The following is a 53,507-nucleotide window of genomic DNA, read 5'->3' on the forward strand; positions in this document are numbered from 1 at the left end:
AGAAGGCAGAAGGCAGAAGGCAGAAGGCAGAAGGCAGAAGGCAGAAGGCAGAAGGGAAAATTGTTTGGGATTCTAACCCCAAACAATTTTAAGCACCCCCGTTGACGGTGGGGTATTAAACCCATAAGGGAAAAGATAAATTTCAAATCAGATGAGGAGAACTTTTATTAGAAAAATTTGCTGCTCCTCCGGAAGATGTCTTAGGAGAATTGTCTTATTTTGAAATGGGAATTAGGCGTTTTTGTTACTGGTGCGATCGCCCCATCTTGATCGAAATAGGCAAAGAACAAATCAAAGTATTTTTAGACCCCGATATCTCTATGCTCCTGGAAGAAGATTTACCTACAAAAATCCACCAGTTATCGCGAGGGGAAACAATACGGTTAGAATTTGTTGATAGTTTTTGCCTCACAATAGAATTAGTACCTCTTGGCAACAAGGTTAACTGCAACTTACGATATTTTGGCTATTGAGATAGCAATAAAAACTTTTCTCTAGATAGCAGTTACAAACAATATTTCCTTGAGAGTAGGGAGTAGGAAGTAGGGAGTAGGGTGAAAAGAGGTAAGATATCTTGGTTTAATGCCGATAATCGTTATAAACATTACTAAACGATTATTATTACTTAATAACTGAAGTTCATCGGAAGTATAGCATTAATGCATGGTAATTGATATGAGACCTATTAAAAGAACAAGGTAAAGGAGAAGATGTAGAAAAAATCGAGAAAGCAATACAAAGAACTCAAGCAGAATCTTAAGAGAAATATAGGTAAAAAAATATAGCGGTTTGTGATTAATTTATATGCAAACCACTATTTTTTTGTTAGTTTTTCAGGCAAAGCATTGCTAATGCTACAGTTGTTATTGCCTTGATTAGGAAAACAGTGTCACCTTATCCATTAGACTATACAGCGAAAGTATCTACAAATACTGAACCTGTCGTGTTACCATTAATAGTTGAGAGTGATAAAGTAGTGTCGTCACTTTGCGGGAATGTGAACCCATCTAATAGATCGTTATACAATGTGTGAGCGTAGCTGTGATTACCTACAAAACTAAAGGAACCTGGTTGGAATAGATCGTCCCAGTTAATATATACATCTAAGTCAGCTAATGGGTCATCGTATCCCAATGTACTGCTTGTATGGAAAGCAACAACTCTATCCGCATCACTTGGATCTAAGCGATCGTCTGTGGGGTTAGCACTAGAGAACCAACCTCCTTCAAACTCAGGACCTGCTGGATCGAGACCAATAAGTTGATCGACTTCGCCACTTCGTTCGCGAAATTCTTCTCCTGCTTCACCCATCACATGAGCACCTAAACTGTGACCGATAAGAGTAGTATCGGTAGGATTAACACCTTGACTCAACAAATAGTCTGCTACCTCAACTCCCACATCATCAACTCTATCAGCAGCAGCAAAATAATTGAGAGTATTAGCGCCTTCTTGCCAATCTACTAACAAAATGTTAGCATCATTGCCTTCCAAATCTCGTATATTTTGTGCCATTTCTGACATCCAACTTTGAGGGGTGAAATTATTACCTGGATTTCCACCCGTACTTTGGAAACCATGTACGATTACATAAGTAGGATCGCTTGTGTCTATAGAGCGTGAATTATTTAATCCCCCATTATCCCAAGTATTAAAGAAAACATCTACCATATTTTTAGTTTGTTCTCATGTATAAGTGTTTACTGAAAATATTATGCTTTGTGTTGAGTTCCATTTTGGAACTGCTACAATAGTCCTACAAACTTTTGCTGTGTAAGCACTAGCTATTGCTAGGCAAAAAAGCTAGGAATTATGGCTATGTCCAGTTTTGATGGATTTTTTCCATCTATATTATTTACAAGTTTTTTATAGCATTTTCAGGACGGGGGGCAAATATGCGTTGAAAAGGCTATATGTAGGGATTAATGTCCTTCGCTATCACTATATTTAGTTTCCGTGCGTAAGTTGTGAAAATATAAGTAGAACTCTCAAAAAAAATCAAGCAAAGATTTAGAAGCTGAATTCCGTGCTTGATAAGTTAGCTATGAGAAATTTTTCTTGTTATTTTTTCTGCTGCTTTTTTCGGGATAAGGCTGCGATCGCAACGGTGCCTGCTATTCCTAAGAGTGATGATGGTTCTGGTGTTGATTTAGGGTCAGGTGTTGATTGAGTATTAGTGGTAAACAGGTAAGCTGAACCACTGTCTTCTCCGTTGTCTTTGTTATCAAATTCCTCCCTATCCTATATGCTCCCCCCCCAGGTGTCAACTACATTTTGCCTACTTCATCAAATCTTCATAATACTTATGTTCGATAAACTAAATAGGAGGCCCACCACAATCCCTGAGATTGCTTCCCTCCTCTCCGTTCCAGTCGCAATAACTTACAATAACTAATAGTCCGAAGTAGTTGCGCAAACTAAATTTATCACAAACTCATCGGATCGACATCCACAGTTAAACTTACCGCTGGCGGGCAAAAATTAATCAACTTAGTCAAATCGGGTACATCCTCACATCCCGATAATAATTTTAACAAAATCTGCCACCGATAACGATTAGCGACTCTAGCAATAGGAGCAGGTGCAGGCCCCAATAAATCGTATTTTCCTGCTTCCGCTTTTTCCATTAACACACTTGCTAACTTTTGAGCAGTTACCGCTACTTCAGTCGGGTCATAACTACTCAAACGCAACAAAATTAACCGCCCATAAGGAGGATATAGTAACTCTGCTCTCGTCTGTAATTCAGTCTCCACAAAAGACTCATAATCATTACGTTGCACTGCTTGAATCACAGGATGTTCGGGAGTATAAGTCTGAATAATTACCTGCCCCGGATTATCTCCACGACCAGCACGTCCCGCTACTTGCAACAATGTTTGAAAAGCACGTTCATTGGCACGATAATCTGAAAAATGTAGTAACCCATCGGCAGAAACAACTCCTACTAATGTTACTTGGGCTAAATCTAAACCTTTGGTCAACATTTGAGTACCAATTAATAAATCTGCTTCTCCATTAGCAAACTGAGTTAACAATATTCGATGTGCATCTTTGGTGCGAGTAGTGTCGCTATCATATCTAATACATCGTAAATCGGGAAATTGTCTAGTTAACTCTTGAGTTACCTTTTGAGTACCACTGCCAAAAAATTTAAAAAAAGGAGAATCACATTCAGGGCAACGTTGGGGTTGTAGTTGAGTGTAATTGCAGTAATGACAACGTAACAGTTGAGTCCCCCCTTCGTGAGTATAATGATAGGAAAGTGAAACGTCGCAATGGGGACATTCCATTACATAACCGCAACTACGACAAGATACAAATGTGCTGTGACCGCGACGGTGGATGAATAAAATGCCTTGTTGTTTTGTTTCCTGTAACTGTTGCAGTGCTTCTTGTAGAGGATAGCTGAACATTGTCCGGTTTCCCTGTCGCAGTTGTTGGCGCATATCCACTATTTCTATAGGTGGCATTGGTCGTGAGTGGACGCGCTCTGGTAATGACAGGTAGTAGGTTTTAGGTGTTAGGTTTTGGGTGTTAGGTTTTGGGGAAACATTTTCATCTACATTTTCTCCTAGATTAAGATCTCCTTGACTCAAGTTTTCTGGGTGGTATTCTCTTGTTTCTAACCAACTTTCTAAAGAGGGTGTTGCGGAACCTAATATTAATGGGCAGTTTTCGAGTTCAGCTCGCCATTTTGCTACGGTGCGAGCATGATAACAAGGAGTGGGGCGGTCTTGTTTGAAACTATTATCGTGTTCTTCGTCTAATACAATTAAACCTAATTTTGGTAATGGAGCAAAGATGGCGGAGCGAGTGCCAATAATAACTTGAGGAATACCCCATGTCATATTACGCCAGGTATCGTAACGTTCCCCCGGAGACAGAGCGCTATGGTAAACGTAGACTTTGTTTCCGAAACGAGCGCGAAATCTATCGGTCAGTTGGGGTGTTAGACCAATTTCAGGAACAAGTACAAGAGCAGATTTGCCATTTTCCAGGATGGGAGCGATCGCCTGTAAGTATACTTCTGTTTTTCCAGACCCCGTAACTCCATGCAACAGCACTTGAGCAAATTCTTGTATTTGGGTAATAGTTGTTAATGCTTCTGCTTGATATGGGGTCAGTATTTTGATTTCATCTCTGATATTGCCTCTACCCTCTTCTCGTCGCAACACCTCCTGTGCTTCTATGATGACATAGCCTTTTTCTTCTAGTTTTCTGACCACAGAAGAATTAGTTTTGCAACTGTTAAGCAATTCAGTTAACCATGTTTCCCCACCGTTTCGCCGTAGTACTTCCATTACTTCTTGTTGACGTGGGGTTAAATCTCTCGGTAAGTTTTGAACAACTAAAGTTACAGCTTGTCTCAATTTTGGTTTTGGAGGAGAAGGAGGTTCGAGATAACTTTCTACCCAACCTCGTTGGAGTAAATCTTTTAATCCTCTGTTAGCACTTTTGACTTGACGTTGGATATATTGCCAGGTGTAATCTTTGGTTTTAGAATTTTGCAGAACTTCCAGAATTTTTTTAGCGGTAGCATTGAGAAAAATTTCTGCACCTGTTGGTATTGCTTCTTCTATAATGCGGATGCGTCGTTGACTACGTTTGAGTAACCCTGGTGGTAGAGCGGTGCGAATAACTCTAATAATAGGTGTTTGATAATAACTAGCAACTTTTTCTATAAGTTGCCAATAAGTGGGAGGGAAAAAACCTCTAGTAATAATGTCCGATACATTTTTGATGCGATCGCTCGTTAACCCTTCTGGTAGTTGGGAGGTTTTGCGAATGGCGATCGCCCCTACCTGTTGACTGCCAAAGGGTACTGTTAAAATGTCTCCTGGTTGAATGTCCAGATCGGGAGGTATTTTGTAGGTAAATAACTTTTCCTCATCTTCAGCATCATCTGTTGAAGTTTTGAAAGGAACATCAACTAAAACTTCCACCCACTCTTGCGACTCTTGAGGATGGTTGTTCATGTAAGACGATCCAGGTTCAGCCAATATTGGTTTTGAGAGTGCTTGAGTAGTTTGGGACATTTTGCCAAATTAACTAGAGGACAAGTAGGGTGTTTTGCTAATGTATCTCCCTAAATTTGTTTGCACTAGCTTACTATATCTGGCAAGATTTTGCTAGCAACGTCATGGATGTTTTAGGGAAGTTCCATGGTATGAAACATTTATATAGTATTCGGATAATTAGTTATCGTATAACTCAGGAGTCAGGAGAAAGGAAGCAGAAAGGAAGCAGAAAGGAGGGAAAAATCTGGGGATATTCCGGCATTTTATGTGTGCATTGAATGGAAGTAGAGAGTGCGATAACTATATAACCGGATTTTATATTACAGCAGTTTTCGAGTTGATCAGGTACAAGGTACAAGGTACAAAGTTTTATGCTTTTAGGGAATAGAGAACAGGGAACAGCGGTGCCACCCCGCGTCAGCGACAGACGCAAGCGGTCGGAATCCGTCTTTTGCTCCCGCAAAGCTCCGCTTTATATGTTGCAGAGCAAAAGGTAAACTACAGACAAAATATAAGTATCTTTGAAGTTTAATAATTACAGACTTAATAACTGTATTCTATGTTAATGAAAACTGCTATAAAATGACGGTTATTTAAGTTTTTATGGATAGATATAGAATCAGAAATACTGGGCGATCGCTCTGTTAAAATTATAGCGTTAGCGGAGCTTTGCGTCAGCAATCGCTCTATTTGCAATGCGCCATATATAGTGTCTTTCCCTAAGTCCTGACTATTTATCAACTCAAACATCAATTATTATCCAAATATCTAGTATCAGAGCTCAAATATCCTAGGCGTTGGTGATGCGTGGTTATGATTGTGCTTGAATGGCAATTGTCTAACTATTAACTGAAAAACATTTTATATTTGGCTAAATTTAGGTTTCATAGCTTGATTCACCAACGCCATATCCTACAATTAAAATGACGGTTATTTAAGTTTTTATGGATAGATATAGAATCAAAAATAGTAGGTGATCGCTGACAAAAATCATAGCGTTAGCGGAGCTTTGCGTCAGCAATCGCTCTATTTACCATGCGCTATATATAGTGTCTTTGCGTAAGTCCTGATGTATTTAATTTAATTGCTGAATTTAATTGCTGTAAATATGTCGGCGACAGTCGAAACAGACCGTAGAGCATGTCAATTAATGTGGATTTTTTTTCAGAGCAGTAATAATCTGACTATTTGCTTGAGGAAATGTAAATTGCTCGATATTATCTAAAGTTACCCACTTAAACTCATCACATTCTATAGTTTTTGGTGTTCCCCGCAAATAGCGACAATGATAGACATGAAGTGTTACTTTAACTTCAGAATAACTATGTTCTATAGTAATTAAATGTTCTTCTACTGCAATCTCAATTCCTAACTCCTCTAAGATTTCTCTTTTAATACAATCTTCTATTGTTTCCCCTGCTTCTATTTTGCCACCTGGAAATTCCCATAAACCGCCAAATGCACCCCCAGGTAGTCGTTTATCAATTAAAATTTGTCCTGCTTCATTCCAGATGACAGCAACACCAATTAACTTATGAGGCAATATCATATTTTAATCTTTTCTATTTCAAACAAAAATCCCCTGGTTAATTAACCAAGAGGACGATCAAAACTTAATTAATTAACCTTCATTATTGCTGATTTGATTTCCTGGCAAAGATTTTTCAAATGTCATTCTCTGTTCAGCATTTCTGAGAAAATAACCACTGATCATTGCTGAAGCTAATAACTTACCTAAATTTTCTCTACTGGTTGTTACACTTACATTAAATTGTTCTGAGGGTAGATTGCCTAAAAGTCCAACAATGTTTCTTTCCATCACTTGAAAAACTTCTTGAGAATTTGGCTTTGATAATTGAGAAACTGTGTCTGAACTCATAGATTGGACATATTCCCAGAGTAAATTACTTCCTTCTGAACTTTCTTCAAAAAACTCTCGGGTTTGATTTCTTCTATTGGTCACTTTACTAACTCCGTTTCAGAAACTTTGTTTATATCGACAAATCAAATGTGGTTGATTGACTTAACCACATAATATATTGGGGTTGTTAATATTCTTACTTCCTATAAACTAATGTAACAGCATAATTGTCACATCAAAGTAGATATAACCGAAATTATTACTTCAGGTATTTCCAATGTCCATTATTTAAAAGCTAGCTTAAAATGTGCGTAGAAATTATGGCAGCTAGAATATTAACCATTGGTTGGGACAAAATTTGCATATCATTTTAATAGGCTCTATAAGTATATATTATGTAATAATACATTTTGAAGCTTTAAATGTCAATATAACTCAAGTCCGACAGCATCGGTATGATCGAGTGCAAGCAATAACAAATTCAAAAAAGGTAGTGACATCTTAATTGGTAATTGATTCCGACAATAAAAAATCATCAATTCCATAAATTATAAAAATTCAACACTTTTTCCTCTTTTTAATCCTGTTTTTCTTTCCCTGTTCCCTGTTCCCTATGTTGTGACTGTAGCAATATTTTATGAACTATAAGGAAGAAAGAAAAAGTAGAGATTTACCAAGTTTTTATACAAACTATACCAATGGACATGATATGATTGATAAATTGATTTAGAATCTGAGAAAGCTAAAGCAGAGAAAAAGTATTTTATTTCCTCTGCTTCTTGTTCTATTTCTTTACAGGGTTATTGACATCCTCACTCGTTAAGTCGCTCGATTATAACGAGGAATTCCCAAACCTCATGATTTAGGTTTACTGCTTGAGTGGCACTTATCTAGATTGTTTCCAACCCCCGACAGTGCGCCTACACAGTCAATTTGTTGAACCACTATCTGTAAAGGCGGCAGTAACACCTCAATGACAAATCACTTTTGCAACTGACACATGACGCATTATTTCGTGATTATAACATAATTCGGTAGTGGTGTACAAGTAGCAATCTTCTTAAAAAAATTAAGTGGGCAAGCAAATACTATTCCGATAAAACGATTGAATTAGATATATTTTCTCTTGCCTTTTGCCAGATGAGTGGTGTTAAGTTAGACTCTTGCAAATCAAGGTCAGTATCTGTTTTTATTTTGGTCACGATTCACCTTCCGGTAAATCTAAGATTATACCGAGAGTCCTCTCGCTCCATTTTAGATAGGTTTTGATAAACTCCCGACGCTACACTTGAGCAACAACGCGGGATTAACCCGCAGAAGAGTTGCAGCTTGTATAGAGGTAATGTCTTCCCCCTATGCCCATTAGTATTCCATATTATGGCTCTCCCATAGGGCTCTGAATCAAATATTATAGGGTGGGGACTTTCCGCCAGAAAAGTTAACTAGCTAAATAATCATTCATATCTTGTTTTCTTTTACGAAGTTTACTTAGAGCTTCTCTTTCTATTTGTCGTACTCTTTCACGACTAATATTTAGGCGATCGCCAATTTTTGAGAGAGTCATACTTTGTCCATCCTCTAAGCCAAATCTTAATGCCAAAACTTGCTTTTGTTGGGGAGTCAGGTCAGTCATAATTGATTCTAAATCACTACGCATGGAAGATTGGAGAGCATAATCTTCTGGAGAAGCTCCTGTATCTTCTAGTAGGTCTCCTAACTCCGTATCTTGATTGTCCCCTACCCGTAAATCTAGTGATAGAGGTAAGCGAGCGCGTTCCAAACATTCACGAATTTGTTTTGGAGTGAAACCTAGTTCTTCTGCTATTTCATGGGTAGTGGCAGAGCGTCCTAACTCTTGAGTTAGTTGGCGTTGGGCTTTTTTGATCTTATTCAGCTTTTCTGTAATGTGAATCGGCAAACGAATTGTACGACCTTTTTCTGCTATGGCCCTAGTTATGGCCTGGCGAATCCACCAATAAGCATAAGTGGAAAATCTATAGCCCTTGGTAGGGTCAAATTTTTCTACCCCTCTCTGCATACCGATAGTGCCTTCCTGTATTAAGTCAAGCAAATCTACATTTCGTTTGATATACTTTTTAGCAACAGATACTACCAATCGTAGATTGGCCTCCACCATTTTTCGTTTGGCTCTTTCACCTTCGCGAACAATTCGCTGCAATTCATGACTAGATAAGTTTGTGGCCTCAGCCCATTCTGCTATTGTCGGTTCGCGGCCTAAACTTTCGGTGAGGGTCTTATTTACTTCATGCAAAGCTGTGAAGCGTTGTACTTGTTTTCCATAAAGAATTTCTTCTTCATGGGTTAATAGGGGGACACGGCCAATTTCTCTGAGGTAAGTGCGTACAGAATCGGTGTCTGAGATTTTTGTCTTCATAACTCTTCTCCCGCTAGATATCTCTACTGGTAGGGTTTCGAGCGCCCTGTTTTGAGTTAGCAAGAAAAGCGGGCGGGTATTGCGCTTTCCTTGGATTTTTTTTAAGAAGTTTGTTCTATGGCCATTTGATATAATTAATTTGGCCTACAGAAATTCTAAATTATAAATTTGATATTTCTGAGATTTTAGATCTGGTCAAAAAACCAAATTATCTTTTATCTTTTGAATCTATTTGTAAGAATTTGTGGACAATAAAAGAAGTTTTACTATTTTTTGAGAATTTAGATTAGATTTTGACTAAGATTCAAGTGCTTTAGTACAGAATCCAGATTGGATTGGCCTAAAGTACAGCTTTTTCGTTTCTTATCTATTCAGATAATTATGATGGCCTTTACACTACTCAATACTATGTTAAGAATGTTAACATTTATTACGTCTTATGGCTATACCTATAAGGATGATTTTTCAGATGAATGAGTTTAATTACCTAAATTAGTTAAATTATCTATAAGAGGGTACTCATAAATTCTTAAAAAAATTGCATCCTGCACAACAAAATCACAAAAATTTTGCAAAAATACTTAAACAAGGTCAAAAAAAGAGTATATGAAGTATATTTACTTGACTTTTGACTTTCAATTTTAAACTTTTGACTATCTTGAGTATGTCTTTAATTCTGTTTGCATAACATTTCGCAGCGAAATGTTTGCTCAGAATTACTTAGTCATTTTTGGCTTCCGCGAAGCGGTTGAGTTACTTAATATATGACTTATTGCCTTGGTATTATTACTGAATCTGGTATTTAAATGGCCTCTGACTCTCGTACTAATGCGGGAGTAGACTATATTTCCACTTACCTGAAGCTATTTGATTTTTCTCTGACTGGAGAGCGGGTTATCCTCATCAGCACTTCTGGAAATTTGTCAATTACTCAAGGAGTAATCACTGAACTAAAAAAAGACTTCAAGATTTCTGAGGATACTAATCTTCATACTATTCCTACCCTTTACGAAATTGCTCGCTATATTGGGAGTAAAATTCGACAGATTCAAGAAAAAGACCGCTCTTGGCTACAAAAGGATCGAATTGACACTGGATGCAGTATATTACTAGGGGGTCAAATTAAAGGACAAGATCCTGAATTATTTTTGATTTATTCTCAAGGGAATTGTATTTCTGCTACAAAAGAAACACCTTTTCTACAAATAGGTGAGACTAAGTATGGCAAACCAATTTTAGACCGTGCTTTAAGTTTTTATACTTCTTTAGAAGCTGCTGCTAAATGTGCTTTAGTTTCTCTAGATTCTACAATGAAATCTAATCTTTCTGTGGGACCTCCGATTAATTTGGTGATGTATGAAAAGGATAGTTTTCAAATTCGGCATCGCCTGCAAATGCGTCTGGGCGATCCTTCATTTAGCTAAAGTGCGAAAGTTATGGGAGGAGTCTATCAAACAAGTTCTTGATGAAATTCCAGATTTAAACTGATTACATGATTCTCAAGAATCTCAGGAAGATATTTTGATTGATTGAACAACACAAGGGAGTGGAGGAGTGGGGGAGTACGGGAGTCAGGGAGTGGGGGAGTGGGGGAGAAATAAACATCAGAATTACCACTTACACAGTACAACGTATTTCCGGAATGCTCCGCAAACGAGAACATCTCAAAAAAAATCTGCTGAAAGCTGTTTGCGCAGCATTCCGCAGGAAAAGCTGAACGCTGAGGTGCTTCTTTAATAATTTAAATGCTACCTAAGTTAAGCATTAATTCATGGTAATTGGTATAAATTAATCGAATTAAGCGATCGCGCAAGTAGAACAGAATTCTATCCCTCTAATATAGTTTCACCCCCATCGCGGAGTGTCTTTTTGGACGATAAATCTTGATCGTTGGTAAAAAAATTTAGATGCGTTGTAATACTACAAGAACTTGGTTAGGACATTTTTCAATCCTAAAATCCTTTTACAGTTTGTGATTCCCTATTCCCTGATCCCTACTCCCTAGCGCGTAGGGCTATAATTTTTCAGTTTTCCCCATTTGTGGTTGTCAATAGTATAGTTAGAAAGAATTGGTTAGGACATAGACTAATGACGAATCTTAGACTAGAAAATTTTTTTCCAACTGTCCCCTGTTCCCTGTTCCCTGCTATACAATGTAACGGTTGTTTTAATTTTATTATAGAGTGTGATTGAACGTTACACCTTGCCCGAAATGGGTGAACTTTGGACTGAGAATGCCAAGCTAAAAACTTGGTTACAAGTAGAAATAGCTGTCTGTGAAGCTCAGGCAGAACTTGGGTACATACCTGCTGAGGCAGTAGAAGAAATCAAGGCCAAGGCTAATTTTGACCCAAAGCGGGTTCTCGAAATTGAGGCAGAAGTCCGCCATGATGTGATTGCTTTCTTGACAAATGTGAATGAGTATGTTGGTGATGTTGGGCGGTATATTCACTTAGGGTTGACAAGTTCTGACGTTTTGGATACTGCATTAGCATTACAGATGGTTGCGAGTCTGGATCTGTTGTTGTCATGTGTTGAAGAGTTGGGACAAGCAATTCGCTATCAGGCACAACAGCATCGGGAAACTGTGATGGTAGGTCGTTCCCATGGTATTCATGCGGAACCTATAACTTTTGGTTTTAAGTTGGCAGGATGGTTGGCAGAAGTTTGTCGCAACCGCCAGAGATTGGTAAAAATGCGTGATAATATTGCTGTGGGTAAGATTTCTGGAGCAGTGGGAACCTATGCAAATATTGACCCACGAGTTGAGGCGATCGCCTGCCAAAAACTGGGACTTCAACCGGATACTGCATCTACTCAAGTAATTTCACGCGATCGCCATGCTGAGTATGTGCAAACTTTAGCGTTGCTGACTGCTTCTATAGAACGTTTTGCTGTAGAAGTTCGTAACCTTCAACGTACCGATGTTTTAGAGGTTGAGGAATATTTTTCTAAGCGTCAAAAAGGCTCGAGCGCCATGCCCCACAAACGCAACCCCATTCGTTCGGAAAGGTTAACGGGAATGGCGAGAATTGTGCGGGGTCATGCCGTTGCCGCTTTGGAAAATGTTGCTCTCTGGCACGAACGAGATATTTCCCATAGTTCTGTTGAAAGAGTGATTTTGCCGGATGCTTGCATTTTAACTCATTTTATGCTCAAAGAAACTACTAATTTAGTCAAAAATTTGTTAGTTTACCCAGAAAACATGAAGCGAAATATGAATGTTTATGGAGGGGTAATTTTTAGTCAGCGAGTGCTTTTGGCATTAGTAGAAAAAGGCATGATTCGAGAGGATGCTTATCAAATTGTTCAGTCTTGCGCCCATCAAGCTTGGAATCAACCAAATGGTAATTTTCAGGATTTAATTTGCAAAAATGAAGAAATTAAAAGTAAGTTATCTGAGGCAGAAATTGCAGCTTGTTTTGACCCGAAACATCATTTAAAACATTTGGATGATGTGTATCAAAGATTAGGTATTTGAAGTTTTATTTTGAGTATGTAGAGATTTTTTCCCTTGATAGTGACTTTCAAATGTTGAGCGATCAAGATAAGATACACCAAGAAAATACTTGGCTGTTTTTACAAGTTAGGTTGAATTATTGAAGCTATAACTTACTTATTTATTCATACCAAATTTAACGCTATAATTTGGTGAAATTGTTTTTGGTTCTGAATTAATCAGTAATTCCAATTAAGAATTTCGGTAGCTCCTAAACTGAAGTTTCTATAAGAAAAAATCTCAATTTGTAGTTCCGCTAACTGCACCCAATTAAAGTAAGACCGGGTTGAGCGGAACTATGAGTTTGGTGATAATTAGTAAAAATTCATCACGCGCTAATCACGAAACTAATGCTCCAACAGCAACTGGTGGTGCTACTACTGCAACTATTGGAGCGATCGCTAATGCTTTACCAAGCTTACCTATTAGTAGACTAATAAGCTTAAAAATGTAGGTTGGGTTGAGCGGTAGCAAAACCCAACAAAAAGTTACTGGTTTTGAGTTTGTCTGAATCATGAGATTATTTTAGATATTCGCTATGCCACTACAAATAATTTCCTCAACCAAAAATTATACCCTGTAGCAAAATGTGCTTGAAGAAAAGAAGTAGCAGAAAAATTATCACAAGTCCAGGCAGATTTAAAAATAATAGGATTAGGTTTAAAAGTTTATGATTGCTATCGACCTCTATCAGTGACAAAAAAGATGTGGGAAGTTTTGCCAGATTCTTGTTATTTTGCTAATCCTGAGAAAGGTTCTCGACATAATCGTGGTGCTGCAGTTGTCGTCTGCTTCTACTTGTTCCTCAATGATGCAAGTTGACCAGTTTCATAACGTGATGGCAGGTACGAGTATGGCAACGCCGTTTATTACTGGGTTGGTAGCGTTACTGTTGGAAAAGGAGCCGCAGTTAACCCCTGAAGAAATTAAGCAACGTTTGCATTCAAGTAGTTTTATTCCTGGAAAACCTGTTGGCAGTTTCGACCCAAAATGGGGTTTTGGTTTGATCGATGCTGAAAAATTATTGACGTTGGTGAATTAGTGTATGATATTAATCTTAATTATTTTAGGAGTCAACTCACCCCTCGCCCCTCCCCCTCCCAGGAGGGAAATTCAGGAGTCAGGAGTCAGGAGGCATCGAAGGAAGAGAATTGAGAAAGATTTAGCAATGACTAAAGATATAGCAGTATGCGCTAGTATATTCACAAATTGCAGGAACTACCCAATAGATAAAAGTCTGATATAACTCCTAAGAAATAGCCTAGCTATTTGCTGATAGTATTTCTCACAAACATCGATCGTGCTTGTTATTACTAATGATATTAAATCCGGTTGAATACTTATCATATATTTGGGAGTGGGGAGTAGGAGAGTAGGGGCGAATGGCATTAGCGAACGCTCTCAGTAGATTTAGTATCCGTGCAGAGGATCGGTTTTTCCCAGGCTGCTATTAAACAAATGGACATGATATAAGTCCTAAAATATGTTTAAGAACTTATTAAGAATCTATATCAATAAAATTAAGGTTATGTTAGGTGATTTTTTGAATAAATTATAAATAATATCACCCATAAAAAAAAGGATTGTGCATGATGAACATTTCTTGCTACTAGGACTACTAAACTAATTGTTTCTTATATATCTCCTAGATTTTCCTGCTATTTCTTACTTGCTCTCCAACCCCAACTCAATTGATGTAACAGATACCCCTTAATAAAACTTCATATTTTATTGTTGATAAAAAATATTAATTGTGTTCAAATAAAATTATTGATAATAAAGCTCAATTATAGTAGTCCTATTTCCGCTATGTAGAAAATATCCAACAGAGCAAAGGTATAAGGAATAATCATCATCAAAATTTTTATTCTACTTTGGGATTTTTACAAATTATTTAGGACTGCTATAGAGCCTTCTTTAACTGATCTTCATCAGACTGAGGACCAAATCTCTATGCAAACACTTGGCAATTACGAGCAAAAACTAATATTACTACCTCATCTAGCAACATTAGGTATTGGTATCGAAGCAGGGGTACAAACAATCGACACCTATCCCTACTATGTCATCGGTATGCTGCATCTCATCAGTTCTGCTGTTTTGGGAGCAGGAGGTATCTACCATGCAGTTTTAGGGCCGAAACAGCTTGATGAGAAAGGTTTTGGCTACGACTGGGAAGATGGCAACAAGATGACTACTATTTTGGGTATTCATCTAGTGCTGTTGGGGGTGGGAGCATCTCTATTGGTCATTAAAGCAACGGTTTTAGGTGGTATTTACGATCCACTAATAGAACAAGTAAGGTTAATACAGCCTAATCTCGATCCCGTAAGAATTTTCGGTTATCTGTTTGGCTTTAGTCCTAATGGTTGGACAATTACTGGCATGGCTAGCGTAGATAATCTCGAAGATGTGGTCGGTGGTCATGTCTGGGTGAGCCTACTCTGCACTGTTGGTGGTCTATTTCACATTATTTCCAAACCTACGGGTTGGGCAAAACAAATACTAATTTGGTCCGGAGAGGCTTACTTGTCTTACAGTTTAGGGGCACTTGCGATCGCAGGATTTAGCGTAGCTGTCTTTATCTCCACCAACGAAACTGTTTATCCTAGCGTGTTTTATAGTCCTATTGGCAGCGACTCTGTGCGAACTGCTCTTGCTACCGTTCATGCTGGATTAGGTTTCCTAGCTTTGCTCGGACATTTATGGCACGCTTACCGAGCGCGAGCTGCTACTCGTAAAGTATTTTATGGAACGTTCTTTGACTTTATGGCTAAGAATGTTACACCTATTACACCTGCTTGAATAGAAGTCAAAATCTAAGTTCAATCATTATATAAGGAGAACAATAGTAATGACTGTCGTAACTGATGAGAATCTGCAAATCCCTTGGCGGGCAGGTAATGCTCGGCTTGTTAACCTATCTGGTAAGCTATTGGGCGCTCATGTAGCCCATGCTGGCTTAATTGTACTCTGGGCTGGAGCTATTACTTTGTTTGAAGTTGCCAACTTTGATTCCTCCCTACCAATGTACGAACAGGGCTTAATTGTACTGCCTAATCTAGCCCGCTTGGGATTTGGAGTTGGTGAAGGAGGTGTCATTGATACCTACCCCTACTTTGTGATTGGGGTACTGCATTTGATTAGTTCGGCGTTTTTAGGAGCAGGTGGTATATTCCACGCTCTCAGAGGTCCAGCCAAACTAGAAGACAAATTTTCCTTCTTTGGCTATAGCTGGGATAATCCAGGTAAAATGACAACTATTCTAGGTATACATTTAGTCTTATTAGGAATCGGAGCATTTTTACTTGTAGCAAAAGCGATTGCATTTGGAGGGTTATACGATCCAGTAGTTCAAAATGTACGAGTAATATCAAGTCCCACTCTAAATCCTACTACCATTTTCGGCTACTTCTTCGGTACAGAAGGACGTTTCTGGCTGGCTGGTGTTAACTCTTTAGAAGATGTAGTAGGCGGTCACATTTGGATTGGTGCTATCTGCATTTTGGGTGGTATCTGGCATATTCGCACCGTACCCTTTGACTGGGCTAAAGGCTTATTTGTCTGGTCAGGAGAAGCATATTTGTCTTACAGTATTGGCGCAGTCAGCTTAATGGCATTTGTCGCAACATTGTTTGTGTCCGTTAACTCCCTGGTATTTCCCACAGAATTTTTCGGACCAACTTTGACTCTGGTGTTCGATCGCTTTCCTGTGTTTGTTAGTACTGATGGAGCCTTGACTGCAAGAGTATGGTTGGCAAATGCTCACTTCTGGTTAGGATTTTTCTTCCTGCAAGGACATATATTCCACGCCCTCCGGGCAGCAGGTTATAGCTTCACCGAAGGCAGAGTAGTCACATTTACAAGAGGTCAAGTAAGCTAGTTATGACTGTAACTAAATCAAATCCATTAAAGTTTTTAGGCTTTTCCACAGATAATAATGTTGATGTTGCGAACTATGTTAGTGATTCCCAAGAACCTTATTCTTGGTGGGCAGGTAATTTTCGCTTTGTTAACTTGTCTGGAAAATTATTGGGAGCGCACATTGCTCATGCAGGGTTGATCGTACTCTGGGCTGGAGCAATGACTCTGTTTGAGCTATCAAAATTCGATCCTAGTCTAGCCATGTACGACCAAGGACTGATTTTGCTGCCCCACATGGCGACTCTGGGTATAGGGGTTGGCGCAAATGGTGAAATTATTGATACTTATCCCTACTTTGCTATTGGTGTTATCCATCTCGTTAGTTCAGCAATTCTAGGCGCTGGTGGCATTTTCCATGCCGTGCTTGGACCTGACAAACTTGATGAAAAGGGATTTGGCTATCAGTGGAATGATGGCAAGAAAATGACTACTATCCTTGGTATTCATCTACTGCTACTGGGGATGGGAGCATTTTTGCTAGTAGCCAAAGCTATGTATTTTGATGGTTTGTATGACCCGGCGATCGCCAATGTGCGACTGATTACTGAACCCACTCTCAACCCACAGACTATCTTCGGTTACCTCGTCGGTATCACCCCTGATGGCTGGACGTTGAAGGGTATGGCTGCTGTCAACTCTTTAGAAGATGTAATAGGCGGTCACATTTGGATTGGTAGTATCTGTATTCTGGGTGGTCTCTGGCATATTAATACTGCTCCTACAAAATGGGCTAAGGGTCTTTTTGTCTGGTCGGGAGAGGCATATCTTGCCTATAGTCAGGCAGCTCTGGCTTATATGGGTTTTTTCGCAGCCTACTTTGTCTGGGTGAATGATACAGTCTATCCTTCAGTATTTTATGGTCCTGTAGGTGTGACTAATGTTGATGGTACAATCACTCCTCGCACCTGGCTGATGTTGTTCCAACTCATCTTTGCCTGTCTGCTACTGGCAGGTCACTTTTGGCATGGTCTCAGAGCTAGAGCGATCGCCAGTGGATTTGTCTTCAGTAATATGAAGTTCAATCCCGGTGCCCTCTATGGAGACACTCAGTTTAATAACGAATCTCTAGTGACTGGTATTGTACAGCCTTTCCAGAACAATCCTCAATTGGGTAATTTGGCAACCCCAATTAATTCCAGTCAGCTTACCATCACTTGGGTTAAGAACTTGCCAATTTACCGCAATGGTTTATCTCCTATTGCACGGGGTCTAGAAATTGGCATGGCTCATGGCTACCTATTATTAGGGCCTTTTCTCAAGCTCGGACCATTGCGTAACACCGACCAAGCTCTTCTGGCTGGAGGTGGTAGTGCATCTGGCTTAGTAGTGATTTTAAGTATCTGTCTGTTTGTTTATGGGGCTGGAGCAATGACTCTGTTTGAGCTATCAAAATTCGATCCTAGTCTAGCCATGTACGACCAAGGACTGATTTTGCTGCCCCACATGGCGACTCTGGGTATAGGGGTTGGCGCAAATGGTGAAATTATTGATACTTATCCCTACTTTGCTATTGGTGTTATCCATCTCGTTAGTTCAGCAATTCTAGGCGCTGGTGGCATTTTCCATGCCGTGCTTGGACCTGACAAACTTGATGAAAAGGGATTTGGCTATCAGTGGAATGATGGCAAGAAAATGACTACTATCCTTGGTATTCATCTACTGCTACTGGGGATGGGAGCATTTTTGCTAGTAGCCAAAGCTATGTATTTTGATGGTTTGTATGACCCGGCGATCGCCAATGTGCGACTGATTACTGAACCCACTCTCAACCCACAGACTATCTTCGGTTACCTCGTCGGTATCACCCCTGATGGCTGGACGTTGAAGGGTATGGCTGCTGTCAACTCTTTAGAAGATGTAATAGGCGGTCACATTTGGATTGGTAGTATCTGTATTCTGGGTGGTCTCTGGCATATTAATACTGCTCCTACAAAATGGGCTAAGGGTCTTTTTGTCTGGTCGGGAGAGGCATATCTTGCCTATAGTCAGGCAGCTCTGGCTTATATGGGTTTTTTCGCAGCCTACTTTGTCTGGGTGAATGATACAGTCTATCCTTCAGTATTTTATGGTCCTGTAGGTGTGACTAATGTTGATGGTACAATCACTCCTCGCACCTGGCTGATGTTGTTCCAACTCATCTTTGCCTGTCTGCTACTGGCAGGTCACTTTTGGCATGGTCTCAGAGCTAGAGCGATCGCCAGTGGATTTGTCTTCAGTAATATGAAGTTCAATCCCGGTGCCCTCTATGGAGACACTCAGTTTAATAACGAATCTCTAGTGACTGGTATTGTACAGCCTTTCCAGAACAATCCTCAATTGGGTAATTTGGCAACCCCAATTAATTCCAGTCAGCTTACCATCACTTGGGTTAAGAACTTGCCAATTTACCGCAATGGTTTATCTCCTATTGCACGGGGTCTAGAAATTGGCATGGCTCATGGCTACCTATTATTAGGGCCTTTTCTCAAGCTCGGACCATTGCGTAACACCGACCAAGCTCTTCTGGCTGGAGGTGGTAGTGCATCTGGCTTAGTAGTGATTTTAAGTATCTGTCTGTTTGTTTATGGGGCGGTAGTGTTTCAAGGTTCTAGAGAACCAAGAGGCGTTTTACCGGAGAACCTACAAACTTATCAGGAATGGAGTTTGTTTACCTCTGGTTTTCTCATTGGAGGACTAGGCGGTGTAGTTTTTGCCTGCTTTATCCTTATAGAAATCGGGCGAGCGGGAATTTTGTAACTTTGTTTGCTTGAGCAGGGGAAGAAGGGCAGAAGTTAATATTCCTAATTTTTATCAGGAAAGGCAGAAGGCAGGAGGCAGTAGGCAGAAGGGAATTCTGACTCGCCTGTTACCTTTAGGGGAACAAGGGTATAAAAACCCCATCCAATTGTTCCTTCTGCCCTCTGCTCTCAGCATAGCTGCCTTAGTTCATCGGATATTTACTATGTTTCCTGCTCTATAAAACTGACACAAAGCTTCACATAACGTGACAAATTGATGTTTACTTCCTGCTTCTTGTGAGGCCGTCGGCGGTTACTCATCCACAGGCATTGACGGTCAAGCCAACCGCATCTGTTGAGTCTATACCTACATTTAAGTCTTTGTCAATCAACATCAGAAAAAATCCTCAAACCCTGACTGCGCCCTTCCTAGTAGGGAGCGGGATTTCTTCTGAGGTCTATGTCTATATAGATAGACCAAAGAAATGTTTAAGTCGCGATTAGTGCAGAAGATACAAAGCGTCACCATCGTTACTACTTGCCTGTGAGAACTAGCGTATTATTTCGCGCTCCGTATCGCAAATTGTTAACTAAGTCGAAACTCTCCTGCTTCAGTTAACAGCTCAAAAATGTTTTGACAACTCTATTACCTAGAAGTTGTTTGTAAATAATTATAAAGTGTTTTTACTCCTCACCAATTTATAACTCTCTGATAATTAATCTCAAACCCTTGTACTACCTGGGCAAAAACTTCACTTCTGGAGATGTATATTGAGTATTTCAGAGTACAAAGTTTGGAATAAATAACTAAATTAAAGGTGTTCCTTTACCTTACAAAAATTTACAAACAGTCTCTTTGGAATTTTTAGGTAATTCACTCTATGATATAGTCGAATCTTATAATTTTTAGTTTTTACAGGATTTTATCAATGACAATTCCTTTAATGTACTACCCACTCTCTAGTCAAAACCATCGGGTTCAAAAATTTGATGTTCCAGGAGATGAATATCCTAAACAATACACTTTAGAGAACCTGCCTACTGCTACAGAGATGGATGAGATTATCTGGGCAGCCTATCGGCAAATTTTCAATGAGCAGCAAATGATCGCAGCACATCGACAGGTTGCTCTGGAGTCCCAACTGCGCAATGGTCAGATTACAATGAAAGATTTCATTCAAGGTTTGTTGCTTTCTGAGTCATTCCGGCGACTGATCTATGATAGCAACAGTAACTATCGTTGTGTTGAGCTTTGTATTCAAAGGGTTTTAGGACGTCCTGTCTATAACAATCAAGAGAAACTTGCCTGGTCTATTGTATTGGCAACAAAAGGACTTCAGGGTTTTGTCAATGACCTGTTAAACAGCGAAGAATATGACAAGTATTTTGGCTATAACTTTGTTCCCTATCAACGTTGCCGAATTTTACCCCAACGCACTCAGGGAGAGTTACCTTTTGCTCGAATGGCTCGTTACGACAGCTATTACCTAGAGCAGTTATATCAAACAGGGCAACTACGGAAATTTTATCCAGGTATGTTAGATAGTAGCGCTCGTGCTTATCGCAAAGCTCTATCATTTGTGGGAATACTCTCTGTAGCAGTGTTATTAGTTACTCTGATTCTAGTACTTTCGCCCAAATAATATCAATAATCAGGACTTAGGCAAAATATGAAATCATACACCATCTGTAGTTAAAATTGTACTTTTCCTCTACTATATGTGGTAATTATGCGTAAGCCCTGTAATAAATGTAACATTATGACAAACATCACAAAAACTTACATATCTACTTCACTCGATCGACACCAAAAAATCACGGTTGGTTGTACCATTAATCACTACCAAATCAGGAAAAAGAGTGGATGATTAAAATATAGAATTCAAGGTTAATCTTATGCTTCAAATTAACTTACTTCCCGGTGCAATCAACGAAATTATGGCTTCTGCTGCCAAAAGTGGCTTTCTCACAAAATTAGACTGCTATGGCCTCATGGCTGCTGTATTAGACGATTCTCTAAGCACAGAAGATCGTTCTACTGTTAAGCGACTTTCATATTTTGTACTCAGAGGATGGGTACGAGTAGAGTAGACATAGAGTTGGCGATCGATACTTTGTCTAAATGTTATGCCTCAACAAATTCATCAGGAAATGCTTACCTTCTTCCTTCTTCCTTCTTTTCCTAAAACAAAAAAATCATCCGAATAATTCCCACAGTAATAGTGTCATTATCTTCATCATGTTCGGGATTAATAACTACTAAAACTCCCGGATTAATTGAAATATTGTCATTAATTTGATAACGATAAAAACCCTCTAAATGCCAAGCTGTATCATCATCATCTGGACCATTATCAGTATCAGTTACTTTAGGTGGATTTCCAATTACAAAACCAAGCAAACTTCCCTGTTTACCTAAGTCAGTAAATCCTAAAGTAACTGCCCAATTAAAAATAGTTGCTTCATCTCCTTCCTTAACAAGACCAACAGATTTTTCAGCATCAGCAAAACTCCATCCAGTCCAACCGGAAACTGTGAAATTATTCAAAGCACGCCAACTTCCTTGAATACCTAAATGATCTGCGGAAGTGGGAACTAAATTACCAAAGGGTGCATTTGCTCTTCTACTACCTGTTGCTGCTGAGACAAATAACTTTCTTTTTGGATAGTAAGAACGTACATAAGTAACGCCAAAACGGAGGCGATCGCTTGGTCGAATATCTAGTTGTGCTAAACCTGCATTACTACCATTAAAAAATCCATTACTTTCTGTTGGGTTTTCCGGATCTCTTGCTAAATATCCTAATGATAAACTGACCGATTTATTAATATTATAAACAACTGTTACTCCAGCACCTCGTGCCCCTTGAGCATAGATAGGATTGAAGCGTCCAAACCTAGAAATTGCCCCTGATATTCTCTTTGCAAAAAGTCTGTTGAAGTTATCAGAAACATTCATATTAAACCTACCACCAATAGCATCAACATGAACTCTAAATTTTTTCCCAATGGGAAAACGATAGAATAATTTACCAATATCAACAGTATTATTAGTATTTCTTTGAAACGCTAAACGAGTCATATTTGTTCCAGTTATTGGCACTCCATAGGCAACTATCCTCTACAATCAATTTGGCTCACTTCCTGAAGTTACACCTTTTCTAGATGGGATTAAACCAGTTGTTCTATCCTTAATTTTTAGGTGGTACTCCTTGCAAAGCAGTAATCAGAGGTCTGACCGCTCGACTAATCAAAGGTTTTATACCAGCTATTATTCCGAGGAAACTGCCACTTAATGTTGCTATTGTGAAGCCACTAATTGCATTTAAACTAGTAGTTAAAATAGCTAAAGTTAATTTATTTGCCGTTGCCAAATTTTTCAGAGCGACTAGAGTTTCTAGAGGAGAAGGTAGAATGATTGAACTATAGTGCATTGCTAGTAGTTGCCATATAGTTATAAATCCTAAAAAGCCGATTAATTCAGGTAAAATAACTTGAATTAGTTTGAATATATTTTTATCAAATTTATCAGATTGAATCATCAACTTGACTATGTTATTTTAAACTTGAACAGGACTTACGCAAAGACACTATATATAGCGTTTACCAATTTAGGCGATTGCTGACGCAAAGCTCCGCTAACGCTTAAAAAATCAAGTGCGATCGCCTCAAGATTTTGGGCATTTTTCAAACAAGAGTAAAAACACTTAATATAGTGTCCTTGCGTAAGTCCTGATTAAAATACATTTTAAGACATAGTTGTTTAACTTCAGGGTGATATGCTTTGGGTTTAGGAGATTCAACAAATTGATGTCCACAGTCGTGACAACGATAAGATTGTTTTTGCCGACGAAAACCATTTTTCTTATAACGAGAAGATTGGCATTTGGGACAGTACATTTTTTCTTGAGTTTGACAACAATTTTATTCTATAGCATTCTATATTCACTAACGCCTGAAAGTTTACATTAGGCATCTCCAATAATCAAAAATAAAATCAATTATCATACATAAATCATCAATTATTTCCCCCTACTCCCTACTCCCTACTCCCTACTCCCTCTTTTCCGGAGATGTCTATTTTTGAGAGTTGAATAGAGTGTAAGATGGTTAATCAGTTGTTGAATATAACTAAGATTATTATGGCTCAGTCTCTAAACGATCACCTTCACCTTTCTATCATTGCATGTGGTCACGCTGGTTCCGGTAAGTCCACCACCCTATGACACTTGATCTACAAATGCGGCTCGATTACCAAGCGTCAGATATCTACGTTTGAGAAAGAGTCTCTTGAAATGGGAAAGGGGTCTTCCAAGTATGCCTGGGTCATGGATAGAACTCCGGAGGAACGCGAGCGAGGTATGACCCTAGAGGTGAACTACTGGAGAATAAAAACGGAGAAATATTTCTGCCATCTCATTGATGTTCCCCATGCCATTGATCAAGTGATTAGTGCGGCCTCCCAAGCTGATGCTGCGATACTCATGGTTGATGCCAAAAAAGGAAGCTTTGAAGCTGGCTATGCTATGGACGGACAAACTCGCCAACACGCTTTCATACTCTATTGCCTTGGTGTCAAGCAGCTTATTGTTGCTGTCAATCAGATGGATGCTGTTAACTATGACCAAGAGCGCTACAACGAGATTGTTCTAGAAATGAGTGAACTTCTCAAAAAAATTGGCTACAATCCGAAAGCAATTAGGTTTATTCCTATCTCTGGATGGACAGGTGAGAACTTCTTGGAACCAGCAAGTAATATGAGTTGGTATCAAGGTACTCATATTGAGATGATGAACAGGTACGGGAATTTGGTACGAGCTTCTTTTAAAACCCTCTTCGAGGCTATTAATACCTTTCTTCTACCTTCAGATGACTCTGGACCCATGCGTACCTGTGTCTCTAGAGTATTTCAACCCGGGGACGACCATAACCTACAGATTGGTAATGGTCGATTTTCATTTATGGGACATGTTGAACGTGGAATCCTTAAGCCGGGAGATGAAGTTGTCTTTTACCCCACTCACACCAACTCCAACCCTTGCACAGCTAGAATTACCAATCTAGAGATTAGCCATGAGGAGACCACCTCCGCTAAGAAGGGTAACATTGTCAATTTTATTCTCGATGGTATTTCCCATGCTAACTCGCCCCATGTTGGTGATGTCATGGTTCATAAATCCGACTCCTCTATTGGCAGGATTCGGAGCTTCCAAGCTCAGGTTATTGTGCAATCTCATTGTGGTTCGATTGAAGTTGGCTACCAGACCACAGTCCTTATCAATAGTGCCCAGGTTGTAGTCCGCCTCACTGCTATCGAGCGTCAACTAGATAGAAGGGGTCGCACCATCGCTGAGAACCCCGCTAAGATTGAGGAAGGAGATGGTGCCATTGTTACATTTGAAGTCCAAGAACCTTTAACGGCAGAGCCATTCAAGGATTGTTCAGGACTGGGTCGGTTGATTCTGATGGACGGTAATAAGAATTCTGAGGGCGTTGCCAATTTAATAGTTGGTGTCATCCGAGAGGTTGAACGTGTTTGACCTACCCATTGACATCCTCTCCCGCTAAATCGAAGATTATAGCGGGAGATTCCCAAACATCGCTATTTGGGTTCCGGGTTTAAGTAGCAATTGTGCAAGAAACCCCGTTAAGGTATTTGCGATCGCGCTCTCCAATTAAACCTCTCTGAGAAAAAACCCTGAGACCCTTGATTTATCGTTATAAATTTCTGCACCAAATAAACTACAGTTTATTAACAGGACTTACGCAAGGACACTATATATGGTGCTTAGCGTTCAGACTATCTCTATATTGGCACTGCTTACTAGGTTCCTCTGAGCGATCGCCTGAACTCCAAAACATAACTAATAGATATCTCCGAAAAAGAATCTGAAATCCCTGTGTATAGGTAAAAATATAATTTCTAGAGATGTTTAATGGAATATTCACTAACATAGGCGATCGCACTTGATTTTTTAAGCGACCGCCTAAATTGGTAAACTCTATATATAGTGTCTTTGCGTAAGTCCTGTTGAATATAATCTTGACAGGATTTATCGCAGAAGGAACACAGAGTAATATAATTCCCTTGATCATCATACAATGCGTAGGGGCGAATGGCCATTTGTGCTCCGCAAAGCTCCGAATGGCGCCCCTACAATATAGACTCTTAATCTTAAACAATGCTGAATAACACTGATGCGACCAGATTTGAGATCAAACCCTTGTAGGAATGTTCCATGGAACGCCCCTACATTCTTTTTCGGAAGGAAAGCAAGTTGAAAACCTACGAAGCACTTCCAATTACAATATCGCGCACCCGCACAGGTACACAACTATGAGTCATTTGAGCTATCTGCATCGGTTCCCCTTTCCCACAAATATTAGTACCACACTGCTCCCTTTCTGCAACAGTTCCCACCGCATCAACACTATTCCAAAAATCTGTTGTCATCGAATGATAAGTCACATCTTTCAACATTCCCACAACTTTGCCTTTTTTCACCTGCCAAAAAGCATCTCCACCAAATTGAAAATTCCGTCGCTGTTGGTCAATAGAAAAACTACCAACACCATCAATTAAAATCCCATCTTCAGTATCAGCAATCATTTCATCTAAACTAGCAGTATGACTACCACCATCAGGACCCGCTTCTAACCCCAAATTCGGAATGCGTACCATCGGTACACTCGACCAACTGTCAGCAAAAGCACAACCATTACTACTACCACGTCCAAGTCGGTAAGCTGTTTCTCGGTCTGTGAGATAATCAACTAATATCCCATCCTTAACAACATACCATTCTTGTGACTTCACACCTTCATCATCATATCCCATGGTGCTACGACCCCCTGGTTGAGTGCGATCGCATTTAAAATTCACCCAGGGAGCAGCATATTGAAGTTTACCCATTTTATCGGTAGTGGCAAAACTGGTACCAGCAAAATTAGATTCATAACCATAAACCCTATCTAATTCAGTGGGGTGTCCAACAGATTCGTGGATAGTTAAAAATAGATTCGTTGGCTTTAAAATTAGAGTGGAGCGAATATCCGCAGGTCCTTTGGGAGCATAAACTTTTTCAATTGCTTCCTCAGCAACTCGTTCTACCTGACTCAATAGATCAGTGGGGTTAATATGCTCATAACCAATATTCAAAGGAGGTCGTTCGTAACTGCGACTTTGAGCATCATTATTGGCAATAGCTGTGCAAGAAAACCCAGGATAGCTGCGGTAAATTGTTTGCTCAATTAGGGAACCATTTGTAGAAGCAAATATTTTCTCTTCTTTAGTAAACCGGAGAAAAGAAGCAGCTTTTTTCACTCCTCGCTCCTCATAACTCAATAATTTCTCATTCAAATTTAGAAGTAATTCTGCTTTTTCGCCAATGGGTACTGCAAAAGGATCAATTTCAATGGGAGTAACATAACTATCACGGTAGGTTTCCACAGGTACTAACTTTACAGGTGTTTGTTGACAGAGACGACTACCCTTAGCAATATCTACTGCCAGAGCAACAACTCTAGCTACCTCTTCTAGACTTTGGCGATGACTGGCAGCAAAACCCCATGCACCATTGAGCAAAACTCTCACCCCAAAACCAGAATTGACCTTATCTTCTAATCTGTTGAGAGAGCGATCGCGAGCTGTTAAATTTTGAGAACGATAAATACATAAGCGAATATCTCCATATTCACATCCGGACTGACGAATTAAGTCTATTGCGAAGGTAGCTAATTCTGTAGTTTTAATCTTTGCTGGTGCTTGTACCATTCTATGTTAATCTGAATTTTATCTAATTTATTTTATATAATGCACCATTTTTGTCCAAAATTTTAGTTTGTAGGTTGTAGGTTAATCAAAAATGATTGTAGATTTGAGAGAATCGTGAGGAGTTTGCTATGCCTAATCAATATTTATCTCCAAAAAATCTGTTAAAATCAAAATTTTTATTAAAATTTATTGGATTAGTAGGAACACTGGTAATTAATTGGAGTTTTACTCGGCCAGTTTTTGCAGCCTTCTTAACAAACTGGTTTTTTGACCCAGACAATAATCAACTCCAGTTTACTCTCCCATCAGGTACAGCTCCTAGTTTTTCTTTAGAAAATAAACCAGCTCGTCTAATTGTATACATTCCCAATACAGAGGTTAGTGTAGATGTGACTGAGTTATATCCGGCAGGTTTGGTGCGCCGAGTTAGTCTTTCTCAAGAGCAACCAGAACAAGCAAAAGTTATTATAGATTTTGCTCCAGAAGTGGTTATCTCTAGCAAACAAGTACAATTAGAACAAGTCGAACCACAGGAAAATAGTTGGCAGTTAAGTTTGCTTGTAGCTGAAGGGGAATTTTCAGAGCCAGCAGAGGCCATAATTTCAGGGCCGACTGAGCCAGAAAATACAGAATTAGAAAATGCTCAAACTACCAACCAACAGCTAACTGAGCCAGAAAATACAGAATTAGAAAATGCTCAAACTACCCAAGAAGAAGAAAATAATCAAACTTCTACTCAACCAAAGCAAGATAGTGTAGGTTTATTAGACACTGCTCCGGAACAAGAATCTCCTTTACCAAACCCAGGCCCTTCTGCGGAGCCTTCCGTACCATTTCTGGTCATTCCCACTGACAGGCCAGGTAGATTTAGATCTCCAATAGTAGATGCTTTTGATAATGAAAAGCCTGAAACGGAAACTTCTCAGGTTGTAGAAACACCGACACTTCAGACTAGAGAGGAACAAGAGACGGTTATTTCACTTCCTCCAGAGTCCAGAGAAAAATCAAAATACAATACTACAGAATCAGTAGGTGTAATTACTTTTGGAGAACCTTTGCCGGGGTCATCGGGACAAAAACAATCTGAAGATGATTCTTCCATATTAATTGAGGAAGGAGAAGTTGTAGGTTTAATTTATCCATCTCAAGATGTTACATTACCACGAGATATTGAGATACAGGAAGTTTTGCTGCTCAAAGAGGCGATCATTGACGAATCTGGTAGAGTTATAGTACCAGCTAGAACGCCTGTAGTTGGTGGTTTTGATACTACTACTCAGGGAAGTAAATTTATCGCCAGGGCTATATATGTAGATGAGCGCTTAATTCCTTTTTCTGCTGAATCAGAATTACTCCGAGGCCATCGTAATATAAATGAAAAAGTTTTGGCTGCCAGTAGCGCTGGTGGGGGGTTAGGATTATTACTGCTGACGGGTTCAGGTTTTGGTTTTCTGGCAGGAGCAGCTCTTGGTGCTGGTAGTGTTGTTCTTACTTCTCCTCGTTCTGTTACCCTAGAAGGCGATAATATCATAGAAGTTCGTGTAGTTGAGGATTTACCTCGTTCTAGGTTCTACGAAGATATTGGCAGTTTTTAGAGGTAGAGATATTTTCTACTCCCTACTCCCTGGTATAGTTAAATCAACTAGAAGTTATTTTCAGGTGCATTCCCCCCAGGTCCTAACTGACCGGGCAAGAAAAGGTTTTGAGCACTATCGTTTTGATAGATACAATTAATCTCTGGATCGTCATTAATATTTCCTGTATAACCAAAGGTATTCATGCGGTTTTTACAATCACGTACTTGCTCATTGTTGACTAAGTTTCTTTTCTCTAGAATTGACCAGTTATTTCTGCGGATGACACACCCTGGTTTTATGTTTGGTTGAGATACATATACATTAAAAGGATTTAGAGTCAAGAAAACTCTCATATTCATTACCATAGCACTAGCTCCAAACTGTACACAAAGTTCTGGGTTTGGTACGCTGCGATCGATAAATTCACGAGAGGCCACATTTTGGGGAGTAAAGTTAGCGGTAGAGCTAAAGGCAATGCCAATGCCAATACCTAAAACAAATACTCCTCCTAAAATTGCTATAGTGGCATAGTTGAATCTAGATGGTTGGGTGGTAGTTTGAGGTCTACGTTTCATATAAATAAAAGTTAAGTTATGGAGCTTAGGCTATAAACTAATAGTGGACGAGCTAAATTTAGATTTTTACTTTCCTAGTTTGACAAGCAAGTATGTATAATTTTACCAGGTAGGTTATTTGTCCTTAAGTAAGCATAAATAACCATCAGTAAATTACCTAATTTGGAAATTTTTTGATTAATACTATCATAATTCTCAAATTAGAACGATTAAGTCAAAATTTAAAGGTCAAAAGTCAGATAACCCCCTAGTTGAGTAATGTTAAGTTTTATGTTATAATATTTCCAATATATGCTCATAATTTTTGAGTGTAGGCCAAAATATATATCAAATAATATTTAGCTATATGTTTGTTTTCGGGTAAGTTCTAATGAGTTAGCATTCCTGAAAGGTAAAATATTTGGCAAATATTATTGAACAGAGTTAAGTATTTCTACTTTATGTCTAGCCTAAGCATTGGTCTAGACTAATGTGTCTATGTCGTATTAGAATTTTTTAATCAGGATAGAGTAGTGTCTGTCGAGACTATAGAAAAGCGTTCCACTTCCACAGTCCGTAAACCTGCACCACGTTATCGTGTTTTACTCCATAACGATGATTTTAATAGTATGGAGTATGTAGTGCAAGCATTGATGAAGACAGTGCCGAGTCTAACTCAACCCCAAGCTGTCGATATTATGATGGAAGCTCACAGTAATGGTATTGCATTGGTGATTACCTGCGCTTTAGAACACGCTGAGTTTTATTGCGAAAATTTAAAAAATCAGGGACTAACTAGCACTATAGAACCTGATGAGTGATTTAATTGTAATATAGAAGCCGAGTTTCTACCTTGAGAAGCTCGGTTTCTCATTTGTATAGGTGTTGGTAGTGCCTAATTTATCATTTGGCAAAATTGCAAAGTTTTCGGTTTCTATCAGAATAGGAATTTTTATTTTAACATTATTTCTGGGTTGGATACCACTAGCAGCACCAATATATTTTTTTGGGCGAGATGCAAATTTAGCGAGTATATTGGCGATCGCTCTATTATATATAGAGTTTATTATTTTAGTCCAGTTTTGGGGAAAGAAAGTTTATCAACAACCACACCTACTACGTCACTACGGTTTAGAAATAAGTAGGGTCAACTTTCAGAATTTTTTTCAAGGTTTAGGAATAGGTTTAGTTAGTCTGTTTGGTTTTTTTATTTTAGAAACGTTTCTGGGATGGGTAATATGGCAGTCACCTTCAGCAAAGTTACCTCAATTTATTCTGGAAGGTTTATTGGTATCTGTGGGTATTGGTTTTGCTGAGGAGTTACTATTTCGAGGGTGGTTATTGGATGAGTTGGAGCGAGACTACAAACCAAAAGTAGCTTTGTGGGTAAGTAGTATTGTGTATGCCTTACTACACTTTATTAAACCAGTTGAGGAAATTTTGCGGATTTGGTTTCAGTTTCCTGGTTTGGTGTTGTTAGGTTTAATCTTTGTTTGGGCAAAACGTGGATCAGTTGAAGAAGGAAGAAGGAAGAAGGAAGAAGGAAGAAGGCATCCCCCCTTGCCCCCCTTTGAAAGGAAGAAGGAAGAAGGCATCCCCCCTTGCCCCCCTTTGAAAGGAAGAAGGAAGAAGTGGATGGTGACTCAAAACCCAACTAATTATCAACACCGTGTAGATAGCGGGGTATTAAACCCAAAAGAAAAAGATAAATTGACTTATTATCAACAACAATTATTGGGTTTGCCTATTGGTATTCATGCTGGTTTTGTGTGGGGTTATTACATTATTAATGTGGGTGGTTTAGTTAAGTATTCTAGTGTAGTTGGAGAGTGGGTAGTTGGGATAAATGGTAATCCTTTAGCGGGTGTAATGGGGTGGTTATTTTTAGGGGCGATCGCTTTATTTATTCAGCGAAAATGAATTGGTATAACCTAGAGGTAGTTATATCATGTCTGGATAATAGCGATCTGGAAAAAACTTATCATCTTGCTTCAACAGTAAATCTTTATATTTTCCTTACTCTCCCCTAGGTTTAACGTTTCTTGTGATATTAAAGCTTCTAATATTATGTCCGGATAAGAGCGTGATAGAACTCCGTTCCGCTTACGCGACCAAAAAAACTTTCTCCTTTTCCTCCTCTTTTTTCTTGCCTCTTCCTTCTTTCTTCCCTCCTGACTCCTGACTCCTGACTCCTGACTTCTGAGGACTCCGTCATTTATTTATAACTATTCAACCGGACATGATATAACTTCAGAGTTCGGAATGGCCTCATATTATATAATAGACATCTCCAGAAAATAAACTTGCTCTTTATTTAACATATCTAATATTTTATACAGTTGCAACAGAGGGAGGTTTTGTTTGTGACTGTATGCGTTTACCTTTCATCAACATTTTTACTCCACCCTTGGGTCCTAAAGTTAGTCCTCGACGTTGGGGTTTTACAGGTTGATTTTCTGCTAATTCCATCTCTAAATTCGATAATATAGTTGCCAATACCAAACGCATCTCGAAATTTGCTAGTGCCATTCCTAAACAGCGACGACTGCCACCTCCAAAGGGCAAGTATTGATATGGGGAAAACTGCCTCTCTAAAAATCGCTCTGGCTTAAACTTTTTCGGTTCTGAGTACAAATCTTCTCGTTGGTGAGTCAAATAAATAGAACCCTGAATCATTGTACCTGCTTCCAAGCTATAACCCTGCAACTCAATAGATTGTTTTGTCCGACGAGGAAATGTCAAAATTGCTACTGGATATATTCGTAAGGTTTCCTGACAAACTGCTGTAAGATAGGGTAAACGGAAAATTGTCATGGGATCAGCATCTATTTCCAGAGTTGTCAACTCTTCCATCAATTTTTGATATACCTCTGGTTGTTTGTGAACCCAATAAACTGCCCAAGCAATAGCAGTTGCAGTAGTTTCGTGACCTGCAACTAACATAGTTATCAGCTCATCCCGAATTTCTTGGTCTGTCATACCTTGACCTTCTTCATCTCGTGCTAATAGCATTAAGGTAAGGATATCAGTACGATTCGGATCTAATTGAGAGCGACGAGTTGCTATTTCTGTATATAAAAGTTCATCAAGTTTTTGTTGTTGACACTTATACTTACCCCAAGGACTCCAAGGACCTAGATCCTTTTGCAACCAGGGAAAAAATAATAAACTAGCTCGGAGTGGAGAGGCTGTGAGTTCGATAAAATCTGCCAACATTGACCTAATTTGTGATAACCGGGGGCTATCATATAGACCAAATATAGCTTGGAGTATCACCTGAATCGTAATTTCTTGCATCAGCTTACGGGCAATAAATGTTTCACTCACTTTTAAGTTGCTGGCTGCTTCTTTCGTGATGTTACAGATTAACTCACCATAGTTCCGCATCCTGTCGCCATGAAAGGGAGGCATTAATAATTTGCGTTCTCGGCGGTGGCGATCGCCTTCTAAGGACAACATTGAGTATTCCCCAAAGAAAGGTTGTAAAATTTTACTACCAGGAGCTTCATACTCATTATTATCCTTTGTCAATATCTCCTGTAAAGCTTGTGGACTGCTGACCATTACAACTTTACCTGCAGCAGTTATCATGGTAAAAATATCTCCATACTTTTTGGCATAAGATTCAAGAGTATTGAGTGGAGCGAGAACCAATTGCAGTCTCTGAAAAAGCGGTGGTGTTTTTGGTCCTTTGATTAATTTCATATAGTTACTTGTGAATTTTTGGACTGTTTAATATTAGAAGTTAACAATAGCATTTTATCAGTTTTTTTGTCTCAAATTCAATGCCCTAGTGTTAGACAAATTTTTATGTTGGCGACTGCCGTTTGCGTAGCATTCTGTAGGAAAATAATTAATAATTAATTATTACCGAAAAATTGTGGTATAAAGCCTCCAGTTTTAAGGGGATAAAAAGCGGTCGTTTGCGGAGCATGACCTTAGGATGGGATGGCGATCTTCGGAGCGGCTCTGATAAGAGCGGGTCTCCTCGCCATATCCATGAGACCAAGAGAAGAAAAAATTTCATGATTAGTCAATCCTATCCGTTTTCAAGGAGAGGTAATTCTAAATTCTTAATTCTAAATTCTTAATTCTTGAACTCTCTTTGGCCAAGTTCTTTACATTGGACAAGTTTTTTCGCACTTTCAGGCGTTTTATCCCCTCAATCCATTTTTTTAATCTTTTTTTACCAAATAATTAAGGTTTAAAGCCTCTCCTTTGAAGGAGAAACAAGCGGTCCTCTTCGGAGCTTCCCGTAGGGTGGGATGGCGCAATTCGGGGCAGCTCTGATAAGAGCGGGTCTCCTCACCATATCCATGATACCAAGAGAAGAAAAAATTTTCATGATTAGTCAATCCTATCCGTTTTCAAGGAGAGGTAATTCTAAATTCTTAATTCTTGAAAGATACCCTCTAGTAATTAGTATTAGAAGGTAGAGAGTTGAAGGATCATACAATTCAAATATCTTGTCTATTTCTAGCATCTAAAAATTTTAATTGTTGATACAACATCCCAATTTTATTTAGCTGAATATCTGCTGCACCTGCCATTCGTAAAGGGTTGCCAATAATACTTTCTATTTCTAAAGGTTGTCGTCGCTCATAATCAATTTTCATGCTAGTTAAATAAGGGTTTAACTTGTCAGTATGGTCTAACATATTTTGAATATAACTATTTGGAATTTCGCACTTACAACTTTTTGCACCCTCCAATACTTCTTGCATTATTTCTGTGATTAAGTTTCTAGTATTAGTATCTCCCATCATTTCATCAGTTCGAGCATCTAGAATTACTGACAAGCTGTTATAAGGAATATTCCAAACTAATTTTTTCCATCTTTCTTGGAATAAATCTTCACTCAAATTAACTTGTATTCCAGCACTTTCAAAATCTTGGGAAATTTCACGCATTTTATTAGTAATACCAGCAGGTTGATAATTTGTGGTATATTTTCCGATTCTAATCAAACCATAATCTACATGGCGAATATGACCATAACCTATTTTATTAGAAGCAATATTAGATACTCCTCCAATTACTCTTTCCTCACCAACAATTTTGGCTATTTCAGGTTCTGTACCCAATCCATTTTGTAAGAGTAAGACAACGTTATTTTCTTGGCACAAAGGTGGGAGTAATTCTGGTAATAAATAGTTTTGCGTTGTTTTTAATGCTACGAGAATTACATCACATTTTGGCATTTTATTAGTATTGTTATAGGCGTTAATTTGAGGGAGGGTAAAGTCGCCATTTTTGGATTCTATGATTAAGCCATTTTTGAGAACGTGCTGATAATCACTACGCAGTAAAAAATGAACTTCTAATCCTGCTTTTTGTAGTTTTGCACCGTAAAAACCTCCTAGTGCGCCACTGCCAATAATCGCGTAAGTATTTTTTGACATTTTATTGAACTTAAATTCGACTCTGTTTCTATTTTATTGTAAGCATTTCCTACGGAATGCTGCGCAAACAGCTATTAGCTGTCAGCTCTCAACAACAAGACTCTCTCATATAGGACAGTGTTTAAATTAATATAGACTTTAAGGGCAAGGGAGCTAACTTTTGCAGTAAGACAATTAATAAAGCTTTTATCGTAAACTAAAAGCAATAGCTAATAGTTATGACTGACCGTTGAATGCTTCAATAAAAGTTTTATTTAAACCCTGTTATTAAGAGCGAAGTATTAAATTTTTGTACTTCATATACTTGCATTTTGCTGTATTAAACTCAGCTCTATAATTATTTTGTCTGTTCAAATTTTTCAACTTTAATTTTGTTACATGAATATTCTTTCCATTATCCACTTTGAAATTTGTCCTAAAGCAAATCTTCCTGCCAATGCTAGGAAAATATAATACAGTAGATTCCAATTTAATGAGGTACACCAGTTGTGGGCAAGATGCCCGCACTACAAACATTTAATTGTTAATCTCTGTACTTCTTATGGGAGGAATTTGCTGTAATTTATATTTATCACTCCAGCTTCAGTTTCTAGAATGTTCTGAACAAAGAAAGATAGAAAAAAATAGCAGGCAAAAACAGTACTAAAACTTTAGTTTTAGTGTTTATAAAAGTTATAGCAGTCGAAGGAAAGGTTAGGACAGATAAAAAATTTAAAACTCAGACAAAGCAATATTTTTCTTTATTCCCTCTTCCTTCTACTATGCACCAATTCCTGAAAATAATGCTCTACTTATATTCATTGTTAATTTTTGAATAACTAGGAAAACTCAATAACCATTTCCTCATTTCATCAGATAATTTTTGCCTACTTCTACTTTGAGGATGAATACAAACGTGCTTCGTAATAGCTCTCGCCACCCACTTATCTCCTGCCTCTTTTAAAAAGACTTGATAGAAAATTTCAAACTCATCATCTCCCCAATTTTTAGGCATTAATTCAATAGTTAACTCATCTCCACAAAACATCGGGCGACGAAAATCAACATTAGCATGAATAATCGGAATAGCCATTTCTTGATTACTAAAAAAGACTTTCAGATTAATACCAAATTCTCCTAAAGATGCCTCATAAGCTTCATGGCACATTGCTAAAACATTAGCAAAATAAACCACTCCAGCAGCATCGGTATCTTGAAAATGAACTATTCTTGTATAGTAAAAAGACATTTATAAAGATAGGTTTAATAGTTAAGTTGAAGAAAGTTTTAGGTGGAAGCTTTTAGGTTCAATTGAAGATTTAATTCCAAGCAATTTATAGATACTGTGAAAACGGTCATATTTTCTATACCTATAACCTACAACCTGCCATCTACCACTTAAGGAAGGATAAGGACAATAAATCATATATTCAGGAATTAGGGATTTTTGAGTTCTAAACGCTACATATCTGTAACGTTATAGTTTTTGTTTCCTATATATAGTGTCTTTACCTAAATATCGATCGCCTAACACCTACCACTAAAGCAAAGGTAGGGATAATAAATCATATATTTAAGAATTAGGGATTTTTAATTTCTAAACACTACATATCTATAACGTTATAGTTTTTGTTCTCTATATATAGTTTCTTTACCTAAATAGAGTAGGAACAATTAATCATAATATTCAGGAATTAGGGATTTTTGAGTTCTAAACACTACATATCTGTAACGTTATAGTTTTTGTTTCCTATATATAGTGTCTTTACCTAAATATCGATCGCCTAACACCTACCACTAAAGCAAAGGTAGGGATAATAAATCATATATTTAAGAATTAGGGATTTTTAAGTTCTAAACGCTACATATCTGTAACGTTATAGTTTTTGCTCTCTATATATAGTGTACTTGCCTAAATTTTGATAATCTAACACCTACCACTAAAGCAAAGGTAGGGATAATAAATCATATATTTAAGAATTAGGGATTTTTAAGTTCTAAACGCTACATATCTGTAACGTTATAGTTTTTGCTCTCTATATATAGTGTACTTGCCTAAATTTTGATAATCTAACACCTACCACTAAAGCAAAGGTAGGGATAATAAATCATATATTTAAGAATTAAGGATTTTTGAGTTCTAAACACTACAGATATGTAACGTTATAGTTTTTGCTCACTATATATAGTAGTTGAAGCAAAGGGTGCGGACATATCAAAAGCTTAAAACTCAGACAACGCAAGATTTTTCAGTCCTTAGCTCCTTCCTTCTTTCTTTTCTGAACAATGAACAATACTAAATTTGATTGTAGTAATTGTTCATTGAACATTCATCAGGACTAATTTTGTAATTAAATTAACCCTTATTTTTAATCATCATTACATCAATAATATTAGTAGCTACTGCTTCAGAAATTTCCAAAGCATTATATAACTCATTCAAAAGTTGTTCCTCCTCTTCAGCAAGGTCTCCATCTACTAAAACCAAGTCTGTACTAACAGCAAAAACTGTTTCCCTTAACTCCTTTGGAAGTTTAGCAACTGCAGCATCAAACAAAGGCTTAATTTCTTGATTTTTAATCATATCGAGAAGACGGTCTTGCATTTCTGTTTTACGTTCTTTTGGATAATCACTAAACAGTTGCATACGAGAGAAAATATTATTAATACCTTGAGATTCACTCTTAGTAATAACACCATCAGCAGCAACAGCAATTAAAGCGATCGCTGCAAAAGCTTCTGCCGGTTCTAATTGAATATCAGTAGCTTGTATTGTTGTTGTTCCTTGATCGAAAAGACCCATTTTAGTACCTCATTAATGATTTTTTTACCATCTCTATTTTGGAAAAATATTAGGTGTTATTAAATAAGTTTTAGATTGAATCTACAACCTAAAATTTACCACCTACTACCTTCTTCAATACTTCTCAAAAACTGTTAAATTAGCTTTGAGAAAATCAATAAATTGTCGTGCCGTTCGCCCAGAGCGACCATTATATTTCGTAGCCCATTGTAAAGCTTGATAGTCTAAATCTTCAGGATTTAGATTAATTTTTGCCTGTTTTGCCAGATGTCTAACAATTGTTAAATAAGTATCCTGGTTAGCAGGTTCAAAAGTTAAAGTTAAGCCAAAGCGATCGCTAAAAGAAAGCTTTTCTTGAACTGTATCCCAATTATGAACCTCATCACTATCTTTTGGGCGAGGGCGATCGTTAAAAAATTCTCTAATTAAATGCCTTCTATTTGATGTAGCATAGACTACCACATTTGTTGGTCTAGCAGTTAAATTACCCTCTAAAACAACTTTAAGAGCTTTAAAAGTATCATCATCTTCTTCAAAGGAAAGGTCATCGACAAAGATAATAAATTTTTGTGGAATATCGCGTAATTTTTCTACAATTAATGGTAAATCTTTTAGGTTTGATTTAGCCACTTCGACTAAACGAAGATTGCGTTGACTATACTCATTTAATAAGGCTTTTATTAAAGAGGATTTGCCAGAACCGCGACTACCATAAAGTAATATATTAAGGGCTGAATATCCTGCTAGGAGAAATTCTGTATTTTTGATTAAGGCATCTTTTTGAAATTCATATCCGACCAATTCTTTTAATTCAACTGGGTCAGGGTAAGTAATAGTAAGTAGTTGACCGTTACGCCATTCAAAGGCAATTGATTCAGCAAATAAACCAGTGCCATTATGATGATAATGAGTGGCTAAGGTCTCAATGGCATCTGCCCAATTTTCTAATTTTTTTAACTCGTCGTAGATAGCTTCTTTTTGTTGTGATTGTATTTCCCACGCAATAGGGGGATTCTCTAATTTAGCTATTGTTTTTACCCACTGACTAATTGTTTTACCACTGCACTGATAAAGATTTTGTAAAATTTGTAAATCATGTTTTGCAGCTGCAATTAAATTTGGAGATAGGCTGGTAATATTTATTTTTTGAACTTGTTGACTAAAGGGATTATCATCTTGAATAATCTGAGCAATTAGATATTCTTGCCAGGAAATATTTTGACTAGCAATATTTATAAACCAGTTACCATAAGCTTGAAGGCATTCTATAGCAACTCCATCATTTTTAGACAAAGATTCTAATAATTGGATAAAAGCTTCACCCACTGTTTTTTTTAGAACAGACTGATATAACAATAGAGATGCTATTTGCTGTTGTAAGTTTTGAATTTTGGCTAACACTTGGGAACCTAAACAAGACATAATTAATGATATGATTGCCTTATTAAATAAAGGATCAGCACTTAGCACTCAGCAATTAGTAGGAGCATTTTTTTTAGGTTTATAAGGGGATTTCAACTCCTACTAAACTATCTGAAACAATATTTGTTAGAGATTTTAACCCAAACTCAAAAAACTTTATAATAGCTGATAGCTTACCACTGGATACTTACCTATTTCTTTGGCGTAATGTAAATCTATGTAATTCTATAATAAATTTTACTCTTTGTAGTTATAAACCACTATTTTTTTACATTTACTTAAGATGCAATTTAAGATCGAGAAATATTTCAAAAAATGTTATTGAATAGTTGAAAATTTCATTTTTAATCATAGTTTAATAATTATTGAATCTTGATTAAGCAATATTAAGTTTTGATAAATTGGCTAGCTATTGCCACAAATAAGCTGTATAAGTTAGTTTTAGTTTTAGGAGTTAATAATAATGACTATAAATATCGCCATAATAGCAGCGATCGCCTATGGTATATTAGCCATTGTTGGGGGCATTATTGGATATACGAAAGTAGGCAGCAAAATATCTTTAATATCTGGTAGTATCAGTGGTTTACTACTAATTGTTAGTGGAATTATTCAACTAATGGGCATGAATTGGGGTCTAATATTTTCTACCCTCATTACAACTATTCTAGTAATTACATTCATTATTCGTTTAGCAAAAACTCGTAAAATGATGCCTGCGGGATTAATGATTTTAACTGGAGTTGCTGCTGTAGCAGTTATGGTTTATGAAATTACCATAAACAATTCAGCCACAATTTAAAAAGAAACGTAAGTATTTAGCCGTCAGCTTTCAGCTCCATTAGAACTAATGACTATAGCCTTTAAAGCAGAAGTTACCATTGACAGATTTTATCTAATTAAAAATATGAATTAAAAGTTTCCCTAGTAACTTCTAAAGTCTTAAAAAATGCTTACTTCATTTATTAATCAAGATGAGAGCTGACCACTAATCACTGTTTGTGGAGCATTCAGGCACGGAAATCCTTATACCAATTTCATAAACTTGAGCTACTTAGGTTTGGAGTAGTCAGTAGTCAGTAGTCAGTAGTCAGGAGGTAAGGTGAGTAGCCTTACTTTTTGAATTTGGTATTACAAAGAAACAAAGAATATGGAAGAGATAAAAAAGTAGAAACTTGCTCAATAGACATATAGATATCTCCAGAAAAGAGATAACAGGTAACAGGAAGAAATAATAGAAATCATCAATTATTTCTCCCTACTCCCCTACTCCCCTACTCCCTGCTCCCTACTCCCTACTCCCTAAATTGGGATTAATCAACCCATTAGCCGTACCAAAAAGATTAATTGGACTCTTACCATCAGTAATTAAAACACTCTGAAGACCAAGCCCCTACAACAACCTCGCCTGCATTTATGGGCCAGCTTGAGCGATCGCCCGAATTGTCTCAGCCCCCAAAGCCTCCACTTTTTGCTGAAACTCAGTAGCAGTAATTTCAGCCATTTGCCTTGCCTTCTCAATCTCTAAATTATTCAGTGTCTGCTGATGGGCTAACTCAGTCTCCTGACGCGCCCTCAACTGAGCCATCTCAGCCTCATGGCGAATCCGTGCTGCTTCTACTTCCTGCTGCGCCAAATTCACCGCCAACTGGCCTTGAAAAGGAGATAACATATAAGCTTGAGGTCCATTGACTAATTTTAGTTCCCCACTTTGAACATCCCGTACATATATACCTTCATTTTTGTCTAGGGGAATAGCCTGAAGTTTTTCTAATACTTCTAATTCCACTGGGGGAATATAATCTCTTGGCCCAGTAATCATCCATAAATCTCCTGGTTGCCGAGTAATAACGTTTGCTCCTGTTCCCTCGGTGAAAGTTTCCTCAACTCTGATTAGGAGTGCTTCTTGTTCACCAAGAATATAGACCTTTTTAATTCCTGTTTCTAAATCTTCTCCTGGGTGCAAAAAGAAAGATGTTCTGCCCTGACGCACTTCTTTCATACCCCACTGCGGTTTACCATCTGCATCTATGGGATTAGTTACTATGCACCATTCGCGATCGCTTAAAGTAGTGATTTTGACTTCTCCCACTACTTCTTCATAAACGTCGGGAATATGAATTTCAGCATCTGCAAAAGTAACTAACTATTCATATCCCGCTTTGCGTTGCTGACCAAAAATATCAGTAAAAGTCCGTTTTGCTTTTAGATGTAGTGCTTGACGTTCGGTTAATACATAGGCATCAATAGTATCGACAATTTCTTCATCTACTCCAGGCAAATAAGCACCTTCTTCCCTGACCAACCATTATTCCCCAGTTCTACGTCTGTTACCTTGACGATCTATACAATTTTGTCGTGCCAGCAGTCGTAAGGCTTGGTTAGGTTTAATTATTTTAGCTATAACTGTGACTACCACTTCAACTTCTACCCTGGGAGTGTAAGTTCCTGGCCCCTCAAATAACCATTCATCCCCTGTCGTACGAGTGACAGTTTGAGACTCTCCTGCAACGATAACTGTATCAGTAAAATCTCGTATTGCTTTGAGACGTAGAGTTTGGTTTGTGTCAATTACTTGTAGTTGAGTTACATCTTCTTCGAGTATTTCTCCTGGATATAGTGGGAAAGGGTCTTGAGCAAAGCGAATTTCCAGATCGCCATATTTGAGTCTAATTTAACCATACTCATCGGCCACAAGTTGATCTGAACTATAGCAATGTGCGCTGGCATATTTACACATTATTTTTTGTACACCTTTTCTAAAATGCACTTTGAACTGGGCCTTGTAAATACCTGAGCGCTCATTGCTATATTTCTTAGTACAGGGTTAGCTGCTACACAATAATGGCGAGGTGGAACTACAATTGTCAGTTGTGGTTGTCAGACTAACCTTTCTGCATCTCCAAGGGTAATGGTTTGAGGGCCTATTTCTAGTCTGATAACACCAGTGTTATTGTCAAGAACATGAATATACTGTTGTGGCTTCAGGAGAATTATACCATTGTTCTCTATTGTAATTGGATATTCTGTGGTACTTTTTATTTTACTCATAGTTTAATAGTTTTGTAACTAGAAATCTTAAGTTATTCATTATCCATTATTAATTATCTCTTACTATCGTCGCCAAATTTTAATAGTTCTGTCTTTACTACCACTAGCAATACTATTACCATCAGGACTAAAAGTAACTGTATAAATCTCATCTTTATGCCCGGTCAAAGTACTAACTAATTCTCCTGTTTCTAAATCCCATATCTTAATATTATTATCCTTACTGCCACTAGCAATATATCGACCATCTTCGCTAATATCAACAGATACAACTTCAGCAGTATGACCAAGAATAGTTTTGATTAATTCTCCTGTTTTTAAGCTCCAAATTTTAATAGTATTATCGTAACTCCCACTCACTATTTTTTCCCCATCTGGACTAATATCAACAGACCTAATTACTCCTTCATGTCCAGTCAATGTATTAATTAATTCTCCAGTATATAAATCTTCAATTTTTATAGTTTGATCTGCACTACCACTAACCAATATTCTGCCGTCAGGACTAATAGCAATAGAATAAACTACATCTGAGTGATCGGGGAAATTAAAAATTAAGAAACCTGTTTCTAAATCCCAAACTTTAACTGTTTTATCTCCACTAGCACTAGCAATTGTTTGATTATCAGAACTCATAGCAACTGACCAAACAGGTGCCCAATGTTCAAATACTCGAAATAATTCTCCTGTTTCCAAATTCCAGATCATTACTCTCCAATCATAAGTACCTACCACTAATTTAGTACCATTATTATTCAAAGCAACTGACCAAATTGGAGAATCATCTGCAGCTAATGTGTTGATAATTTTTCCTGTAGGAACTTCTAAAATTTTTACTGTTGTATCTCTACTTCCAGTAACTAAATTTTCGCCATTATCACTAAATGCAAGAGCGCCTATAGAAGCATTAAACCTAGACAAATCTTCAACTTGATAATTCTGCCAATTTAGACCTTGTTGACAATTTTGTAAAAGAGATTGAGCTTCAGCAAAAATGCTAGATTTTTCACTAATTAAAGTTCCTTGATTGATACATTCTTCATAGTTGCGCTCTATGTATAAGTTTTTTACAAAATTAAATTTTGCCGATTCTTGTTCTTGCTGTTGTAATACTTGTTGTTGACGTAATTGTAAATAATTTTGGAATTTAAGATATCTATATATAGCAAAGATTATTACAATTAAGGTAGCGATAAATCCTAAAATCAACTGCCAGTTAAAAGATGATTGTTTGTTATTATTGCTAAATATTTTTTTAAATTTAGTAAGTAGAGATTTTGGTAAAACTCTGTTTTCTATTAATTCTATATCTTCTTGAGTTAGTCCTAAAATTTGCTGTAGACGCTCTAACTCCTGGCGAGTTTCTTGACTAAAAGGATATTCTTCCTGAATCGCAGCTTTTAATGTTTCTTCATATCTTTCTCCTTTCATCCGATATTTACGGTAAGGATTTAATACTTCATCCTCAATTATTTCCGTTTCTTCCCGGGAGAGTTCTAAACTTTCTCTAAGTTCATCTAAAATTCTTCTCCCGACAATAGAAATATCTCCTCTATCGCTAGCTCGACGAATAACCTCTTCCCGATAAATTTCTTTATTATCTGTAGCGAAACTTGGAAACTCATTAATTTTTTTTAAATCTGCTATAACTTCTGCTGCTGACTGGTAACGTTCGTGAAAGTTATAGCGCACCATTTTATCTAAAATATCTGCTAGAGAAGTAGAACAATTTGTTAGGTATCGCCAAAAAATCTCTTTTTTTTCACCATTTTCATTATCCTTTAGTTTCGATAATTCGCTGCTAGGCAATCCCGTAATTGCCTGAATGCCAATCATTCCTAAAGCATAAATATCACTATTTAATTGGGGATTATATTCAAATTGTTCAATTGGCATATATTCCATTGTGCCAATCCTAGCTGTAGGATTTTGCTGACCAATATTAATTTCTTTAACAGCTCCAAAATCAATTAATACTAATTGATTATCCGATTTTCTTCTAATTAAATTAGCAGGCTTAATATCTCGATGAATAACACTATTTTCATGCACAAATACTAAAATTTCTAATACTTCATTGATAATTAAAATTACTTGTTTTTCAGATAGGGGTTTACCAGGTAATATTTCATTGTCTAAAGATTGACCAGGAATAAAAGATTGAACTAGAAAAAACTCTCGATCTTCTTCAAAATATGCAAGTAGTTTAGGAATTCGATCATGTTGAGAAAGCTTTTCTAGCATCTGTGCTTCTTTTTGAAATCGATCGCGAACGATATTAATTAATCTTCGATCATAAATACTTGGTTGTAGATGCTTAATAAAACATTGTGCTTCTCCAGGACGACGAATGTCTAAGGCCAGATAAGCATGGCCAATTTCCCCTGATTCAATAATTTTAATAATTTGATAGCGTCCATCTAAAATATTACCAATCATCATTATTGTGGTAGAGCCTTTTTTAGTTGATTATGGCATGAAACAATTTACTCATTTTGACATCTACAATTATAAAAAAAATAGTTTTAATTAAGAATATTTTCCTGATTCCAAAACTGAAAATTAGAAGTTTAATTGTAACCCTTAATCATTAATTGATAGAGATATGTTACTCCAGAACACAAATTAATTCTGATAAAAAGTGTAATATAGAAACCAAAATAATAATTTTGGCCACTCAAAACAAAAGCACAATTTTAACAGTGCTATCATAGACAGAAGCAAAGCTAAAATCAGGTATAGGGAGTTAAGTGGATGAGCCATGAAATAATAGCAATTAGGAGACCTGTTAGACCAAAACAGCCTATTGAGCCAAATTCTCCAAAGGAGGCGCTTCACGAACAAATTGAGTCAAAAGTAGAAAAACCAAATTCAATAAAAAATAGCCCCTCATCAAGAACAGAAGGTACGAATGAAAGGCAATTAGGAAAACCAATAAGTAAATCAGAAAGACCCAAAAAACCAGGAAAACCAAAGCTAAAAGAATCTATCCAACAAGTCACCAATGCTAACGGAAAAGTTTTTAGTTCGGGGGATAAGATTTTAGTATCAGCACCCTGGAGTAGTATTGTAGAAGCTGAAATTACGGGTTTTTATAAAAGTCCTGGAGGTTCAATCTGGGCAATTTTTCTTCCCCAAGAATCTCTACCTAAGTGGAAGTGGGAAAAAGGTTGCATCCGAGCTGAATTATTAAAACAAGCATAATTAAGGCAAAAAAAATCTTAAATTCAGGATAATTTAGCATCTAAAAAAAATCCTAAAAAATATAACAGGATGATTTGGGTTGTGTAGAAAATATCCTGAATCAAATTAAGAGGAAACAGGGAAAAAATATCCTGAATAAAGGGAGGGGGGAGAGGATATATTTTAAACTTTTCTCCTGTTCCATAAATATTTAATCAAACTTGATATAACTGATACTAAATCTGATTTAGATAGGTTACTTGTTAAGGTAGTAAATATTTATCCAAATGGTTAAATTCAAACAAATCAATTTCTTAAAGTGCTGAAAGTGTTAGTTTTTCAGGAGTTAATTCTTGAGCAAATTGGAAAACAAAATTTTCTTGCTGTTTAGTTTCTATTGTGTATTGAAGAGTTTCTCTGACCTTAGCGATCGCCTCACTATCAGTTCCGGTGCTCCCTACTCCCTCTCTTGGTGAGCGTTCCTTGCCTTGGTCGATTGGATATGGCGTTAGCGCAACGGATCTGCCAGAGCGGGTTTCCTCGCCATTTCACCCTACGGGAAGCTCCAAAGATCGACCGCTTGCGTCTGTCGCACCCCGCGGGGTCGCACCGCTGCTCCCTACTCCCTAAATTTTTGATTGTGGTTATTCAAACAGACATGATATAATAGTAAAAATCCTTAAAAAAAATTTAGAGACGCGATCGCCCACATCTCTAAAATTACTATTCGACTATTTCAGCCAGAATTGATATCCTCTCGACGTTGCGCTTAGGCGACAACGTGGGATTCCTAACCATCACTGATTAGGTTTTTCTGTTCCCTCTTGCCTCCTCCGGAGGAGCTGCGCTAACAGAGGATCTGCCTCCGAGGTCTTTCCCTCTTTTTGGTCTTAAGGTCGCTCCACAGTACGTCACCAATCCGATGGCTCCCCTAGACACTGCTAGCCCAGCAGCCTCAATTTAAGTATTATAGCACATGGTTTGAAAAAAAAACCAATCAATATTGGTTTTCCCATAGGATTATCCCGCACTCTCCTGAGGGCGGGTCTTCAACCAACGTTGAAATAAGTAACTTAATTATTGCGTGACACAGAAGCCTCTTCTACAAAATTGTCACCATCTCTCCTCTGATTTTTAGGAGAAGGTTTTTGATGACGAATCTTCGGTGAGCGTGGCTTTGGCTTTGGCTTCGGAGTTTCATAGACAGGGATTTCTTCCTCCTGAGCATAATCAGGCCCCATCCAAGCAGGACGAGTTTCATCATAAGCTATCTGTAAAGCTGCTGCAGCGATCGCATGGGGGTCATACTCTTCACCCAACTGAGCAATCAATGGTAAGAAAGAAGCCATTCGTTCCCCACTCAGAGCATCTCGTACCTTATTCTGTAACTTCTGCAACTGTCGGGCTTCAATTTGAGACCGCTTAGGAATCGAGCGAGTATCCAAACGTTGACGTAGATGACGTTCTATCAACCGTAACTTCCGCTTATCTAAAGGATTAATTAACGAAATCGCTGTACCTTCACGACCTGCACGACCTGTACGACCAATACGGTGAACATAATTTTCCACACTATCAGGTAAATCGTAGTTAATCACATGAGTTAAGTGGTCCACATCTAAACCACGAGCTGCAATATCAGTTGCCACTACCCAACGTACTTGTTGATTACGAAAGCGACTTAGCAACCGTTCTCGTTGGGATTGATTCAAGTTACCATGATATTCATCAACACTATGACCTGCTGACTGTAATTGGTTTGTTAGTTCAGCCGCTGCTTGCCTTGTCCGCACAAATATCAAAGCTGCTTCTGGGTCTTCGAGTTCTAGAACTGGCTGTAAGGCTTTAGCTTTCGGCCAACCACGAGGCACCATGTAAGCAATCTGAGAAATTCGCTTCGGAGTTGTCTTTTGTTGAGCAACTTTGACTGTTACTGGCGATCGCAAATATTTATTCACCAGTTTCTTGATTGAGTAGTCCATGGTAGCAGAGAAGAAAGCTGTTTGATGTTCAGTGGGTGCTGCATCCAAAATTCTTTCTACATCCTGAATAAAACCCATACTCAACATTTCGTCAGCTTCGTCTAAAACCATCATTTTCAAACTATCTAGTTTTAAACTATTGCGACTCAGCATATCCAGAATCCGTCCTGGCGTTCCAACTACGATATGAACACCTCTTTGAAGGCGCTGAATCTGACGTTCAATAGATTGACCGCCATAAACAGTTAAGACCTGTAATCGATGTTTCGTTGGACTCTTGTTATCCAAACCAGCAATTTGACGAATCGCTTCTGTAACTTGCAGCGCTAACTCACGAGTGGGAGTCAAAATCAAAGCTTGAACTGCCTTTGTCTCCAGCTCAATTCTCTCCAATATGGGTAACGAAAACGCTGCGGTTTTACCTGTTCCTGTTTGGGCTTGACCTACAATATCGGTTCCTGCCAGCAAATGAGGTATTGCTTGGACTTGAATCGGAGTAGGTTCAGTAAAACCAATTGTTTCCAGATGATTTACACGCTCTTGTGAAATTCCTAAATTTGCAAACGATAAATCCATTCATTCTCCTAAGTAAATTATTTTACATCTGGTTTTGTTACCCAACTTGGAGGCAGATTTATGCTCAACTATAGCTGCTTATCAGCCCTTGCTCACGATAAACCTGTAGTTATTTGGTAGGGCAGTATGCCTTTGCCAATCACAGTTTCTACTAAATCTACTAAACTGATAGCTAACATTTTAGTAGTGTCTGTATGTTCTCAACGGCTAGGTTTTAACCTGAAGATCGACGACAGAATTAAAGGCAAAATGCCTGTTCCTTTTCTCTCTAGTTGGGTATAGTGAAGTACCTGCTCTATAAAACTGATACAAAGCGTCACATAAAGTGACAAATTGACGTTTACTTCTTGCTTCAACTGAGGCCGTCGGCGGTTACTCATCCACAAGCATTTACGGTCGAGCCGACCGCATATCTCAAATTTATACTGGCGTTTAAATCTCCTCAAAAGGAGAATCAGCGCAGCCACCCTGCTTCTCAAGGCGGATAAATTCTGATTTTTTTTGTAGAGGCTTTCCGATTTTACAGGCAGACAAACATGAACATTATTAAGTTATGTAGTTTGTCTGATTACCTGAACTACCGCTAGTAGATATAATAGAAAATTTATATTGTTTCTACGACCTTTTAAGTAAGTCAGGTAGGTTATCAACCACTACAATATAAAGATATAGAAATTACTACTGTCTCACACATATCAATCTCAGGAATTTTAAGCCCCTGCGATTAAGTTTCCTTTCGTCTCACTCCTAAACCTACGGCCATAGAGAGGAATTTCCTAGAGGGTCTGTTGAGAAAGGTTAGAGCCAATATTTGGCTATCGTTAAGCTGTTGTATATATCAAGTTTCCGTTGGACAAAGGAAGAAAAAATGACCTTAATTTTGAGGTTTTCCATGTCCCAGCGTATCTACCTACATTACCGTAGGTATTTTATGATACTTAACAGCTCCCTTTGGGTAGCTCGTCTTTATCTTCATAATGATTAACATAATAACAAATGACTTAACATTTGCCACATTTATTACATATTTTCCTGGAATTAACTTAATTTTTTAGATTTTGTACATTGATGTAGAGGTTTTGGGACATTACACACTTTTTACAGAAGTTACTTAAAAGTGATACAGGCGTTACATGTAAAGTCTGTAAAGCAATCAAAGTTAAGAAGAATTTCTGATGTATATATTGTAATGTGTTAAGATTTTAAGTTGCGCAAGAAGCCCAGTATAGTTTATATCTTCATAAGTATCATTTAGTTGCAAGACTTTATGTGTCTAATGATGCTTTGGCAATCCCTAAAAATGTACCCTACACTTCAACTGAATGACTAATTGCTTGATTTACTCAAATCTACATAACCATACAAATCGTAAACATCTGCATCTGTAATCATCACTGGCACAATTGAACCCAAACGAGCTTTACCTTGGAGATAAACAAGTCCATCCACTTCTGGAGAAAACCGTGGTGACCTACCAATCAACTCTCCTGTCTGAGGATTTTCCTGTTCAATCAGTACATCAACTACTTGTCCCACTGATTTTTGATTCTGTTTTCCAGATATGGGCTGCTGGACTTGCATAATTTTTTCTCTACGGGTGTCCATCACTGCTTTGGGCAACTGATTAGGCAAACTATAGGCGGGGGTTCCTTCTTCTGGAGAGAAAGTAAATACCCCAACATGATCGAACTCGTGACGCTTGACAAATTTCACTAAATGTGCATGATGATCTTCCGTTTCACCAGGGAAGCCCACTATAAAGGTTGTCCGCAACACGGCATTGGGCATAGCTGCTTTTATTTTTTCGATTATATCATCATTAACCCGACCTTGCCAAGGTCTATTCATGGCCCGCAATATTTGGGGATGAGAATGTTGTAAAGGCAAGTCTAGATAGGGTAAAATATTGGGAGTTTCTTGAATAGCAGCTATTACTTTGGGAGTCAAACCTGTAGGATAGGCATAGTGCATTCTAATCCAGGGTATATCAACTTTTCCTAGGGCGCGGAGAAGTTCGGCGAGTTTGGGTTCGCCATAAATATCGATTCCATAGTTAGTGGTTATTTGGGAGATGAGGATGATTTCTTTTACCCCTTGGTCTGCTAGTTGTTGAGCTTCAGTGACAATAGATTCTATGGTGCGCGATCGCTGATTTCCTCGTAGATGAGGAATAATACAAAAAGCACAACGATAATCACAACCTTCAGCTATTCGCACATAAGCAACTCCTTCGGATGTGGTGCGGTAACGTGGGGTTGTTTCATCGGCAATATAGGTGGGTTGAGGGGAGACTTCTGTGACGCGATCGCCTTTTTCTACCCGTTGCATCACATCAACTATTTTATGATAATCACCAGTCCCCACAAGTGCTACTGCTTCTGGTAACTCTGCAAGTAATTCTTCTTGGAAGTGTTGCGCCATACAACCTGCGATGACTATTTTTTTGTTAGCTTCTGCTAATTCTACCAAAGTACGAACAGATTCTTCTCTGGCAGTTTGAATAAAACTACAGGTGTTAACGACTACATAATCTGCTAATTCTTCGTTAGCATCTACTTGATAACCCGCTTGTGCTAGTAAACCTATGATATGTTCGGTATCGATACGATTTTTTTCGCACCCTAAGTGAGAGAATGAAATGGTAGGTTTTGTAGACATTTAGAGTTCTGAGTTATTAATTTTGATCGGGAATAGTCTTTATAATATAGCATATTACCTATGGCCAAATAAGGTATGGCAGTCGAAGGAAAGGGTGCGAACAGATCGAGAGCTTAAAACTCAGACAACACAATATTTTTTCTTTTTCCTTCTTCCTTCTTTACTTCTTCCTTCTTCTTTCTGCTATAAAGCAAGTCAAAGGTCTTAAACAGACAAAAACTGGCATTAAATCCTAGAATTTGGCATCTGCCAGTCGAAAAATAAGAGTTAAAAATTAATATTGATTTTGTGAAGAAGTTCAAAGTTAATTAGCGGGTGTCAAAATAATTACTGTTCGCTGATTGACATCAGCAGCAGGATCGCTACCAGGGAGTGGTTGAGAAAATCCCATTCCTTTGCCAACAACCTGATATGGTAAATTCTGCTGTTTCAAATATTCGACTACTGCATTTGCTCGGTCTTGAGATATTTCTTGGTTTAACTGAGCACCACCGACCTGAGATGTATGACCTTCAACTCTAATCGTAACTTTATTAGGATCGTATTCTTTAATTTCTGAGATGAGACTATTTATAGTTTGCTCTGCTTGGGGAGATAATTCAAATTCATCAAATCCAAATTTTACTTGACCTAAAGTTTTGGCTTTACTCAAATTCTTGCCTTGTGGTTGAGATGTTGTAGATGTGTTAGTAGAGGTAGCAGCAGAAGTTTCGATTTCTGGCGATGATGTAGCAGTTGGTTGTGCAGTTCCAGATCCAGAGGTAGTAGTAATATTAGTAGTAGGTGATACGGTCGCAGATGGAGAAGTAGATACTGAGCTAGTAGTTGTTTCAGTGTCTGTGGTTTCTGTAGTTGTAGTTATAGACTCTGCTTCAGTGGTTGTTGTATCAGTTGTAATAGGAGTGGGAGACTCTGCTGTAGTAGTTGTTTCGGTTTCTGTGGTTTCTGTAGTTGTAGTTATAGACTCTGCTTCAGTGGTTGTTGTATCAGTTGTGATGGGAGTGGGAGACTCTGCTGTAGTAGTTGTTTCGGTTTCTGTAGTTTCTGTAGTTGTAGTTATAGACTCTGCTTCAGTGGTTGTTGTATCAGTTGTTTCAGTTTCTATTCTTTGTACTTGAGTAACTTCTGTTTTATCATCTACATCTTCAGTTTCAGTCAATTGAACATCAATAGTAGGTTTTTCAAAAGCTTTAGGACCTGCAAATGCCCAAGCACAAATCATCATAAAGCCCATACATCCTGCTAAGATACTAGGACTTAAAGTTTGTTGGTGATGTATTTTTTTTTCAGCAGTCATATCTAATAATATAGCTCCAAACTAGGTTTATCTGAAATAACTTCTATTAAACTAATATGATATTGATAGAATCAGCAACTGGCAAAAAATCCAAAATCATTGAGATTCTTGTTATTATTTATAGCAGCATTTTATGACAAATGGAATAAATCGTAAATTATTTTTTTTAAGTTCTTTATATCCTTTTAATATTACTATTTAATATTACTATATTCTAAATAAATTGGATTTTAATTGAAAATTAAATATCTTAAAGAGACGTTCCGCCAGAACGTCTCTAGAAAACTTGTATTGTTGTTAACTAGCCAACTGTATAAGCGGTACTAAGTCCCCACAAAAGAAGAAAGACTATTGCACCTAGAATCACAATCGCAGAAATGGCGATCGCGCTGGGAGTATCTGCTCCCTTAAATTTCATTATTCCACGGTCAAGGTCTGACATAATATTTATCTCCTAATTATGTTTTTGATTTTAGCTAAGATTTTCTGGAAATATGTCTATATTGCTACTATATTTTCTCCCATTTCTGTTTATGATTTGTCTCTAATATTAAAATAATAATAAAGATTGGCAATGGTCATATTTTAGGCCGTTTATAAATTAGATAATTCTATGATTTTGTCATCAGTGTTAATTAATTATTGACTGAGATCAGACTCAAATTGTTTCCTAATCTAATCAGGGGTGTTAAAAAAAGGGAAGATACTTCAGAATATGATAATTATTCTGGTAATTCTGAGCAGGTTAAAACTGAGGAGGAATCTGAGCAAATTAATGAAGTTTTGCATGTTTAAACAGCAGATTCTCAGGAGTTATCTCAAGATATTAGTTTGCTCAGGGATTTTTTATACTTATTTGTACGGTTCTCTTTACAATCCAAGGGCTTAATTTACTTTTTAAATGTTCGGGAAATTAAGAAGAATGGATTTTATGTTTTTTGAACGCAGCACATAAACAACCAGAATTAATGTTGATGATGATATTATTTATTCCAAGTATCACAGTTTCATTGTTTGTGATTTACTGGCTAATACTTCAGTTTATTAAAGCTCTGGCTTTGCTTAAGCAAAAGTTTCTTGAAATATACTTCTCCGACATTAACTTTAATCCCTTGTAATACCTGGGAAAAAACTTAGTTTCCGGAGATGAATAATCCAGAAATAGGAAGGTAAAAAACATCAAAAAATTCCCGAAAAAAAAATTATCTAAATGTTAGGTAGATTGCCTATAATAAATATAGAAGCTAGAAATAAGAATTGTTTAGATAGATCGGTTCTGACAATATGTAGATAACGACTGTACAGATCTCTACATTTATAATGATAGCTTTTTGTCGAATATTGGACTTTGGACAAAAAGAAAAAGTGGTTAGCGTAAGTATTACACTAACTAATCGGTGATTGTATTAGAAATCAAATCTGGAATTATCTTCGTTTCTCACATTATTTATCATCCTGAAGATCATAGGATGGGTCTGGTTCAATTTCTCCACCAAAACAAATATCTAAATAACTTTCTTGAAGGGAATGAACAACTCTCTCCAACTCATCAATAAGATTCCTTCGAGTCATTTTTTCAACTGCATCAATATGAGCTTCACTTCCCCCTTTTCCTAAATACTTATATTTAGTTTTTTTCTGACTATCAGTAGCCATAGGAAAAATCGGTGAAGTAGATTGTAATTTATAATAATAGTACAGTTTCTGATTTCTATTGACTTGATAACGAATGATATGACAATCACGAGGAATCACCTCTCCTTCTCGTTCAATTTTCTTAATTTTCTGCTTCATCTTACGGATTAAACTCTGAATTTGTTTCCCTCTAATGG

Annotated in this window: 44 protein-coding genes and 4 pseudogenes; 20 read left to right on the plus strand and 28 right to left on the minus strand. The window is 37.7% G+C overall.

The features are described 5' to 3' along the window. Positions 1-209: 209 nt before the first annotated feature. Complete coding sequence (locus tag D5R40_RS06800) at positions 210-473, plus strand: hypothetical protein (RefSeq protein WP_124144407.1); 264 nt, start codon at positions 210-212, stop codon at positions 471-473. A 433-nt stretch (positions 474-906) separates the two neighbouring features. Here the strand turns inward: D5R40_RS06800 and D5R40_RS06805 are convergent, their stop codons facing one another. The 6 genes from D5R40_RS06805 to D5R40_RS06830 all read right to left on the minus strand — a co-directional run bounded on the left by D5R40_RS06805 (position 907) and on the right by D5R40_RS06830 (position 9,277). After that, complete coding sequence (locus D5R40_RS06805; protein ID WP_124144408.1) at positions 907-1,671, minus strand: alpha/beta fold hydrolase; 765 nt, start codon at positions 1,669-1,671, stop codon at positions 907-909. A 390-nt stretch (positions 1,672-2,061) separates the two neighbouring features. Then, positions 2,062-2,187, minus strand: coding sequence for a PEP-CTERM sorting domain-containing protein (locus tag D5R40_RS42460; RefSeq protein WP_124144437.1), 126 nt, complete (start codon positions 2,185-2,187; stop codon positions 2,062-2,064). 239 nt (positions 2,188-2,426) lie between these two features. Continuing rightward, positions 2,427-5,039, minus strand: coding sequence for a primosomal protein N' (gene priA / locus D5R40_RS06815; protein ID WP_124144409.1), 2,613 nt, complete (start codon positions 5,037-5,039; stop codon positions 2,427-2,429). A 1,129-nt stretch (positions 5,040-6,168) separates the two neighbouring features. Next, positions 6,169-6,570: an 8-oxo-dGTP diphosphatase MutT gene (mutT, locus tag D5R40_RS06820; RefSeq protein WP_124144410.1), complete on the minus strand. Its 402-nt coding sequence runs from the start codon at positions 6,568-6,570 to the stop codon at positions 6,169-6,171. Between the two features lie 72 nt (positions 6,571-6,642). Further along, complete coding sequence (locus D5R40_RS06825) at positions 6,643-6,984, minus strand: DUF760 domain-containing protein (RefSeq protein WP_124144411.1); 342 nt, start codon at positions 6,982-6,984, stop codon at positions 6,643-6,645. A gap of 1,336 nt (positions 6,985-8,320) precedes the next feature. After that, the gene (locus D5R40_RS06830) at positions 8,321-9,277 is read right to left on the minus strand and encodes an RNA polymerase sigma factor, RpoD/SigA family (protein WP_124144412.1); all 957 of its coding nucleotides are present in this window, start codon (positions 9,275-9,277) and stop codon (positions 8,321-8,323) included. An 806-nt stretch (positions 9,278-10,083) separates the two neighbouring features. On the opposite strand from D5R40_RS06830, the pseudogene D5R40_RS06835 reads away from it, so the two are divergent. The 13 genes and pseudogenes from D5R40_RS06835 (at position 10,084) to D5R40_RS06885 (ending at position 21,508) form a co-directional block, all read left to right on the plus strand. Next, positions 10,084-10,765: pseudogene (locus D5R40_RS06835) on the plus strand (proteasome-type protease). Between the two features lie 37 nt (positions 10,766-10,802). Then, positions 10,803-10,994 (plus strand): hypothetical protein, encoded by a 192-nt coding sequence (locus D5R40_RS06840; protein WP_124144413.1) that lies wholly within the window; start codon positions 10,803-10,805, stop codon positions 10,992-10,994. A gap of 468 nt (positions 10,995-11,462) precedes the next feature. Continuing rightward, positions 11,463-12,758, plus strand: coding sequence for an adenylosuccinate lyase (gene purB, locus D5R40_RS06845; RefSeq protein WP_124144414.1), 1,296 nt, complete (start codon positions 11,463-11,465; stop codon positions 12,756-12,758). A gap of 316 nt (positions 12,759-13,074) precedes the next feature. After that, positions 13,075-13,230 carry a hypothetical protein gene (locus D5R40_RS34745; RefSeq protein ID WP_161564455.1) on the plus strand — a complete coding sequence of 52 codons (156 nt, stop codon included), beginning with the start codon at positions 13,075-13,077 and terminating at the stop codon, positions 13,228-13,230. Positions 13,231-13,283: 53 nt separating this feature from the next. Next, a pseudogene (locus D5R40_RS06850) lies at positions 13,284-13,559 on the plus strand (M15 family metallopeptidase); the annotation flags it as partial. A gap of 28 nt (positions 13,560-13,587) precedes the next feature. Continuing rightward, positions 13,588-13,818 (plus strand): S8 family serine peptidase, encoded by a 231-nt coding sequence (locus D5R40_RS06855; RefSeq protein ID WP_275670335.1) that lies wholly within the window; start codon positions 13,588-13,590, stop codon positions 13,816-13,818. Between the two features lie 3 nt (positions 13,819-13,821). Beyond that, positions 13,822-14,022, plus strand: coding sequence for a hypothetical protein (locus D5R40_RS34750; RefSeq protein WP_124144415.1), 201 nt, complete (start codon positions 13,822-13,824; stop codon positions 14,020-14,022). 707 nt (positions 14,023-14,729) lie between these two features. Then, positions 14,730-15,581 carry a chlorophyll a/b binding light-harvesting protein gene (locus D5R40_RS06865; RefSeq protein WP_124144416.1) on the plus strand — a complete coding sequence of 284 codons (852 nt, stop codon included), beginning with the start codon at positions 14,730-14,732 and terminating at the stop codon, positions 15,579-15,581. Between the two features lie 49 nt (positions 15,582-15,630). After that, on the plus strand, positions 15,631-16,659 hold the full coding sequence (locus D5R40_RS06870; RefSeq protein WP_124154412.1) for a chlorophyll a/b binding light-harvesting protein: 1,029 nt from the start codon (positions 15,631-15,633) through the stop codon (positions 16,657-16,659). A gap of 2 nt (positions 16,660-16,661) precedes the next feature. Then, positions 16,662-17,684 (plus strand): annotated as a pseudogene (locus D5R40_RS43460) (chlorophyll a/b binding light-harvesting protein); the annotation flags it as partial. A gap of 27 nt (positions 17,685-17,711) precedes the next feature. Continuing rightward, positions 17,712-19,436, plus strand: coding sequence for a photosystem I reaction center subunit XI (locus tag D5R40_RS43465; RefSeq protein ID WP_445974445.1), 1,725 nt, complete (start codon positions 17,712-17,714; stop codon positions 19,434-19,436). Positions 19,437-20,346: 910 nt separating this feature from the next. After that, a complete protein-coding gene (locus D5R40_RS06880; RefSeq protein ID WP_124144419.1) occupies positions 20,347-21,060 on the plus strand; it encodes a phycobilisome rod-core linker polypeptide in 714 nt (237 codons plus the stop codon). Positions 21,061-21,313: 253 nt separating this feature from the next. Further along, positions 21,314-21,508 (plus strand): hypothetical protein, encoded by a 195-nt coding sequence (locus D5R40_RS06885; RefSeq protein WP_124144420.1) that lies wholly within the window; start codon positions 21,314-21,316, stop codon positions 21,506-21,508. A 91-nt stretch (positions 21,509-21,599) separates the two neighbouring features. Here D5R40_RS06885 and D5R40_RS06890 read toward each other — a convergent pair whose 3' ends face one another. From D5R40_RS06890 to D5R40_RS06900, 3 genes are all read right to left on the minus strand, one after another. Then, positions 21,600-22,520 carry an iron uptake porin gene (locus D5R40_RS06890; protein ID WP_153183459.1) on the minus strand — a complete coding sequence of 307 codons (921 nt, stop codon included), beginning with the start codon at positions 22,518-22,520 and terminating at the stop codon, positions 21,600-21,602. An 88-nt stretch (positions 22,521-22,608) separates the two neighbouring features. Continuing rightward, entirely contained in the window at positions 22,609-22,959 is a 351-nt protein-coding gene (locus tag D5R40_RS06895) for an ABC transporter permease family protein (RefSeq protein ID WP_124144422.1), read from the minus strand. A gap of 145 nt (positions 22,960-23,104) precedes the next feature. Beyond that, complete coding sequence (locus tag D5R40_RS06900; protein ID WP_124144423.1) at positions 23,105-23,317, minus strand: IS1/IS1595 family N-terminal zinc-binding domain-containing protein; 213 nt, start codon at positions 23,315-23,317, stop codon at positions 23,105-23,107. A 329-nt stretch (positions 23,318-23,646) separates the two neighbouring features. Here D5R40_RS06900 and D5R40_RS06905 point away from each other — a divergent pair, with 329 nt between their 5' ends. Then, positions 23,647-24,957, plus strand: coding sequence for a GTP-binding protein (locus D5R40_RS06905; RefSeq protein WP_124154414.1), 1,311 nt, complete (start codon positions 23,647-23,649; stop codon positions 24,955-24,957). A gap of 746 nt (positions 24,958-25,703) precedes the next feature. On the opposite strand, the gene D5R40_RS06910 is transcribed toward D5R40_RS06905, so the two are convergent. Next, entirely contained in the window at positions 25,704-27,191 is a 1,488-nt protein-coding gene (locus D5R40_RS06910) for a TldD/PmbA family protein (protein ID WP_124154415.1), read from the minus strand. Positions 27,192-27,319: 128 nt separating this feature from the next. Between D5R40_RS06910 and D5R40_RS06915 the strand changes: the two genes are divergently transcribed. Continuing rightward, complete coding sequence (locus tag D5R40_RS06915; RefSeq protein ID WP_124144426.1) at positions 27,320-28,786, plus strand: AMIN domain-containing protein; 1,467 nt, start codon at positions 27,320-27,322, stop codon at positions 28,784-28,786. A 47-nt stretch (positions 28,787-28,833) separates the two neighbouring features. Here D5R40_RS06915 and D5R40_RS06920 read toward each other — a convergent pair whose 3' ends face one another. Further along, positions 28,834-29,343 (minus strand): DUF3172 domain-containing protein, encoded by a 510-nt coding sequence (locus D5R40_RS06920; RefSeq protein WP_124144427.1) that lies wholly within the window; start codon positions 29,341-29,343, stop codon positions 28,834-28,836. A gap of 512 nt (positions 29,344-29,855) precedes the next feature. Here D5R40_RS06920 and clpS point away from each other — a divergent pair. Together clpS and D5R40_RS39215 are read left to right on the plus strand one after the other, a co-directional pair. Beyond that, positions 29,856-30,143: an ATP-dependent Clp protease adapter ClpS gene (gene clpS, locus D5R40_RS06925; protein WP_124144428.1), complete on the plus strand. Its 288-nt coding sequence runs from the start codon at positions 29,856-29,858 to the stop codon at positions 30,141-30,143. 70 nt (positions 30,144-30,213) lie between these two features. Next, the gene (locus tag D5R40_RS39215) at positions 30,214-31,242 is read left to right on the plus strand and encodes a CPBP family intramembrane glutamic endopeptidase (protein ID WP_240041557.1); all 1,029 of its coding nucleotides are present in this window, start codon (positions 30,214-30,216) and stop codon (positions 31,240-31,242) included. Positions 31,243-31,387: 145 nt separating this feature from the next. On the opposite strand, the gene D5R40_RS34755 is transcribed toward D5R40_RS39215, so the two are convergent. The 6 genes from D5R40_RS34755 to D5R40_RS06955 form a co-directional block, all read right to left on the minus strand. Then, positions 31,388-31,537, minus strand: coding sequence for a hypothetical protein (locus D5R40_RS34755; protein ID WP_161564946.1), 150 nt, complete (start codon positions 31,535-31,537; stop codon positions 31,388-31,390). Between the two features lie 116 nt (positions 31,538-31,653). Continuing rightward, entirely contained in the window at positions 31,654-33,027 is a 1,374-nt protein-coding gene (locus tag D5R40_RS06935; RefSeq protein ID WP_124154416.1) for a cytochrome P450, read from the minus strand. A gap of 752 nt (positions 33,028-33,779) precedes the next feature. Then, positions 33,780-34,724, minus strand: a complete 945-nt coding sequence (locus tag D5R40_RS06940) for a putative 2-dehydropantoate 2-reductase (protein WP_124154417.1) — start codon at positions 34,722-34,724, stop codon at positions 33,780-33,782. A 787-nt stretch (positions 34,725-35,511) separates the two neighbouring features. Further along, complete coding sequence (locus D5R40_RS06945) at positions 35,512-35,952, minus strand: acyl-CoA thioesterase (protein ID WP_124154418.1); 441 nt, start codon at positions 35,950-35,952, stop codon at positions 35,512-35,514. Positions 35,953-37,059: 1,107 nt separating this feature from the next. Further along, positions 37,060-37,506, minus strand: a complete 447-nt coding sequence (locus tag D5R40_RS06950; protein ID WP_124154419.1) for a tellurite resistance TerB family protein — start codon at positions 37,504-37,506, stop codon at positions 37,060-37,062. 114 nt (positions 37,507-37,620) lie between these two features. After that, entirely contained in the window at positions 37,621-38,928 is a 1,308-nt protein-coding gene (locus D5R40_RS06955) for an ATP-binding protein (protein WP_124144432.1), read from the minus strand. A 469-nt stretch (positions 38,929-39,397) separates the two neighbouring features. On the opposite strand from D5R40_RS06955, the gene D5R40_RS06960 reads away from it, so the two are divergent. Beyond that, on the plus strand, positions 39,398-39,730 hold the full coding sequence (locus tag D5R40_RS06960; RefSeq protein WP_124144439.1) for a TMEM14 family protein: 333 nt from the start codon (positions 39,398-39,400) through the stop codon (positions 39,728-39,730). Between the two features lie 612 nt (positions 39,731-40,342). Here D5R40_RS06960 and D5R40_RS39220 read toward each other — a convergent pair. From D5R40_RS39220 to D5R40_RS06975, 6 genes and pseudogenes are all read right to left on the minus strand, one after another. Next, positions 40,343-41,020 carry a hypothetical protein gene (locus tag D5R40_RS39220; RefSeq protein WP_240038893.1) on the minus strand — a complete coding sequence of 226 codons (678 nt, stop codon included), beginning with the start codon at positions 41,018-41,020 and terminating at the stop codon, positions 40,343-40,345. A gap of 54 nt (positions 41,021-41,074) precedes the next feature. Next, positions 41,075-41,233, minus strand: a complete 159-nt coding sequence (locus tag D5R40_RS39225) for a hypothetical protein (protein WP_240038894.1) — start codon at positions 41,231-41,233, stop codon at positions 41,075-41,077. A gap of 3 nt (positions 41,234-41,236) precedes the next feature. Continuing rightward, on the minus strand, positions 41,237-41,347 hold the full coding sequence (locus D5R40_RS39230; RefSeq protein WP_240038895.1) for a hypothetical protein: 111 nt from the start codon (positions 41,345-41,347) through the stop codon (positions 41,237-41,239). A gap of 24 nt (positions 41,348-41,371) precedes the next feature. Further along, positions 41,372-41,602: pseudogene (locus D5R40_RS39235) on the minus strand (hypothetical protein); the annotation flags it as partial. A 206-nt stretch (positions 41,603-41,808) separates the two neighbouring features. Continuing rightward, a complete protein-coding gene (locus tag D5R40_RS06970; RefSeq protein ID WP_192901094.1) occupies positions 41,809-41,979 on the minus strand; it encodes a hypothetical protein in 171 nt (56 codons plus the stop codon). 63 nt (positions 41,980-42,042) lie between these two features. Continuing rightward, the gene (locus D5R40_RS06975; RefSeq protein WP_124144440.1) at positions 42,043-44,418 is read right to left on the minus strand and encodes a serine/threonine-protein kinase; all 2,376 of its coding nucleotides are present in this window, start codon (positions 44,416-44,418) and stop codon (positions 42,043-42,045) included. 315 nt (positions 44,419-44,733) lie between these two features. Here D5R40_RS06975 and D5R40_RS06980 point away from each other — a divergent pair, with 315 nt between their 5' ends. After that, entirely contained in the window at positions 44,734-45,183 is a 450-nt protein-coding gene (locus D5R40_RS06980) for a hypothetical protein (protein ID WP_124144433.1), read from the plus strand. 1,052 nt (positions 45,184-46,235) lie between these two features. Here the strand turns inward: D5R40_RS06980 and D5R40_RS06985 are convergent. The 5 genes from D5R40_RS06985 to D5R40_RS07000 form a co-directional block, all read right to left on the minus strand. Then, entirely contained in the window at positions 46,236-47,720 is a 1,485-nt protein-coding gene (locus D5R40_RS06985; protein ID WP_124144434.1) for a DEAD/DEAH box helicase, read from the minus strand. 1,326 nt (positions 47,721-49,046) lie between these two features. Beyond that, positions 49,047-50,378: a 30S ribosomal protein S12 methylthiotransferase RimO gene (gene rimO / locus D5R40_RS06990; RefSeq protein WP_124144435.1), complete on the minus strand. Its 1,332-nt coding sequence runs from the start codon at positions 50,376-50,378 to the stop codon at positions 49,047-49,049. 304 nt (positions 50,379-50,682) lie between these two features. Then, positions 50,683-51,675, minus strand: coding sequence for an OmpA family protein (locus tag D5R40_RS06995; RefSeq protein WP_124154420.1), 993 nt, complete (start codon positions 51,673-51,675; stop codon positions 50,683-50,685). Between the two features lie 301 nt (positions 51,676-51,976). Then, positions 51,977-52,117: a hypothetical protein gene (locus tag D5R40_RS37000; RefSeq protein ID WP_192901095.1), complete on the minus strand. Its 141-nt coding sequence runs from the start codon at positions 52,115-52,117 to the stop codon at positions 51,977-51,979. 1,001 nt (positions 52,118-53,118) lie between these two features. Continuing rightward, the coding region (locus D5R40_RS07000; protein WP_205127615.1) for a transposase at positions 53,119-53,507 on the minus strand (389 nt) is incomplete at its 5' end.

This window comes from Okeania hirsuta (assembly GCF_003838195.1).
In the GTDB taxonomy this organism is placed as follows: domain Bacteria; phylum Cyanobacteriota; class Cyanobacteriia; order Cyanobacteriales; family Microcoleaceae; genus Okeania; species Okeania hirsuta.

What these genes read in the sequence shown, in the direction of transcription:
- D5R40_RS06870 (WP_124154412.1), top strand. Translation starts at nt 15,631, where the DNA reads ATGACTGTCGTAACTGATGAGAATCTGCAAATCCCTTGGCGGGCAGGT.
- D5R40_RS06935 (WP_124154416.1), bottom strand. Translation starts at nt 33,027, where the DNA reads ATGAAATTAATCAAAGGACCAAAAACACCACCGCTTTTTCAGAGACTG.
- D5R40_RS06945 (WP_124154418.1), bottom strand. Translation starts at nt 35,952, where the DNA reads ATGTCTTTTTACTATACAAGAATAGTTCATTTTCAAGATACCGATGCT.
- D5R40_RS06895 (WP_124144422.1), bottom strand. Translation starts at nt 22,959, where the DNA reads ATGATTCAATCTGATAAATTTGATAAAAATATATTCAAACTAATTCAA.
- D5R40_RS06855 (WP_275670335.1), top strand. Translation starts at nt 13,588, where the DNA reads ATGCAAGTTGACCAGTTTCATAACGTGATGGCAGGTACGAGTATGGCA.
- D5R40_RS37000 (WP_192901095.1), bottom strand. Translation starts at nt 52,117, where the DNA reads ATGTCAGACCTTGACCGTGGAATAATGAAATTTAAGGGAGCAGATACT.
- D5R40_RS43465 (WP_445974445.1), top strand. Translation starts at nt 17,712, where the DNA reads ATGAAGTTCAATCCCGGTGCCCTCTATGGAGACACTCAGTTTAATAAC.
- D5R40_RS06995 (WP_124154420.1), bottom strand. Translation starts at nt 51,675, where the DNA reads ATGACTGCTGAAAAAAAAATACATCACCAACAAACTTTAAGTCCTAGT.
- D5R40_RS06900 (WP_124144423.1), bottom strand. Translation starts at nt 23,317, where the DNA reads ATGTACTGTCCCAAATGCCAATCTTCTCGTTATAAGAAAAATGGTTTT.
- D5R40_RS06865 (WP_124144416.1), top strand. Translation starts at nt 14,730, where the DNA reads ATGCAAACACTTGGCAATTACGAGCAAAAACTAATATTACTACCTCAT.
- D5R40_RS06910 (WP_124154415.1), bottom strand. Translation starts at nt 27,191, where the DNA reads ATGGTACAAGCACCAGCAAAGATTAAAACTACAGAATTAGCTACCTTC.
- D5R40_RS06950 (WP_124154419.1), bottom strand. Translation starts at nt 37,506, where the DNA reads ATGGGTCTTTTCGATCAAGGAACAACAACAATACAAGCTACTGATATT.
- D5R40_RS06915 (WP_124144426.1), top strand. Translation starts at nt 27,320, where the DNA reads ATGCCTAATCAATATTTATCTCCAAAAAATCTGTTAAAATCAAAATTT.
- D5R40_RS06830 (WP_124144412.1), bottom strand. Translation starts at nt 9,277, where the DNA reads ATGAAGACAAAAATCTCAGACACCGATTCTGTACGCACTTACCTCAGA.
- D5R40_RS06885 (WP_124144420.1), top strand. Translation starts at nt 21,314, where the DNA reads ATGCTTCAAATTAACTTACTTCCCGGTGCAATCAACGAAATTATGGCT.
- D5R40_RS34750 (WP_124144415.1), top strand. Translation starts at nt 13,822, where the DNA reads ATGATATTAATCTTAATTATTTTAGGAGTCAACTCACCCCTCGCCCCT.
- D5R40_RS06955 (WP_124144432.1), bottom strand. Translation starts at nt 38,928, where the DNA reads ATGTCTTGTTTAGGTTCCCAAGTGTTAGCCAAAATTCAAAACTTACAA.
- mutT (WP_124144410.1), bottom strand. Translation starts at nt 6,570, where the DNA reads ATGATATTGCCTCATAAGTTAATTGGTGTTGCTGTCATCTGGAATGAA.
- D5R40_RS34755 (WP_161564946.1), bottom strand. Translation starts at nt 31,537, where the DNA reads ATGACGGAGTCCTCAGAAGTCAGGAGTCAGGAGTCAGGAGTCAGGAGG.
- D5R40_RS06880 (WP_124144419.1), top strand. Translation starts at nt 20,347, where the DNA reads ATGACAATTCCTTTAATGTACTACCCACTCTCTAGTCAAAACCATCGG.
- D5R40_RS06985 (WP_124144434.1), bottom strand. Translation starts at nt 47,720, where the DNA reads ATGGATTTATCGTTTGCAAATTTAGGAATTTCACAAGAGCGTGTAAAT.
- D5R40_RS34745 (WP_161564455.1), top strand. Translation starts at nt 13,075, where the DNA reads ATGAGTTTGGTGATAATTAGTAAAAATTCATCACGCGCTAATCACGAA.
- D5R40_RS06970 (WP_192901094.1), bottom strand. Translation starts at nt 41,979, where the DNA reads ATGAGTAAAATAAAAAGTACCACAGAATATCCAATTACAATAGAGAAC.
- D5R40_RS06980 (WP_124144433.1), top strand. Translation starts at nt 44,734, where the DNA reads ATGAGCCATGAAATAATAGCAATTAGGAGACCTGTTAGACCAAAACAG.
- D5R40_RS06940 (WP_124154417.1), bottom strand. Translation starts at nt 34,724, where the DNA reads ATGTCAAAAAATACTTACGCGATTATTGGCAGTGGCGCACTAGGAGGT.
- priA (WP_124144409.1), bottom strand. Translation starts at nt 5,039, where the DNA reads ATGTCCCAAACTACTCAAGCACTCTCAAAACCAATATTGGCTGAACCT.
- D5R40_RS06805 (WP_124144408.1), bottom strand. Translation starts at nt 1,671, where the DNA reads ATGGTAGATGTTTTCTTTAATACTTGGGATAATGGGGGATTAAATAAT.
- rimO (WP_124144435.1), bottom strand. Translation starts at nt 50,378, where the DNA reads ATGTCTACAAAACCTACCATTTCATTCTCTCACTTAGGGTGCGAAAAA.
- D5R40_RS06975 (WP_124144440.1), bottom strand. Translation starts at nt 44,418, where the DNA reads ATGATTGGTAATATTTTAGATGGACGCTATCAAATTATTAAAATTATT.
- D5R40_RS06920 (WP_124144427.1), bottom strand. Translation starts at nt 29,343, where the DNA reads ATGAAACGTAGACCTCAAACTACCACCCAACCATCTAGATTCAACTAT.